Annotated in this window: 55 protein-coding genes and 1 riboswitch (2 of these 56 only partly in view); of the genes, 8 read left to right on the top strand and 47 right to left on the bottom strand. The window is 71.6% G+C overall.

The annotated features are described in order from the left end of the window. The 3 genes in view from aroB to aroC are tightly spaced (each overlapping or abutting the next) and all read right to left on the bottom strand, a layout consistent with a single transcriptional unit that may run on beyond the window. Positions 1–974, bottom strand: partial view of a 3-dehydroquinate synthase gene (aroB, locus tag ASF37_RS14455; protein ID WP_056555024.1) — the 5' portion only. Its footprint begins 142 nt before the window's first position; only the first 974 of its 1,116 coding nucleotides appear in the window; the start codon lies at positions 972–974; the stop codon falls past the left edge of the window. Then, on the bottom strand, positions 971–1,486 hold the full coding sequence (locus ASF37_RS14450) for a shikimate kinase (RefSeq protein WP_056581323.1): 516 nt from the start codon (positions 1,484–1,486) through the stop codon (positions 971–973). Before ASF37_RS14450 ends, aroB begins: the two co-directional genes overlap by 4 nt. Continuing rightward, complete coding sequence (aroC, locus tag ASF37_RS14445) at positions 1,483–2,661, bottom strand: chorismate synthase (RefSeq protein WP_055970439.1); 1,179 nt, start codon at positions 2,659–2,661, stop codon at positions 1,483–1,485. Before aroC ends, ASF37_RS14450 begins: the two co-directional genes overlap by 4 nt. A gap of 64 nt (positions 2,662–2,725) precedes the next feature. Next, positions 2,726–2,790: riboswitch (guanidine-III (ykkC-III) riboswitch) on the top strand. Between the two features lie 10 nt (positions 2,791–2,800). Here aroC and ASF37_RS14440 point away from each other — a divergent pair. Further along, positions 2,801–3,115: a multidrug efflux SMR transporter gene (locus ASF37_RS14440; protein WP_055970441.1), complete on the top strand. Its 315-nt coding sequence runs from the start codon at positions 2,801–2,803 to the stop codon at positions 3,113–3,115. Positions 3,116–3,122: 7 nt separating this feature from the next. Here ASF37_RS14440 and ASF37_RS14435 read toward each other — a convergent pair whose 3' ends face one another. The 9 genes from ASF37_RS14435 to ASF37_RS14395 form a co-directional block, all read right to left on the bottom strand. Continuing rightward, positions 3,123–3,824, bottom strand: coding sequence for an A24 family peptidase (locus ASF37_RS14435; protein ID WP_056581320.1), 702 nt, complete (start codon positions 3,822–3,824; stop codon positions 3,123–3,125). 10 nt (positions 3,825–3,834) lie between these two features. Then, positions 3,835–4,683: a shikimate dehydrogenase gene (locus ASF37_RS14430; protein ID WP_082480855.1), complete on the bottom strand. Its 849-nt coding sequence runs from the start codon at positions 4,681–4,683 to the stop codon at positions 3,835–3,837. Further along, positions 4,676–5,806: an endolytic transglycosylase MltG gene (gene mltG, locus ASF37_RS14425; protein ID WP_056555032.1), complete on the bottom strand. Its 1,131-nt coding sequence runs from the start codon at positions 5,804–5,806 to the stop codon at positions 4,676–4,678. The genes ASF37_RS14430 and mltG overlap by 8 nt, the downstream gene beginning before the upstream one ends. 7 nt (positions 5,807–5,813) lie before the next feature. After that, the gene (gene ruvX / locus ASF37_RS14420) at positions 5,814–6,260 is read right to left on the bottom strand and encodes a Holliday junction resolvase RuvX (RefSeq protein WP_055970447.1); all 447 of its coding nucleotides are present in this window, start codon (positions 6,258–6,260) and stop codon (positions 5,814–5,816) included. Between the two features lie 10 nt (positions 6,261–6,270). Next, positions 6,271–8,949 (bottom strand): alanine--tRNA ligase, encoded by a 2,679-nt coding sequence (alaS, locus tag ASF37_RS14415; RefSeq protein WP_056581317.1) that lies wholly within the window; start codon positions 8,947–8,949, stop codon positions 6,271–6,273. Next, positions 8,949–9,239, bottom strand: a complete 291-nt coding sequence (locus ASF37_RS14410) for a DUF6167 family protein (RefSeq protein WP_055970452.1) — start codon at positions 9,237–9,239, stop codon at positions 8,949–8,951. Before ASF37_RS14410 ends, alaS begins: the two co-directional genes overlap by 1 nt. Next, positions 9,236–9,757 (bottom strand): hypothetical protein, encoded by a 522-nt coding sequence (locus tag ASF37_RS14405; RefSeq protein WP_055970454.1) that lies wholly within the window; start codon positions 9,755–9,757, stop codon positions 9,236–9,238. Before ASF37_RS14405 ends, ASF37_RS14410 begins: the two co-directional genes overlap by 4 nt. A gap of 69 nt (positions 9,758–9,826) precedes the next feature. After that, positions 9,827–11,458: a carboxypeptidase regulatory-like domain-containing protein gene (locus ASF37_RS14400; protein WP_056555041.1), complete on the bottom strand. Its 1,632-nt coding sequence runs from the start codon at positions 11,456–11,458 to the stop codon at positions 9,827–9,829. A gap of 94 nt (positions 11,459–11,552) precedes the next feature. Then, positions 11,553–12,959, bottom strand: coding sequence for a replication-associated recombination protein A (locus tag ASF37_RS14395; protein ID WP_055970459.1), 1,407 nt, complete (start codon positions 12,957–12,959; stop codon positions 11,553–11,555). Positions 12,960–13,034: 75 nt separating this feature from the next. On the opposite strand from ASF37_RS14395, the gene ASF37_RS14390 reads away from it, so the two are divergent. Then, complete coding sequence (locus ASF37_RS14390; protein ID WP_056581311.1) at positions 13,035–14,057, top strand: DUF695 domain-containing protein; 1,023 nt, start codon at positions 13,035–13,037, stop codon at positions 14,055–14,057. A 67-nt stretch (positions 14,058–14,124) separates the two neighbouring features. Then, positions 14,125–14,433, top strand: coding sequence for a putative quinol monooxygenase (locus tag ASF37_RS14385; protein ID WP_055970463.1), 309 nt, complete (start codon positions 14,125–14,127; stop codon positions 14,431–14,433). A 22-nt stretch (positions 14,434–14,455) separates the two neighbouring features. On the opposite strand, the gene aspS is transcribed toward ASF37_RS14385, so the two are convergent. The 3 genes from aspS to ASF37_RS14370 are packed head-to-tail and all read right to left on the bottom strand — an operon-like array spanning position 14,456 to position 18,346. Further along, a complete protein-coding gene (gene aspS / locus ASF37_RS14380) occupies positions 14,456–16,243 on the bottom strand; it encodes an aspartate--tRNA ligase (protein ID WP_056581308.1) in 1,788 nt (595 codons plus the stop codon). Continuing rightward, on the bottom strand, positions 16,240–17,646 hold the full coding sequence (gene hisS / locus ASF37_RS14375; protein ID WP_055970467.1) for a histidine--tRNA ligase: 1,407 nt from the start codon (positions 17,644–17,646) through the stop codon (positions 16,240–16,242). Before hisS ends, aspS begins: the two co-directional genes overlap by 4 nt. A gap of 1 nt (position 17,647) precedes the next feature. Next, complete coding sequence (locus tag ASF37_RS14370; protein ID WP_056581305.1) at positions 17,648–18,346, bottom strand: MBL fold metallo-hydrolase; 699 nt, start codon at positions 18,344–18,346, stop codon at positions 17,648–17,650. A 117-nt stretch (positions 18,347–18,463) separates the two neighbouring features. On the opposite strand from ASF37_RS14370, the gene ASF37_RS14365 reads away from it, so the two are divergent. After that, positions 18,464–19,699 (top strand): DUF349 domain-containing protein, encoded by a 1,236-nt coding sequence (locus tag ASF37_RS14365; RefSeq protein ID WP_055970472.1) that lies wholly within the window; start codon positions 18,464–18,466, stop codon positions 19,697–19,699. Between the two features lie 858 nt (positions 19,700–20,557). Here the strand turns inward: ASF37_RS14365 and ASF37_RS14360 are convergent. The 31 genes from ASF37_RS14360 to ASF37_RS14210 all read right to left on the bottom strand — a co-directional run bounded on the left by ASF37_RS14360 (position 20,558) and on the right by ASF37_RS14210 (position 51,437). Then, positions 20,558–22,132: an alkaline phosphatase gene (locus ASF37_RS14360; protein ID WP_056581301.1), complete on the bottom strand. Its 1,575-nt coding sequence runs from the start codon at positions 22,130–22,132 to the stop codon at positions 20,558–20,560. A gap of 77 nt (positions 22,133–22,209) precedes the next feature. Then, the gene (locus ASF37_RS14355) at positions 22,210–24,543 is read right to left on the bottom strand and encodes a bifunctional (p)ppGpp synthetase/guanosine-3',5'-bis(diphosphate) 3'-pyrophosphohydrolase (RefSeq protein ID WP_200914577.1); all 2,334 of its coding nucleotides are present in this window, start codon (positions 24,541–24,543) and stop codon (positions 22,210–22,212) included. Between the two features lie 200 nt (positions 24,544–24,743). Further along, positions 24,744–25,268 (bottom strand): adenine phosphoribosyltransferase, encoded by a 525-nt coding sequence (locus ASF37_RS14350; protein ID WP_056555055.1) that lies wholly within the window; start codon positions 25,266–25,268, stop codon positions 24,744–24,746. 5 nt (positions 25,269–25,273) lie between these two features. Continuing rightward, entirely contained in the window at positions 25,274–25,729 is a 456-nt protein-coding gene (locus ASF37_RS14345) for a hypothetical protein (protein WP_055970478.1), read from the bottom strand. Between the two features lie 31 nt (positions 25,730–25,760). Next, the gene (secF, locus tag ASF37_RS14340) at positions 25,761–26,876 is read right to left on the bottom strand and encodes a protein translocase subunit SecF (protein WP_055970480.1); all 1,116 of its coding nucleotides are present in this window, start codon (positions 26,874–26,876) and stop codon (positions 25,761–25,763) included. After that, positions 26,876–28,564 carry a protein translocase subunit SecD gene (secD, locus tag ASF37_RS14335; RefSeq protein WP_056555058.1) on the bottom strand — a complete coding sequence of 563 codons (1,689 nt, stop codon included), beginning with the start codon at positions 28,562–28,564 and terminating at the stop codon, positions 26,876–26,878. Before secD ends, secF begins: the two co-directional genes overlap by 1 nt. Then, positions 28,564–28,857 carry a preprotein translocase subunit YajC gene (gene yajC / locus ASF37_RS14330; RefSeq protein WP_055970484.1) on the bottom strand — a complete coding sequence of 98 codons (294 nt, stop codon included), beginning with the start codon at positions 28,855–28,857 and terminating at the stop codon, positions 28,564–28,566. Before yajC ends, secD begins: the two co-directional genes overlap by 1 nt. Positions 28,858–28,992: 135 nt before the next feature. Further along, positions 28,993–30,075 carry a Holliday junction branch migration DNA helicase RuvB gene (gene ruvB, locus ASF37_RS14325; RefSeq protein WP_055970593.1) on the bottom strand — a complete coding sequence of 361 codons (1,083 nt, stop codon included), beginning with the start codon at positions 30,073–30,075 and terminating at the stop codon, positions 28,993–28,995. A gap of 5 nt (positions 30,076–30,080) precedes the next feature. Next, positions 30,081–30,674: a Holliday junction branch migration protein RuvA gene (gene ruvA, locus ASF37_RS14320; RefSeq protein WP_056555062.1), complete on the bottom strand. Its 594-nt coding sequence runs from the start codon at positions 30,672–30,674 to the stop codon at positions 30,081–30,083. Beyond that, the gene (locus ASF37_RS14315; protein ID WP_055970488.1) at positions 30,671–31,207 is read right to left on the bottom strand and encodes a crossover junction endodeoxyribonuclease RuvC; all 537 of its coding nucleotides are present in this window, start codon (positions 31,205–31,207) and stop codon (positions 30,671–30,673) included. The genes ruvA and ASF37_RS14315 overlap by 4 nt, the downstream gene beginning before the upstream one ends. Positions 31,208–31,302: 95 nt before the next feature. Continuing rightward, positions 31,303–32,058: a YebC/PmpR family DNA-binding transcriptional regulator gene (locus ASF37_RS14310; protein ID WP_055970490.1), complete on the bottom strand. Its 756-nt coding sequence runs from the start codon at positions 32,056–32,058 to the stop codon at positions 31,303–31,305. A gap of 41 nt (positions 32,059–32,099) precedes the next feature. Further along, a complete protein-coding gene (gene pdxT / locus ASF37_RS14305) occupies positions 32,100–32,723 on the bottom strand; it encodes a pyridoxal 5'-phosphate synthase glutaminase subunit PdxT (protein ID WP_056555068.1) in 624 nt (207 codons plus the stop codon). 115 nt (positions 32,724–32,838) lie between these two features. Next, a complete protein-coding gene (locus ASF37_RS14300) occupies positions 32,839–33,855 on the bottom strand; it encodes a signal peptidase I (RefSeq protein ID WP_055970494.1) in 1,017 nt (338 codons plus the stop codon). Then, positions 33,852–34,454, bottom strand: coding sequence for a TasA family protein (locus tag ASF37_RS14295; protein ID WP_055970496.1), 603 nt, complete (start codon positions 34,452–34,454; stop codon positions 33,852–33,854). Before ASF37_RS14295 ends, ASF37_RS14300 begins: the two co-directional genes overlap by 4 nt. Next, the gene (locus ASF37_RS14290; RefSeq protein ID WP_055970498.1) at positions 34,451–35,248 is read right to left on the bottom strand and encodes a hypothetical protein; all 798 of its coding nucleotides are present in this window, start codon (positions 35,246–35,248) and stop codon (positions 34,451–34,453) included. The genes ASF37_RS14295 and ASF37_RS14290 overlap by 4 nt, the downstream gene beginning before the upstream one ends. After that, entirely contained in the window at positions 35,245–35,826 is a 582-nt protein-coding gene (locus tag ASF37_RS14285) for a signal peptidase I (protein WP_055970500.1), read from the bottom strand. Before ASF37_RS14285 ends, ASF37_RS14290 begins: the two co-directional genes overlap by 4 nt. A 17-nt stretch (positions 35,827–35,843) precedes the next feature. Beyond that, positions 35,844–36,389, bottom strand: a complete 546-nt coding sequence (locus ASF37_RS14280; protein WP_056577507.1) for an alternate-type signal peptide domain-containing protein — start codon at positions 36,387–36,389, stop codon at positions 35,844–35,846. Between the two features lie 248 nt (positions 36,390–36,637). Continuing rightward, complete coding sequence (locus ASF37_RS14275) at positions 36,638–37,660, bottom strand: signal peptidase I (RefSeq protein WP_055970504.1); 1,023 nt, start codon at positions 37,658–37,660, stop codon at positions 36,638–36,640. A gap of 5 nt (positions 37,661–37,665) precedes the next feature. After that, a complete protein-coding gene (locus tag ASF37_RS14270; RefSeq protein WP_156366975.1) occupies positions 37,666–38,277 on the bottom strand; it encodes a SipW-dependent-type signal peptide-containing protein in 612 nt (203 codons plus the stop codon). Beyond that, entirely contained in the window at positions 38,274–38,930 is a 657-nt protein-coding gene (locus ASF37_RS14265; RefSeq protein ID WP_056581298.1) for an LPXTG cell wall anchor domain-containing protein, read from the bottom strand. Before ASF37_RS14265 ends, ASF37_RS14270 begins: the two co-directional genes overlap by 4 nt. Beyond that, entirely contained in the window at positions 38,927–39,499 is a 573-nt protein-coding gene (locus ASF37_RS14260; RefSeq protein WP_200931234.1) for a signal peptidase I, read from the bottom strand. Before ASF37_RS14260 ends, ASF37_RS14265 begins: the two co-directional genes overlap by 4 nt. Before the next feature lie 23 nt (positions 39,500–39,522). Further along, positions 39,523–40,077: an alternate-type signal peptide domain-containing protein gene (locus tag ASF37_RS14255; RefSeq protein ID WP_056577497.1), complete on the bottom strand. Its 555-nt coding sequence runs from the start codon at positions 40,075–40,077 to the stop codon at positions 39,523–39,525. Positions 40,078–40,238: 161 nt separating this feature from the next. Next, positions 40,239–41,168: a pyridoxal 5'-phosphate synthase lyase subunit PdxS gene (gene pdxS, locus ASF37_RS14250; RefSeq protein ID WP_055970511.1), complete on the bottom strand. Its 930-nt coding sequence runs from the start codon at positions 41,166–41,168 to the stop codon at positions 40,239–40,241. A 9-nt stretch (positions 41,169–41,177) separates the two neighbouring features. Next, positions 41,178–42,827 (bottom strand): FAD-dependent oxidoreductase, encoded by a 1,650-nt coding sequence (locus tag ASF37_RS14245; RefSeq protein ID WP_056581295.1) that lies wholly within the window; start codon positions 42,825–42,827, stop codon positions 41,178–41,180. 3 nt (positions 42,828–42,830) lie between these two features. Further along, a complete protein-coding gene (locus ASF37_RS14240) occupies positions 42,831–43,880 on the bottom strand; it encodes a diiron oxygenase (RefSeq protein ID WP_056581292.1) in 1,050 nt (349 codons plus the stop codon). Positions 43,881–43,957: 77 nt separating this feature from the next. Next, positions 43,958–44,596, bottom strand: a complete 639-nt coding sequence (pgsA, locus tag ASF37_RS14235; protein ID WP_055970521.1) for a phosphatidylinositol phosphate synthase — start codon at positions 44,594–44,596, stop codon at positions 43,958–43,960. Continuing rightward, the gene (locus ASF37_RS14230) at positions 44,596–45,081 is read right to left on the bottom strand and encodes an HIT domain-containing protein (RefSeq protein WP_082480853.1); all 486 of its coding nucleotides are present in this window, start codon (positions 45,079–45,081) and stop codon (positions 44,596–44,598) included. Before ASF37_RS14230 ends, pgsA begins: the two co-directional genes overlap by 1 nt. A 69-nt stretch (positions 45,082–45,150) precedes the next feature. After that, entirely contained in the window at positions 45,151–46,506 is a 1,356-nt protein-coding gene (locus ASF37_RS14225; RefSeq protein ID WP_156368215.1) for a hypothetical protein, read from the bottom strand. A 42-nt stretch (positions 46,507–46,548) separates the two neighbouring features. Beyond that, on the bottom strand, positions 46,549–48,534 hold the full coding sequence (gene thrS, locus ASF37_RS14220) for a threonine--tRNA ligase (RefSeq protein WP_056555103.1): 1,986 nt from the start codon (positions 48,532–48,534) through the stop codon (positions 46,549–46,551). A gap of 100 nt (positions 48,535–48,634) precedes the next feature. Next, a complete protein-coding gene (locus tag ASF37_RS14215; protein ID WP_056581286.1) occupies positions 48,635–49,882 on the bottom strand; it encodes a saccharopine dehydrogenase family protein in 1,248 nt (415 codons plus the stop codon). 1 nt (position 49,883) lies between these two features. Continuing rightward, the gene (locus tag ASF37_RS14210) at positions 49,884–51,437 is read right to left on the bottom strand and encodes an APC family permease (protein ID WP_056581283.1); all 1,554 of its coding nucleotides are present in this window, start codon (positions 51,435–51,437) and stop codon (positions 49,884–49,886) included. Between the two features lie 151 nt (positions 51,438–51,588). Here ASF37_RS14210 and ASF37_RS14205 point away from each other — a divergent pair, with 151 nt between their 5' ends. Together ASF37_RS14205 and ASF37_RS14200 are read left to right on the top strand one after the other, a co-directional pair. Further along, positions 51,589–52,974 carry an aspartate aminotransferase family protein gene (locus tag ASF37_RS14205; protein WP_056581280.1) on the top strand — a complete coding sequence of 462 codons (1,386 nt, stop codon included), beginning with the start codon at positions 51,589–51,591 and terminating at the stop codon, positions 52,972–52,974. Continuing rightward, entirely contained in the window at positions 52,971–53,429 is a 459-nt protein-coding gene (locus tag ASF37_RS14200; protein ID WP_055970536.1) for an Lrp/AsnC family transcriptional regulator, read from the top strand. The genes ASF37_RS14205 and ASF37_RS14200 overlap by 4 nt, the downstream gene beginning before the upstream one ends. 9 nt (positions 53,430–53,438) lie before the next feature. On the opposite strand, the gene ASF37_RS14195 is transcribed toward ASF37_RS14200, so the two are convergent. Beyond that, positions 53,439–55,148: a GMC oxidoreductase gene (locus ASF37_RS14195; RefSeq protein WP_055970538.1), complete on the bottom strand. Its 1,710-nt coding sequence runs from the start codon at positions 55,146–55,148 to the stop codon at positions 53,439–53,441. A 56-nt stretch (positions 55,149–55,204) separates the two neighbouring features. Between ASF37_RS14195 and ASF37_RS14190 the strand changes: the two genes are divergently transcribed. Together ASF37_RS14190 and ASF37_RS14185 are read left to right on the top strand one after the other, a co-directional pair. Next, positions 55,205–55,783, top strand: coding sequence for a TetR/AcrR family transcriptional regulator (locus tag ASF37_RS14190; protein WP_162237371.1), 579 nt, complete (start codon positions 55,205–55,207; stop codon positions 55,781–55,783). Further along, a protein-coding gene (locus tag ASF37_RS14185) for an NAD(P)/FAD-dependent oxidoreductase (protein ID WP_056555118.1) crosses the window boundary here: on the top strand, positions 55,780–56,831 show its 5' portion. It continues 370 nt past the right edge of the window; 1,052 of the gene's 1,422 nt are visible here — the first part of the coding sequence; it begins with the start codon at positions 55,780–55,782; its stop codon lies off the right edge, out of view. The genes ASF37_RS14190 and ASF37_RS14185 overlap by 4 nt, the downstream gene beginning before the upstream one ends.

Here is a 56,831-nt window from a genome sequence, read left to right as displayed (position 1 = left end):
AGCAACGGGGTGAAGGCCCCGGCCCAGGTGGTCGGCAGCGCGAGCGAGCCGAGCACGTCGCGGTGACGCTGCACGAGGTCGGCGTCGATGAGGTCGTGCCGCTGCGCCAGCTCGGCCACGAAGACCATGCCCACGCTGATGGCCTCGCCATGGCGCACGGAGTAGTTCTCCTCGCGCTCGATCGCGTGGCCGAGCGTGTGCCCGTAGTTGAGCGCCTCCCGGCCGATCGACGCCTCGTCCTCACGGGATCCACCGGTCTCCCGCAGGTCGCCGGCCACGGTCCGGGCCTTGACCCGGATGCCCTTGGCCACCAGCTCGGCGAGGATCGGCGACGTCGGGTCGAGCACCGTCGCGGCCCCCGCCCCCTCCACCAGCTCCAGGATCGACGGGTCGGCGATGAAGCCGCACTTGACGACCTCGGCCAGGCCGCTGCGCAGCTCGGCCGACGGCAGGTCCGTAAGCAGCTCGAGGTCGCACAGCACGCCGACCGGCTCGTGGAACGCACCCACCAGGTTCTTGCCCGAGGCGGTGTTGATGCCGGTCTTGCCACCCACGGCCGCGTCGACCATGCCGAGGACGGTGGTCGGCAGGTTGATGAACCGCACGCCGCGCAACCAGCTGGCCGCCACGAACCCGGCGAGGTCCGTGGTGGCTCCCCCGCCGAACCCGACGACCACGTCGGACCGCGTGAACCCCGTCGTGCCGAGGACGCCCCAGCAGTACTGCAGCACCTCGGCGGTCTTCGCGGCCTCGCCGTCGGGGAGCTCGACGAGGTGCACGTCGACCGTGTCGGTCGCCTGCTCGCTGATCAGCTGGGCGCGCAGCCGGGCTGCACGCTCCCGCAGGACCGCCGGGTGCAGGATCGCCACCCGCCTCACGTCGTCGCCGACGAGCGAGGCCAGGCGGGCCGACGCGCCCGCGCCCACGACGACGTCGTAGGGGGCTGCGGTCTCGACCCTGATGCGGGTGGTCACGGGTGGATCTCCTCCTGGAGGAAGCGTCGGACGAGGTCGGCCACGTCGGTGGGGTCGAGGTCGTCGGTGACGACCGTGTGGACCGCGAGGCCCTGGTACAGGGGGCGCCGGGCGTCGAGCAGCGCCTTCAGCGTGGCGCGCACGTTGCCCAGCAGGAGCGGGCGGTTCGTCCCGAGCCCCACCCGCTGGGCCGCGGCGGTCAGCCCGACGTCGAGGAAGACGACGCGCTCGCCGCGCAGCATCTCCTGCGTCCGGGGGTGCATCACCGCACCACCGCCGAGCGCCAGCACACCGTCGTGCTCCTCCAGAGCCAAGGCGACCGCCTCTGCCTCGAGCTCGCGGAAGTGCGCCTCGCCTCGCTGGACGAACAGGTCCTGCACGCTGGTCCCGACCGTGGTCTCCACGTCGGCGTCGGTGTCACGCACCGTGGTGCCGAGCGCCTCGGCCAGCAGCTGGGCCACCGTGGTCTTGCCGGCGCCGGGTGCGCCGATCAGGACGACGACCGGACTCAACGGAACCTCAGGTGGTCGCGGTAGGCCTCGACGTTGCGTCGGACCTCCTCGACCGAGTCGCCCCCGAACTTCTCGGTGATCGCGTCGGCGACCACGAGCGCGACCATGGCCTCGGCCACGATGCCGGCGGCCGGGACGGCGCACACGTCGGAACGCTGGTGGTGGGCACGCGTCTCCTCGCCGGTGGCCACGTCGACGGTCCGCAGGGCCCGCGGCACGGTGGCGATCGGCTTCATGGCGGCACGCACGCGCAGCAGCTCGCCCGTGGTCATGCCGCCCTCGGTCCCGCCGGAGCGGCCGGAGACGCGGCGGATGCCGTCGTCTGTCGGGACGATCTCGTCGTGGGCCAGCGATCCGCGGGTACGGGCCAGCTCGAACCCGTCGCCCACCTCCACGCCCTTGATGGCCTGGATGCCCATGAGGGCGCCGGCGAGCCGGGAGTCGAGGCGCCGGTCCCAGTGCGTGTACGAGCCGAGGCCGGGCGGCAGGCCCTCCACGACCACCTCGACGACGCCGCCGAGGGTGTCACCGTCCTTGTGGGCCACGTCGATCTCGGCCACCATCGCCTCGCTGGTGGCCGCGTCGAAGCAGCGCACCGGGTCGGCGTCGAGCGCCTCGACGTCCGAGGCGCTCGGCACGAGGCCCGCGGGCGCCGTGACGGTGCCCAGCTCGACGACGTGCGACAGGATCGTGGCGCCGGTGGTCTGCTCGACGAACTTCGCCGCCACCTCGCCGAGCGCGACGCGGGCGGCGGTCTCGCGGGCGCTGGCCCGCTCGAGCACGGGACGGGCCTCGTCGAAGCCGTACTTCTGCATGCCGGCGAGGTCGGCGTGGCCGGGTCGCGGCCGGGTCAGCGGAGCGCCCCGCTTGAGCCCGTCGAGCACCTCGGGGTCGACCGGGTCGGCCGACATGACCTGCTCCCACTTCGGCCACTCGCTGTTGCCGATGCGCAGGGCCACGGGGCTGCCCATGCTGACGCCGTGCCGCAGGCCGCCGATGACCTCGAGCTCGTCGGCCTCGAAGCTCATGCGCGCGCCCCGCCCGTAGCCCAGGCGGCGCCGGGCGAGCGCGTCCTGCACGTCCTTGCTGGTCACGTGCACGCCGGCTGGGAGTCCCTCGAGGATCGCGACGAGCGCGGGTCCGTGGGACTCTCCGGCAGTCAGCCATCGAAGCATGGGGGTCATTCTGTCAGGAGCTGTCGGGCCGGCAGGGAGGGCCTGCCCGGCTGTGCCAGGATGGGGTCGCCCGCTCCCTGGGGGCTCGGACGAGGCTGCCGTACCCGATCAGCGCAAAGACGGCAGGTCAGGAGTCGTCATGAGCTGGATCGTGCTCGTCGGGTCAGGAGTGCTGGAGGCGGTGTGGGCCACGGCCCTCGGTCGCTCGGACGGCTTCAGCCGCCTCGTCCCGAGCCTCGTGTTCGGCGTCGCCCTCGTGCTCAGCATGGTCGGCCTCGCGTGGGCGATGCGTGACCTGCCGACCGGGACGGCGTACGCCGTGTGGGTGGGCATCGGCGCCACGCTCACCGCCGCCTGGGCCATGGCGCAGGGCGACGAGCCGGTGTCCGTGGCGCGGGTGCTGTGCCTGCTGGCGGTGGTGTCCGGGATCGTCGGGCTGAAGCTCACCCACTGACGCGCCGTCAGCGGAGCAGGGCCACCAGCGGCGGGCCGAGGAAGGCCCCCACGACGAGGTACGGACCGAAGGCGAACGGGTCACGGCGTCCGATCCGTCCCGTGGCGTACAGCCCCAGCCCGACGACGGCGCCCAGGATGAACCCCGCGTAGCCGCCGTACAGCGTCTCGGCGGCACCGAGCGCGCCCAGCAGCAAGCCGATCACGCCCGCGATCCGTACGTCGCCGAACCCGAACGGCTGGCTGATCCACCGGCCGAGGGCGTAGATGAGCCGGAAGACCCCGTAGAGCACGAGGTTGCCGATCAGCCCCTTGAGGATGATCGACCGGTCCTGGGCCACGAGCGACGCCAGGCCGACGAGCGCGAGCACCACCACGTGCAGCGGCAGCGTGAGGGCGTAGGGCAGCAGCCGGGTGCGCAGGTCGATGAACGACAGCCACGTGCCGACGCCGGCGAAGACCGCCCAGGCCGGCAGCAGCAGCGGCTCGTCGATGCCGAGCGCGACGACGAGCGCCAGCACCGCCGCGACCAGGGCGAGCGCCGGGGCGAGTCGAGGGCGTCGGGCGAGGTCGACGTAGAGCGGCTTCGGGGGCTCGTCGACCTCGGAGGGGTCCGGCTCCGGCTCGGGCAGCCGGGAGATCACGTGCGGGCCCAGCAGGCCGAGCACCCCCGCACCGACGGCGGTGGCGACGACGTAGAGGGTCTGCACGGCCGCAACCCTAGGGCACGTCGCGCGCGGCCGACAGCTCCGCGAGCGCGGCGTCGCGCAGCACGTCGACCTCGACCCGCGAGCCCGTCATGAGGGCGAGCTGCAGCACGGCCTGGTGGGCCAGGAGGTCGAGCCCGGACACCGCAGGACGGTCGGCCTGCTGCGCCGCGAGCAGCAGGCGGGTCGGCCACGGGTCGTAGACGACGTCGAAGACCGCGGCGGCGGACTCGACCAGCTCGTGCGACCGGGCACCGGCCGCGTCCTCCGGCACCGTGGAGACGAGCAGGTCCGCGACGTCGACGAAGGGGTCGTCGCTCGAGCGCACGACCACCTCGAGCCCGGCCGAACGCGCCGATGCCGCGGTCGTCTCGGCCCGCGCCACGTCGCGGACGACCAGCTCCATCCGGCGGGCACCCAGCCCCACCACGGCGTGGGCGACCGACGACGCCGTGGCACCCGCGCCGAGGACACGCACGAGCGGCACGTCGGCGATGCCGGCCTCCTGCAGCGCAGCGAGCGTGCCGGGCACGTCGGTGTTGTCGGCGCGGACCACGCCGTCGGCCAGCAGCAGGGTGTTCGCCCCACCCGCGGCGGCGGCGACGTCGGAGACGTCGTCCGCCAGCTCGAGCGCGTCACGCTTGTGCGGGGCGGTCACGGCGAGGCCGCGCCACGTGGGGTCGAGGCGCTCGACCCACGCACCGAGTCCCGCCGGCTCGACGTCGACCGCGTCGAACGTCCAGTCCAGGCCGAGCTCGGCGTATGCCGCACGGTGCATGACCGGCGAGAGGGAGTGCGCGACCGGGTGGCCCACCACCGCACAGCGGCGACGAGCGGGCCGCCCGGTGCGCGGGTCAGCCACCACAGGAGCCGGCGCCGTAGACCTTCTGGCAGTCGGCGTTGTGCTGGGCGAAGTCGGTGTTGAAGATCGTGACGCCCTCCTTGTCGGCGAAGAAGTACAACCAGTCGCCGTCGGCGGGGTTGAGGGCCGCCTCGATGGTCTTCTCGCCCGGTGAGCCGATCGGACCGGGCGGCAGCCCGGTGTTCTGGTACGTGTTGTACTCCGACGGGTTCGCGCGCTCCTCCGGCGTGGTCCACACGTCGCCCTCCCGCTGGCTCACGTACGAGACCGTGGAGTCCAGCTGCAGCGGCATGCCGTCCTCGAGCCGGTTGAAGAGCACCCGGGCCACCTTGGGGTAGTCCTCGTCGCGGGCAGCCTCGTACTCCAGGATGCTCGCCATCGTGAGGACGTCCTCCTTCGACAGCCCGAGGGCCTTGGCACGGGCGTCGATGTCGAGGTCGGCCTCGACCTCGAGGGTCTTCTTGACCATCTGCTGCATCAGCTCGAGCGCCGTGGTGCCGGGCTCGACGGTGTAGGTCGCCGGGAAGAGGTAGCCCTCGGGGTTGCCGTTGGCGCCCTCGGGCAGGCCGAGGTCCTTCGGGTCGTCGAGGACCGCGGTGACCTCGTCCTCGCTGATCTCCGAGCCGGCGGCGATCGCCTTCACGATCTGGCCCACCCGCGAGCCCTCGGGGATGGTGACCTTGCCCTCGACCCGGTTGCTCGCGTCGGTCAGCTCACGCATCGCCCACTCCGCCGACATCTTGCGCCGCAGCTGGTAGAAGCCGGGCTGGATGGTCGCGAAGCGCTCGTCGTTCAGCGAGAGCTGGTAGAACGCCTCGGCGCTGGCCACGACGTCCTGCTTCGCCAGGATCGACGCCATCGCCTGGCCGTCCGACCCGGCGGGGATCTCGACGACGACCTCACCGCTGCCCTGGCCGGAGTAGTCCTCCGGTCCGTTCAGGTACGAGCCGGCCTTGTCCCACACGACCTTGCCGGCGAAGACCAGGCCGGCCAGGACCACGAGCACCAGCAGGATGCGTCCCCAGCGGGGTCCGCGCTTGCGGGGGGCACGCCGGCCGCCGGCCTTGGTGGCGCGTCGCCCACCACTGTCGGCGCCCAGGATGTCGAGTCCGCTGTCACTCACGTCGACCTCAGATCGTCTCGCCCGGGGCCGATCCCCGGGTCCGTTCGGTGTCCAGGGCGGTCTGCAGGATGACCGTGGCCGCAGCCTGGTCGATCACCGAGCGTCGAGACCGCCCTGACCGCCCGCCCTCGCGGAGCAGGCTGTCCGCAGTCATCGTAGACATCCGCTCGTCGAACAGCCGGACAACCGTGGGCGCGACCGTGTCGGCGAGAGCGCGGGCGAACACCCGCACCTTCGCCGCAGCAGGACCCTCGCGCCCGCTCAGCGACACCGGGAGACCGACCACGAGCTCCAGCGCGTCGACCTCGGAGGCGAGGGCGGAGAGCCGGCCGATCGCGTCGGGTCCGGCGGCCACCGTCTCCAGCGGCGTGGCCACGAGCCCGTCGGGGTCGCACACGGCCACGCCGATGCGGACGTCGCCGACGTCGACACCGAGTCGACGTCCCCTCCTCATCGGACCTGCCTCACCGAGAGACCGTCTCGCGCACGGCCTCGACGACCGCCCCGAACGCAGCGTCGATCCCGCCGACGTCGGTGCCTCCGCCCTGCGCGACGTCGGGCTTACCGCCGCCCTTGCCGCCGATGCGCTCACCGACGACCCCGACCAGCGTGTTGGCCGAGAGCCCGCGCTCCTGCGCTGCGGGCGTGACGGCCACGACCACGGAGGGCCGGTCGTTCGCGGTCCCGACGACCACCACCACGGCGGGCCGGTCCTGCAGGCGGCCGCGGACGTCGAGGGCGAGCGACCGGACGTCGCCCCCTCCGACACCCTCGGCACGGTGCGTCACGACGGAGACCCCGTCGACGTCGGCCGCGGCAGCGGCGATGTCGCCGGCCGTTCCCTGGAGCTGCGCGGTCCTGAGCTTCTCGAGCTCCTTCTCGGTGGCCTTGAGCCGTGCCACGAGGTCGCCGACCCGCGCCGGCACCTCCTCCGGCCGCGCCTTGAGCACGTCGGTGAGCTGCAGCACGAGGTCGCGCTCCTTGGCCAGGTACGCGAAGCCCTCGATGCCGGTGAGCGCCTCGATGCGACGGTTGCCGGCGCCGACCGAGCCGTCCGAGGTGATGACGACGGTGCCGATCTGGCTGGACCGCTCCACGTGGGTGCCACCGCAGAGCTCACGCGACCAGGGACCGCCGATCTCGACCACGCGCACCTGCTCGCCGTACGTCTCGCCGAAGAGCGCGAGGGCGCCCCACTCGCGGGCCTCGGGCAGAGTCATGTACTGGGCCGAGACGAGCAGGTCCTCGCGCAGCGCCCGGTTCGACACGTGCTCGACGTCGTGCAGCTGCTCGGGCGACAGCGCCCCGTTCCAACCGAAGTCGAGACGCAGGTAGCCGGGTCGGTTGTACGAGCCCGACTGCAGCGCGGTGGGGCCCAGCACCTCGCGCAGCGCCGCGTGCACGACGTGCGTGCCCGAGTGCGCCTGACGCGCTCCGGTGCGCCACTCCCGGTCGACGTCGGCCGAGACCGTCTCGTCGACGACGAGCTCGCCCTCGAGCACGCGCACCTGGTGGACGACCAGGCCCTTGATGGGCCGCTGCACGTCGAGGACCTCGGCGCTGCCTCCCCCGCCCGACGTCCACGTGATGGTGCCGGCGTCGGCGTTCTGGCCGCCGGACTCCGCGTAGAACGGCGTCCGGTCCAGGACGACCTCGCCCACGCTTCCCGCACCGAGCGCAGGCGTCGCTGCGCCCTCGCTCAGCAGCGCGAGGACCCGAGACTCCGTCGACAGGGTCGTGTACGCCTGCCAGTCGGTCGGACCGTTCGCGTCGAGGGCCGCGCGGTACGCCGTGGTGTCGGCGTGGACGCCCTTCTTGGCCTTCGCGTCGGCCTTCGCCCGGGCCCTCTGCTCGGCCATGAGCGACCGGAACCCCTCGGCGTCGACCGTGAGGCCCTGCTCCTCGGCCATCTCGAGCGTCAGGTCGATCGGGAAGCCGTAGGTGTCGTGCAGCGTGAACGCCGCCGAGCCGGACAGGCCGCTCCCGCCCTCGGCCTTCACCTTCTGCGCCGCGACGTCGAAGATCTGCGTCCCCTTGCCGAGGGTGGACCGGAACGCGTCCTCCTCGGCGTAGGCGACCTGGGAGATGCGGGCGAAGTCGGCCTCGAGCTCGGGGTACGACGCCTTCATCCGGTCCTTGCTGACCGGGAGCAGCTCGGGCAGGGCGGGGTCCTCGAAGCCCAGCAGACGCATGGACCGCACCGCGCGCCGCAGCAGGCGCCGCAGCACGTAGCCGCGCGCCTCGTTGCCGGGGGTCACGCCGTCGCCCATCAGCATGAGCCCGCTGCGCACGTGGTCGGCCACGACCCGGAACCGGACGTCGTCCTCGTGGTTCGCGCCGTAGGCCCGTCCGGTCAGCTCGGACGCGCGCTCGATGACGGGGTACACCTCGTCGATCTCGTAGAGGTTCTGCTTGCCCTGCAGCAGGTAGGCGACGCGCTCCAGGCCCATCCCGGTGTCGATGTTCTGGCTCGGCAGCGGGCCCACGACGTCGAACTGGTCCTTGGCGCGGACGTTGGTGATCTCCTCCTGCATGAACACGAGGTTCCAGATCTCCAGGAAGCGGTCCTCGTCGACGACCGGGCCGCCGTCGGGCCCGTGCTCGGGGCCGCGGTCGATGTAGATCTCGCTGCACGGGCCGCCAGGACCGGCGACCCCCATGTGCCAGTAGTTGTCGAGCAGACCCCGGTCCTGGATCCGCTCGTCGGGCAGGCCCGCGACGGACTTCCAGAGCGCGCGGGACTCGTCATCGCCCTCGAGCACCGTGACCCACACCCGGTCGGCGTCGAAGCCGAAGCCCCCGTCGTCGACGTGGCCGGTCACCAGGCGCCAGGCGTGGGTGATCGCACCTTCCTTGAAGTACTGGCCGAAGCTGAAGTTGCCGTTCATCTGGAAGAACGTGCCGTGCCGCGTGGTCTTGCCGACCTCCTCGATGTCGAGGGTGCGCACGCACTTCTGGACGCTGGTGGCGGTGCCGTAGGGCGGCGTCTCCTGGCCGAGGAAGTACGGCTTGAACGGCACCATGCCCGCGTTGACGAACAGCAGGTTGGGATCGTCCAGCAGCAGCGGGGCCGAGGGCACCACGGTGTGCCCGGCGGCCTCGAAGTGCTCGAGGAATCGGCGCCGGATCTCTGCGGTCTCCATCAGGGGTGGTCTCTCTCGTCGGTGAGCTCGGGGCGGTCCGCGGCTGGTTGGTCCGCGGCCGTGACCTCGAGCGAGGGTCGGGGTGGCGTGATCTGGTCGGCGAGCCGGGACTCGGCGGTGGACATCCCGTCGCGGACCTCGTCGGCGAAGGCCCGCCACCCGGTGCCGAGCGCGGCGGCCTGGTCGATGAGTCCGGGCATCGAGACCCGGTAGGCGGCCCGCCGGGCCTTGGCGCTGGCGTAGACCCCCACGGCCGAGCCGGCGACGAACCAGACGGCGCGGGGCTTCATCGCTCCCCCAGCCACTGGTCCGAGGGCGTCGGCGGTGCCGTGGAGGCGTGGGCCGCACGAGCGGCCCGGCGTCCGGCCCGGAGCCGGTCACGTCGGCGGTTCCTGTACTCCCGGCGCATCAGGGCGCCGATCCGGTCGCGGCTCTCGGGCCTCAGGGCGTGAGCCACACCCTGGACGACCACGGCGAACCGGACCTGCGGTCGGCTGAGCGCGGCCTCGACGACCTGGTCCTGGGTGGGCGGCACGACGACCCGACCCTCGACGACGCGAGGTTCCAGCACCGCGGGCCGCACCGCGAGCGCGGTGGTGTCCTCGTGCTGCGCCGCCGGCGCAGCCGGACGCTGCACCGACGCCGGTCGAGGCGCCGTGTCCTGGTGGGCCGCAGGTCCGGGGGCCGGAGCCACGGCACCGGCCGAACGGGCGACCCGGCGTGCGGCCACGACCGCCACGACCGCGGCCGCCACGGTCACGACCGCGAGGACCGCGGTGGCGACGAGGACGGCGACGTCGGCGGACATGACCTCGAGGTTACTAGGGACGGGTGCGGCGTCGCCGCGCGCGGGGACGGTCCCGCCACCGGACGGGCCTCAGTACCGAGGGTCGGCGTAGAAGACGATCCGCGACTTCGTCCGCTTGACCACGTGGACTCCGCGGGGGTGCTTCTGGCCACCGCCCGCCGACACGTTGCCCTCGATGGTCCAGACGTGGCTGCTCGAGACCTTGGTGACGATGCCGACGTGCGACGGGGTGCCCTTGCTGAAGTAGCCGATGTACGCCAGCCGTCCGACCTTCGCGGTCTGCGAGGTCCGACCGCGCTTGCGCTCGGCGTCCAGGAGCTTCTTGTACGACGTGGCCTTGATGATCGAGCCGGGCTTGCCCCCGGCGTGCGCGAGCCACGAGACGAAGAACCCGCACCACGGGTCGTAGCGTCCCGTCCGCCCGACCCACTTGTTGTACTTGCTCTTGCGCGGGGACGGCTCGCGGTAGCCGACCTGGGAGCGCGCCACGGCGAGCAGGTCCGCGGCCCCGAGCGTCGACGAGACGGCCGACGTCAGCGTGTCCTTGGCCTTGCTGTTGGTGTAGATCGCGCCGGTACGGAACTGCTGGAGGCATCCGCCCTCGGGCAGACCGCAGCGCACGTCGCCGGTGGGCCCACCCAGGGAGCCTCCTGCACCGCCCCGTGCGGACAGCTCGGACGTCAGTCGTCCCCGGACGACCCACGTGCGGCCGCCGGACTGGATCAGGACGCCCTTCGTGTACCCGCGCCACGACCGACCGCTGCCGGTGTGGGTGCCCGTGCGTCGTTCGCCGAGGAGGAAGGCGAGGGACGCCTCCCGCGACAGCAGCGTCCGCTCCCCCGTGCCGATGCGGACCGTCTGCTTCGCCGAGTAGCGCGTGCCGCTGACCTGCGCGCGGTAGGTCCCGGCGCGACGGTCGGCGGGCGACCAGGTGAACCAGCCGTAGGCGTTGGTCCGCACGGTGGCCACCTTGGTGCGACCCGAGCCGGCGTAGCGGTACAGCGCGACCGTGACACGCGGCTGGGGCTTGCCGGCGGTGGTCAGCACCCGTCCGCGCAGCCAGAAGTTCTCGCGGGTCAGCACCCGGGTCCCGAAGCCGTTGTTGACGAGCAGGCTCACCCAACGACCCGCTTGGACGACGACGGTCGCCTCGGCGGACCGGGATCCGGCATGGGTCCCGGTCTCCTGCAGCTCGGCGCGCAGCCGGTACGTTCCCGCCCGCAGACCGCTGAGGGCGTAGGTCGCGGCACCCGAGGTCCCCGTGGTCACGTCGACCGAGGTGTCGCTCGCACCGTCGGCGACCACCCTCACCCGGGCGCCGGCCAGCGGCTCGCCGTCGGCAGTCACCCGGACGGTCCCGCGTGCAGGCTCCTGGGGCGACGTGGTGCCGGCGGCGCGCTCGAGCACGACCGTCGTGGGGACGAGGTCCGGCGTCGGCGGCGGCTCGTCCGCCTGGGGCGTGGGCTCGGTGCCGTCGATCGTGGCACCCGGCTCGGACTCCTCGGTGGTCCCGGGCTCGACGGGGACGGCCGCCTCCTCGGGGTCCGACGACTCGTCGCTCGTCGTCGGGGTCGACGCGGGGGCCGAGGTGGGCGGGGCCGGCGTGGACTCCGCGGCGGCAGGGACGACGCCGGCCACGAGCGCCAGCGAGGGCACGAGGCAGAGGACTGCGAGGCGCGCGCGACGGCGGGCGTGAACCATGGAGGTCTCCGAGACAGGACGAGAAGGTTGCCTCACTGTCACACGAGGACGGCACCGGCGCCACTGGTTCGCCGCAGCGGTCCCGTCGAGCCGCTCAACGGTCGCGCAGGATGGCGCGGATGCGCGCGAGTCGCTCGGCGACGGCTGCCTCGGCTCCGTGGCGTCCGGGCTCGTAGTAGTCGCGGCCGTCGACGTCGTCGGGTGCGTACTGCTGGGTGACGACACCGCGCGGGTCGTCGTGCGCGTAGCGGTAGTCGTGCCCGTGGCCGAGCTTCTTGGCACCTGCGTAGTGCGCGTCGCGCAGCGCCGGCGGGACGGCACCCACCCGGCCGGCGCGGACGTCGGTCTGGGCGGCGTTGATGGCCTGGACCACGGCGTTCGACTTCGGGGCCGTGGCCAGGTGGATCACGGCCTGGGCCAACGGGATGCGAGCCTCGGGGAACCCGATCATGGCGACGGCCTGGGCCGTGGCCGTGGCCACGGGCAGCGCCGTGGGGTCGGCCATGCCGATGTCCTCGCTGGCGTGGATCATCAGCCGCCGGGCGATGAAGCGCGGGTCCTCCCCCGCCTCGATCATGCGAGCGAGGTAGTGCAGGGCGGCGTCGACGTCGGACCCGCGGATGCTCTTGATGAAGGCGCTCGTGACGTCGTAGTGCTGGTCACCCTGCCGGTCGTAGCGCACCGCCGCCTTGTCGACCGCGAGCGCCGCGTCGTCGACCGTGACCTCGATGCGACCCTGGCTGAGCGTGGCACCGGCGGCGGCCTCGAGGTAGGTGAGGACACGTCGGCCGTCGCCCCCGGCGAGCCGGACGAGGTGGTCGCGGGCGTCGTCACTCAGGGAGACCGCCCCACCGAGACCGCGGGGGTCCTCGACCGCCCGGTCGATCATGGTGGCGACGTCGTCGTCGTCGAGCGACTGCAGGGTCAGCAGGAGCGAACGGCTGAGCAGCGGCGAGATGACGCTGAAGTGGGGGTTCTCCGTGGTGGCGGCCACGAGCGAGACCCACCGGTTCTCGACCCCGGGCAGGAGCGCGTCCTGCTGGGCCTTGGAGAAGCGGTGCACCTCGTCGACGAACAGCACGGTCTCGACGCCGTTCTGCAGGGCCCGGCGAGCACCGGCGATGACGTCGCGGACCTCCTTGACCCCCGCCGAGACGGCCGAGACCTCCATGAAGCGCCGGTTCGTGTGGTTGCTGATGAGCGAGGCGATCGTGGTCTTGCCGGTGCCCGGCGGGCCCCACAGCAGGATGGTGAGCGGCTGGTCGCCGTCGATCACCTGCCGCAGGGGCGATCCGGGGGTGAGCAGGTGCTGCTGGCCCACCAGCTCGTCGAGCGTGCGCGGACGCATGCGCACCGCCAGCGGCGCCGAGGAGTGAGCGTTGCCGGCGAGCGAGCCCGACGAGTCGGTTCCGTTCGCCGCCCACGGCCCGGCACCCCCGCCGGACCGCGCCGTCGGACGGTCGTCCGCCGCAGGAAGGTCGAACAGTCCGTCGTCGCTCACCCCACGAGCCTAGTCACCGACGCCGACACCCCCGGACGCCGTGCCCGTCGGGGCCCATGGGCCAGGCTGGTGGTCATGGGCCTGTTCTCACGACCTTCTCCCGACGACGACGCTCCACCGGCGCCGACTCCCGTCGGCGCCTTCTGGGGCTGGTGGGCCGACGACGGCCGGCACCTCGACCCGGCGCAGGCCGGGCCCGAGCACGCGGCCCTCGACGGACTTCTCTCCGCGATCGACCCCGACCTGACGTGGCACCTCGGTCCCGGCCGCTCCGCCGAGCACCGGTTGACCGTCTCCGCCGGCGGGCTCGCAGCGGCGCGCCCGGCCGCGGAGCGCTGGTTCCGGGCCGCTCCCCCTGCGGACACGACGTGGGAGTACGCGCCCGCGGTCGAGGCCGACCCCGCGGCGTTCGGCGCCGTCCTGGAGGTCGACGGGGCCGCGGTCGACCTCTCGGCGGTCGTGCTCCACGTCGAGACCGACCTCGAGGACCTCCGCGTGCACGTCGGCGTGCACCATCCGGCCTTCGCCGACCTCCCGGAACGGGTGCACGGCCCCGTCACCTTCATGGTGCTCGACTGGGCGCTCGGCGAGGACGACGTGGCGCGCTGGGTCGGGAGGGTCGAGCCGTCGACCACCGCCACGGCGTCGCCCCGGTCCGTCGACGACCTGCGGGCCGCAGTGGCGGTCTGCGCCGCCGAGCGTGACCCCGACGCGTGGTCCGCGCTGTCCGGCCAGGACGCCGAAGGACGCCCGGTGTTCGCGCTCGCCCGGACGGGTGCCCGCTGGATCGACCGGCCGACGCTCGACCTGCACCACGCGCTCACCGCGACCTTCGCACCCGACGAGCGTGGTCTCCCCTCGCCGGGGGACCTCGGCCGCCTGCAGGCGCTGGACGACTCGCTCGCGGCGACGATGGAGCCGCGCGGACTGGTGCTGGCGAACGTGACCACGAACGGCACCCGCACGTTGCACGTCTACACCGACGGCGAGGACCAGAACGCCGCCGACGACGTCACGCGCTGGGCCGACGACCACGGCCTCCGGGCCGCGAGCACACCCGATCCGGGGTGGACACGGGTCAGGCACCTGCTCGGCTGAGGGGCAGGCACCTCCGGGTCGTCCGCTCGCCGAGGTCCTGTCGGTGGCGGCCCCTAGCGTTCGCCGCATGAGTCACGGACTGTTCCTCAGGCACCAGGCGAGACCCGGTCGACGACCCGAGCTGGTCGCCGCGTGGGAGGCGCACATGCCGGACGCCGTCGCTGCGAACCCCCACCACGAGGCGTACGTCTACACCGAGGTGGCCGGCGACCCGGACGCCGTGATGGTCTACCAGCAGTACACGGACGCCGAGCACGCCGCCGCGTTCCTGCACGACCCGGCCTACCTCGCGTACCTCGCCGCGTCCGAGCACCTGCTCGCTGCACCACCCGTGGTCACGGTGGTGGCTCCTCGCTGGTCCAAGCACGTCGGCTGACGCGTCCGGGCCCCGGCCGGTCTCAGGCCGTGGTGTCGACCTCGTCGTCCTTGGGCTCCGGCCCCTCTTCTTCTGGCACTGCGTCGACGCCGGCCTCCTTGCGCTGCTCCGGCGTGATGGGGGCCGGGGCGGCGGTGAGGGGGTCGTAGCCGCCACCGGACTTCGGGAAGGCGATGACGTCGCGGATGGAGTCCGTGCCCGCCAGCAGGCCGACGGTGCGGTCCCACCCGAACGCGATGCCGCCGTGCGGCGGGGCGCCGAAGGCGAAGGCGTCGAGCAGGAAGCCGAACTTCTCCTGCGCCTCATCCTCGCCGATGCCCATGATCTCGAAGACGCGCTTCTGCACGTCGGGACGGTGGATACGGATGGACCCGCCACCGACCTCGTTGCCGTTGCACACGATGTCGTAGGCCTGGGCGATCGAGCTGCCCGGATCGGCCAGCGTGGCCGGGTCCTGGGGCGCCGTGAAGGCGTGGTGCACGGCGGTCCACTCGCCACCTCCCACGGCGACGTCGCCGGAGTCGAGGTCGCTCACCGCCTCGAACATCGGCCAGTCGACGACGAAGCAGAACGCCCACGCCGACTCGTCGATGAGGTTCTCCCGGCGGGCGATCTCGATGCGCGCGGCACCGAGCAGCTGGCGCATCTGCTTGACCGGACCGGCCGAGAAGTAGATGGCGTCGCCGGGCTTCGCTCCGACGGCGTCCGCCAGTCCGTCGCGCTCGGCCTCGGACAGGTTCTTGGCGACGGGGCCGCCGAGCGTCCCGTCCTCGCCGACGAGCACGTAGGCCAGACCACGCGCACCGCGCTGCTTGGCCCACTCCTGCCAGCCGTCGAGCGTGCGGCGTGCCTGCGAGCCACCGCCGGGGTGCACCACGGCACCGACGTACGGAGCCTGGAACACCCGGAACGGGGTGTCCTTGAAGTAGTCGGTCAGCTCGACGAGCTCGAGCTCGAAGCGCAGGTCGGGCTTGTCGGAGCCGTAGCGACGCATCGCGTCGGCGTACGTGATGCGCGGGAACGGGCGCGGGAGCTCGACGTCGATGAGCTTCCAGAGCTCGGCGTAGACCTCCTCCGCCAGGGCGATCACGTCGTCCTGGTCGACGAAGCTCATCTCGATGTCGAGCTGGGTGAACTCCGGCTGACGGTCGGCACGGAAGTCCTCGTCGCGGTAGCAGCGCGCGATCTGGTAGTACCGCTCCAGGCCGCCGACCATGAGCAGCTGCTTGAACAGCTGGGGGCTCTGCGGCAGGGCGTACCAGCTGCCGGGGCGCAGGCGCGCGGGCACGAGGAAGTCGCGTGCGCCCTCGGGCGTGGAGCGGGTGAGGGTGGGCGTCTCGACCTCGACGAAGTCGTGACGCTCCAGCACCTGACGGGCCACGGCGTTGACCTTGCTGCGCAGCCGGATGGCGTGGGCAGGGGCGGGCCTGCGCAGGTCGAGGTAGCGGTAGCGCAGACGCGCCTCCTCCCCCACCTCCACGTGCTCGTCGATCGGGAACGGCAGCGGAGCCGACGCGCTGAGGATCTCGACGTCGCTCGCGATGACCTCGATCTCGCCGGTGGGGATCGCGGCGTTCTCGTTGCCCTCGGGACGCTTCTCGACGGTGCCGACGATCTTCAGGCAGAACTCCGAGCGGAGCTGGTGGGCGACCTCCTCGCGCACCACCACCTGCACGACGCCGCTGGCCTCGCGCAGGTCGATGAATGCGACGCCGCCGTGGTCGCGTCGGCGCGCGACCCATCCGGCGAGGGTGACCTGGTCGCCGACGTTGGCGGCGGTCAGGCTTCCGGCGTCGTGGGTGCGGATCACGGCGAGGTCTCCTTCGAGAGGGGGGTCCCGACGACGGTGGGCGTCAGGTCGTGAGCGGGGGGCGTCCAGGTGTCGGGGTCGACCTCGACCTGGTCGCCGGTGCGGATGTCCTTGACACTAGGCGGTTCGCCCGGGAAGAGGACGTACGGGATGCCGCGGCGCTCGGCGGTGCGGATCTGCTTGCCGAACTTCTGCGCGGCGGCGGACACCTCGGTGGGGATGCCACGGGCGCGCAGCCGCTGCGCGAGAGCGTCGCTCGCGGCGCGTGACGCCTCGTCGGTCACCGCGACGAGCACGGCGGACGGGACGGGCCGGCTGCTCGTGAGCCCGTCGGCGACGAGGGGCACCAGCAGCCGCGAGAGTCCGAGCGAGATGCCGACGCCCGGGTACGTGCGCTTCCCGTCGGAGGCGAGCTCGTCGTAGCGGCCGCCGGAGCACACGGAGCCGAGCTGCTCGTGGCCGCTCATGCGGGTCTCGAAGACCGTGCCGGTGTAGTAGTCCAGGCCTCGGGCGATGCGGAGGTCGGCGGTGACCCGGACGCCCTCGACGTCGGCGCACGCGGCCACCACGGAGGCGAGCTCGTCGAGGCCCTCGTCGAGCAGCGGGTGCTGCACGCCCAGCGCGCGGACACGCTCCACGAACGAGGTGTCCTCGGTGCTGATCTCGGCGAGCGCGAGGCAGGCCCGTGCGGAGGCGTCGTCGAGACCGGCCTCGGCCAGGAGCTCCAGGACCTTCTCGCCCGGCAGCTTGTCGAGCTTGTCGACGACCTGCATGACGGCGGTCGGCGTGGCCACCCCGAGCCCGAGGTAGAAGCCCTCGAGCACCTTGCGGTTGCTCACCTGGAGCGTGAACAGCTCCTCCGGAGCCGCCCGGAGCCCGGCACCCCCGCCGGGGGTCGCCCCCGCGCCGAGACCGAGGACCGACGCCACGGCCGCCAGTGCCTCGGCCATCACCCGCGCGACCTCGACGTCGGCGTGGAAGGGCAGGGTGCCGTCGCCGACGATGTCGATGTCGGCCTGGGTGAACTCACGGAACCGACCCTGCTGCGGTCGCTCGCCCCGCCAGACCTTCTGGATCTGGTAGCGCCGGAACGGGAACTCCAGCTTGCCGGCGTTCTCGACCACGTAGCGCGCGAACGGGACGGTGAGGTCGAAGTGCAGGGCGAGCGCGTCGGACCGCGACGACGACGCTCCTGGGGAGGCGTCGTCGTGGATGCGACGCACGACGTAGACCTCCTTGTCGATCTCGCCCTTGCGCAGCAGCGTCTCGACCGGCTCGACCGCCCGCGTCTCGACGTTGGCGAAGCCGTGCAGCTCGAACACGCGACGCAGGGCGTCGGTGACGGCCAGCTCGACCGCACGGTCGGCGGGCAGGAGCTCGGGGAACCCACTCAGCTTCGCCACGTCAGGCCTCCTTCAGCTCGGACAGGAAGGGGTTGGTGGCCCGCTCACGTCCGATGGACGTCTGCGGCCCGTGCCCGGGGAGCACGACGACGTCGTCCGGCAGCGGGAGGATGCGCTCGCGCAGGCTGGTGAGCATCTGGTCGTGGTCACCGCCGGTGAGGTCGGTCCTGCCGATCGACCCGGCGAACAGGAAGTCGCCGGAGAACATCACCTGCGACACGTCCTCGGGACCGTCCCAGTCCACCCGGTAGTAGACGGTGCCCGGGGTGTGCCCGGGCACGTGGTCGACGCTGATCCGCAGCCCGCCGACCTCCACCACCGCGCCGTCGACCGCGTCGCGGACGTCGTCGGGCTCGCGGAACTCCGGCAGGTCGTCGAGGCCGAACTGGGCGCGCAGCATCGCCGCCGACGGTCCGGAGATCGCGGCCATGGGGTCGGCCAGGAGGTGCCGGTCGGCGGGGTGGATCCACACCGGTGCTTCGAGCTCGCGGGCCACGTCCTGCGCGCACCACATGTGGTCGAAGTGGCCGTGGGTGATGAGCACGGCCTCGACCGTCAGCCGGTGCTCGGCGACGACCTGGCGCACACCCTCGATCGAGTCCATGCCCGGATCGACGACGGCGCAGCCGGTGCCGGGACCTCGGGCCACGACGTAGCAGTTGGCCTGGAGCGGGCCGGCGGGGAAGGACGTGAGCAGCACGCACCACAGGGTACGCGGGGCCGCGACGTCGGATCGCCCGGCGGTTCGTCCGCGGCGGCGACGCCCAGGCGATGCCGGGGTGGTCACGCCCAGGTGGTGTCCTCCTAGACTGTCGCCATGACCTCTGCCGCCGAGCATCCGTGGGGCCGCGTCGACGCCGAAGGAAGGGTCTTCGTCAAGACCGGTGACTCCGAGCGCGAGATCGGCGAGTGGAAGGTGGGAGAACCTGCCGAGGGTCTCGCCTTCTACGTCCGCCGCTTCGAGGGCCTCGAGACCGAGGTCGACCTGCTGGAGAAGCGCCTGACCACCGGTGCGCTGTCGCCCGACGAGGCGGCCAAGGCCGTCGCCAAGGTGCGCGGCGAGGTGGCCGACGCCGCCGCGATCGGCGACCTCGCGTCGCTCGACGCGCGCCTGGACGCGCTCGCTCCCGCGATCGAGAAGCAGCGCGAGGAGCGTCGGGCCGAGCGAGAGGCCAAGGTGGCCGAGGCGAGCGTGGCCAAGACCCGCATCGTCGAGGAGGCCGAGAAGATCGCCTCGGGCCAGGACTGGCGCGCCGGGGCCGACCGGCTCCGTGCCCTCCTGGAGGAGTGGAAGGCGCTCCCCCGCCTCAGCAAGTCCGCCGACGACGAGCTGTGGCACCGCTTCAGCGCCGCCCGCACCTCGTTCACGCGCAAGCGCAAGACGCACTTCGCCGAGCAGAACACCCAGCGCGAGGCGGCGCAGAAGGTCAAGGAGAAGCTGATCGTCGAGGCCGAGGCCTTGTCGTCCTCGACCGAGTGGGGTCCGACGTCGGGCAAGTACCGCGACCTCATGACCGAGTGGAAGAAGGCGGGCTCCGCCCCGCGCAACGTCGAGGACAAGCTCTGGAAGCGGTTCCGAGCCGCCCAGGACGTGTTCTTCCAGGCCCGCGACGCCGCGAACGCCGCGCTCGACGAGGAGTTCGCCGCCAACGCCGTGGTCAAGGAGCAGATCCTGGTCGAGGCCGAGGCGCTGCTGCCGATCACCGACCTCGACGCCGCCCGCAAGGCGCTGCACGACATCGCCGACCGCTGGGAGGCCGCCGGCAAGGTCCCGCGTGGCCGGGTCAAGGAGCTCGAGGGGCGTCTGCGCACGGTCGAGCAGGCCGTACGTGCCGCCGGTGAGCAGGAGTGGAAGCGCTCGGACCCGGAGAAGTCGGCCCGCGCCGACGACATGATCGGCAAGCTTCAGCGCGCCATCGACGAGACCCGCGAGTCCCTCGCCAAGGCCGAGGCCGCCGGCGACGCCCGCAAGGTGAAGGACCTGACGCAGAAGCTGGAGTCGAACGAGTCGTTCCTCGCGATGGCCCAGAAGGCCGCGTCCGACTACAGCTGAGCCGCGTCGGCCGGGTCCTCGGCTGGGCCGGGTCCTGCAGGATCCTGCGCTCGCGCGCCGTTGCTCGATGGATGGTGCGAGTGCGCCCGTTGCTGCGCTGCTGCTGGTGGGTCGTTCCTTGCTGCTGCACTTCCGCTGGCGCGGTCGTTTCTTGCTGCTGCACTGCTACTGCTGGTGGGGTCGTTCCTTGCTGCTGCGTCGCTGTGGCTGCGAGTCGACCTGCTCTCCGAAAGGGCCTCGACCGGCGGACGGGTCCGGGCTCGGGTGAGCTTTCGGAGCGCGGCTCGGGTGGACGCAAGGTTCTGCGTTCGTGCGTGAGGGGTCGAAGGATGCTGCGTTCGTGGTCGGATCCCGTCGTGAACGCAGCATCGTTCGGGCTTCCGCGCGCGAAGGCAGAATCCTGCGTCCGCCGGGGGCGCCGGTGCGCGGCGGGTGGGCAGGGATTCTTCCTCTGCGTGGGACGGTCCACGAGAAGGGAGAATCCCTGCCCGTTCGGGGCCCTTTTCGTCGCCACGATGCTTCCTTCGCGAGGCACGGTCCACGCGAAGGAAGCATCGTGCGTGAATCCCGCGCAGAAGGAGAATCGAGGCCGCGCCCCGCAGACCCACCCGAGCCCAGACTCACCGCTCCGGTCAAGGCCCTTTCGGAGACCGACCCGACTCGCAGCCACAACGACGCAGCAGCAAGCGAGAACCCAGCCGCGTCCCGCAGACCCAACCGAGCCCAGTCCCACCGCCCCGGTCAAGGCCCTCTCGGAGACCGACCCGACTCGCAGCCACAACGACGCAGCAGCACGCGTGGACCCAGCCGCGCGAGGCGACGGAGCCGGACCGGCTCACCCGAAGGACGAGACCCGACTCAGCGACGCTGCGCCTCCAACGTGCGTGAGTACAGGCCCCGGCCCTCGACGTCGCGCAGCGTGACCGTCAGGGCACGGGTCCGGGCGTCGATCTCGACCTCGCCGAAGAACTGGTAGCCGCCGGCGGGACCGGTGTTCGCCACGGGCGGGGCGCTCACGAACTCGGCGCGCGGTCCGAAGGTGTCGTCGAGCGCGTTCGGACCGAAGGCACCGGCGTTGAGCGGCCCGGAGACGAACTCCCAGAAGGGGTCGAACCTCTGGTAGCTCGCGCGGTCGGGCGAGTAGTGGTGGGCGGCGGTGTAGTGCACGTCCGCCGTCAGCCACACGTGGTTGCGGATGCCCGCGTCCTGGAGCGCGGTGAGCACCCGCGCGACGTCCTGCTCGCGACCGAGGGGCGCGCCGGGGTCGCCCTGGGCGATGCCCTCCTGCGCCGCCGCGCCGTCGGGCACCACGAGGCCGATCGGCAGGTCGGCCGCGATCACCTTCCAGGTGGCGCGCGACGCACGGAGCTCGCGGACCAGCCACCGCGTCTGCTCCTCCCCCAGCACGCCGCCGTCGCGTCGGGTCTCGTCGTTGGCGGTGTTGGGGTCCTTGCGCGTGCGCATGTCGAGCACGAACACGTCGAGCAGCGGCCCCTGGTGCAGCACGCGGTAGACCCTCCCCACGCGGTCGGGCGAGATCTCGGCCACCGGTACGTAGTCGTGGAAGGCGCGGCGGGCGCGCGAGGCGAGGACGTCCACCCGACGCTCGGTGTACCGCGGGTCGTCGAGCACCTCGCCGGGGTACCAGTTGTTGGTCACCTCGTGGTCGTCCCACTGGGTCACCTGGGCGGTGCTCGCCAGGAAGGCCCGCCAGTTGTCGGCCTCGAGGTTGTAGCGGTACTGGCCGCGGAACTCGGCCAGCGTCTCGGCGACCTTCTCCTTCTCCGGGGTCACGAGGTTCCTCCAGGTGCGCCCGTCCGGCAGCGCGACCGTGGGCTGCAGCGGCCCGTCGGCGTAGACGGTGTCACCGCTGCACAGGAAGAAGTCGGCGTCACGCCGCGCCATCGCGTCGGCGATGCGGTAGCCCCCGTACTCGGGGTTGGCACCCCACCCCTGCCCCGCGACGTCTCCGGACCACAGGAAGCGGACGTCCCGTCGGGACCCGCCGAGCGTGCGCAGGCGGCCGGCTACCGGACGTCCGGAGCGCCGCGGGTCGTGCAGGTCGACGGCACGCACGCGGTAGTGCACGTCGGAGCCCGGCGGGAGGCCGCGCACGGCCCACTGCCCGGTCAGGTCGGTCTCGGGCGTCACGCGCGGTCCCTGCACGGTCACGGCACGCCGGAAGGACGGGTCGCGCGAGATCTCGGCCACGAGACGCGCCGGACGGTCCGCACGCCCCCACAACGTCGCCTGGCCGGCGTGCACGTCACCGGCCTGCACACCGTGCGTGAGCTCCGGCCTGCCGCGACGCACCAGTGCCGGTACGCCACGCGCCGACGCAGGACCGCCGCCGAGCAGCACCCCGCCGGTCGTGAGTGCGGCCAGGGCCGCGGAACGGACGGCGGTGCGACGGTCGATCTCCCCCGAGGTCATGACCCGAGCGTCACGGAGCGAAGCGACGAGCGGGTGACCACCCGGTGACCACCGAGCGGCCGGTCACCCCGCCGACGTCACTGCGTGACGCGGTAGACGTCGAAGACGCCCTCGATGGTGCGGACGGCCGCGAGCACGTGGTCGAGGTGCTTGGGGTCGCCCATCTCGAAGCTGAACTTGCTCTTGGCCACTCGGTCGCGCCCGGTGGAGAGCGCGGCGGACAGGATGTTCACGTGCTGGTCGGAGATGATCCGCGTGATGTCGCTCAGCAGACGAGGCCGGTCGAGCGCCTCCACCTGGATCGCCACGAGGAACGTGCTGTGCGCGTTGGGCGCCCACTGGACCGGGACCAGCCGCTCGGGCTGCGACCTCAGCGACTGCAGGTTGACGCAGTCCCTGCGGTGCACCGACACGCCGGAGCCACGCGTCACGAAGCCCTCGATCACGTCGCCCGGGACCGGGGTGCAGCAGCGTGCGAGCTTGACCATCACGTCGCCCGAGACGCCTTCGACCAGCACGCCTGCCTGGCCGTCGGCCCGCTGGCGGCGCGAGCCGCTGCCGGGGATGACGGTGGCCTCCGCGAGGTCCTCCTCGGCACCGTCGCGCCCGCCCGAGAGGGAGATGACCCGCTCCACCACGTTCTGCGCGCCGACGTTGTTCTCCCCCACCGCGGCGTAGAGGGCCGACACGTCGGGCAGGTTGAGGTCCTTGGCGATCGCGTCGAGCGTGTCGTGCTTGAAGATGCGGTGCAGCGGCAGGTTCTCCTTGCGCATCTGCTTGGCGATGAGGTCACGCCCGCGCTCGATCGCCTCCTCGCGACGCTCCTTGGTGAACCACTGCCGGATCTTGTTGCGGGCTCGCGGGCTCTTGACGAACTCGAGCCAGTCGCGGCTGGGTCCGGCGTCCTGCGACTTGGACGTGAAGACCTCCACCACGTCACCGGTCTTGAGCTCGGACTCCAGCGACACCAGCCGTCCGTTCACGCGTGCACCGATGCAGGCGTGACCGACCTCGGTGTGCACGGCGTAGGCGAAGTCGACGGGCGTGGCCTCGGCCGGGAGCTGGATGACGTCGCCGCGCGGGGTGTACGCGTACACGCCGACGCTGTTCATCTCGAAGCGCAGGTTGTCGAGGAAGTCGACGGAGTCCTCGGTCTCGGACTGCCACTGGACCAGCTCGCGCAGCCAGGCCATGTCGTCGCTGCCGGGGCTGGCGCCCTTGGCCGTGGACGGGTTCGCGCTCCCGTCCTCCTTGTACTTCCAGTGCGCCGCCACGCCGTACTCGGCGCGACGGTGCATGGCACGGGTGCGGATCTGCAGCTCCACCGGCTTGCCCTGCGGACCGATCACCGACGTGTGCAGCGACTGGTACATGTTGAACTTCGGGACCGAGATGTAGTCCTTGAAGCGGCCGGGGATGGGGTTCCACCGGGCGTGCAGGACGCCGAGCACGCCGTAGCAGTCGGCAACGGTGTCGACGAGGATCCGGACGCCGACGAGGTCGAAGATGTCGGTGAACTCGCGCTCGCGCACCAGCATCTTCTGGTAGATCGAGTAGTAGTGCTTGGGGCGGCCGCTGACGGTCGCCTTGATCTTGGCGTGGCGCAGGTCGGACTCGACGTCGCCGATCACGCGCTCGAGGAACTGCCCCCGCGACGGTGCCCGGTCGGCCACGAGGCGCACGATCTCGTCGTAGACCTTGGGGTGCAGGGTCGCGAACGCGAGGTCCTCGAGCTCCCACTTGATGGTGTTCATGCCCAGCCGGTGGGCCAGAGGGGCGAAGATCTCGACCGTCTCGCGCGCGATCCGCTCCTGCTTGTCCTGCCGCAGGTAGCGCAACGTGCGCATGTTGTGCAGGCGGTCGGCGAGCTTGATGACGAGGACCCTGATGTCGCGACTCATCGCCACGACCATCTTGCGGATCGTCTCGGACTGCGCGGAGTCGCCGTACTTGACCTTGTCGAGCTTGGTCACGCCGTCGACGAGCAGGGCCACCTCGTCGCCGAAGTCCACGCGGAGCTTGTCGAGCGTGTAGGGCGTGTCCTCCACCGTGTCGTGCAGGAGCGCCGCGCACAGGGTGGGACCGGTCATGCCCAGCTCGGCCAGGATGGTGGACACCGCGAGCGGGTGGGTGATGTAGGGGTCGCCGCTCTTGCGGGTCTGCCCCTCGTGCATGCGCTCGGCGATCTCGTACGCCTTGCGGATGACGTCGACGTCGGCCTTGGGGTGGTTCTCGCGGTACACCGCGAGCAAGGGGTCGAGCACCGGGTTCTGCGGCGTCGACCGGCCCCCGATGCGGGCCAGGCGGCTGCGCACGCGGGCACCGGCCGGTGCCTGGTCGACGCGGGCAGGTTCCGGCGGCGCAGCCGTCTCGGCGGCTCCGCCGTGGTCGGTGTCGATGCGCTCAGCCACTCAGTGCTCCTGTCGTGCCTTCCATCGTAGGACAGGCCCGATCACCGCGGTCACGGGACGGACCCGACCTCAGAGCAGGACGTCGAGCAGCGTGGCCGCGGCGCCGAGCACCAGGATCGCGACGAGCACGAGGGCGATGGTTCGGGTGTGACGGGGGTTCATGGGTGTCCTGACGGATCGCGGGGTCGACGAGCGAGGGGTCAGTAGCGGCGCAGGCTGACGAGCGGCGTGCCGGCGAGCACGTCCCGGCCACCGAGCGCGCCGATCTCGAGGACCACGACGTTGCCGACGACGGTGCTGCCGCACGCCGCCACGAGCTCGCCGGCCGCGACCAGCGTGCCCCCGGTGGCGAGCACGTCGTCGACGACGACCACTCGGGCACCGGGCGCCAGGGCGTCGGTGTGGATCTCGAGCGTGGCCTCGCCGTACTCCAGCGCGTACGTGGCGCTGTGGGTGTCGGCCGGCAGCTTGCCCTGCTTGCGGACCGGCACGAAGCCGACGCCGAGCTCGAGGGCCAGCGGTGCGCCGAAGATGAAGCCACGCGCCTCGACACCCACGACGACGTCGGGATCGAGGTCGCGCACGGCGTCGCGCAGGGCCGCCGACACGGCCGAGAAGGCCTCGTGGTTCGACAGCAGGGGCGTGACGTCACGGAAGGTGACGCCCTGCGCCGGCCAGTCCTCGACCGGCCGGACGCAGGCGTCGATGGCCGTGGCCGCGTCCATGGACGTCAGGAGCCGTTGCCGCTCAGGTCGACGTCGCACTCGTCCTTGGCGTGCTTCTCGATGGCGTCGGAGGCCTTCGTGAACTTCTCGTCGCTCAGCTTCTGGAAGTCGGCGGCCAGGCCCTGGAGCTTGGCCATGTCGACGCCCTCGGGCAGCTCGCCCTGCTGGACCTTCGCGAGGTCCTCGAGCTTGATGCCCGCGTCGTCGAGGGACTTCTCGACCGACGTGATGCCGTCGTCGAGCACCTTCCAGTCGGACTCGACGTCGGAGGGGGCCTCGTCCGCGAGCTTGTGGAAGGTGGCGAAGGCCTTGTCGATCTGCCCGAGGTCGCTGCCCTCGAGGGAGTCGAACTCCTTCGTGGCGGACTTGAGGTCGGAGCAGTAGGCGCTGCTCCCGGATCCACAGGCGGTCAGGGTCGTGGCGGCGGCGAGCACGGCGCCGGCGAGAGCGAGCTTCTTCATGCGCGCAAGCATGTCATGGTCGCCTGAGAGCTCAGGACCGACCCGCCCGGCCCTGGCCGCTGCCACCGCGCTTGCGCGACGACCGCGGACCTCGCGTCGGCTGGCGCCGACCTCCCGCCCCCGCCCCGGCCGCCACCGGCACCGCCTCGCCCGCGCTGGGCGTCGCGGCGTCCTTCTCGCGCCGGGCGAGCACGCGCCCGGTGTGGGCCGCGACCGCCGGGTCACGCTCGCGCAGCTGGACGGCGAGCGGTGTGGCGATGCAGATGGAGGAGTAGGTCCCGGCGGCCATGCCGATGAACAGCGCGAGGGCGAGGTCCTTCAGCGGCCCCTGCCCGAGCACGAACGTGCCGACGACGAGCAACGCCAGGACGGGCAGCAGCGCGGTGACGGACGTGTTCACCGAGCGCACGAGCGTCTGGTTGACGGCGAGGTTCGCCTGCTCGGCGTAGGTACGACGGGACGAGGCGAGCACGCCGTGCGTGTTCTCGCGCACCTTGTCGTACACGACCACGGTGTCGTACAACGAGTAGCCCAGGATCGTCAGGAAGCCGGTGACCGTGGCGGGCGTGACCTCGAAGCCGGACCAGGCGTACACGCCCGCGGTGATGAGCACGTCGTGGGCGAGCGCCACGAGCGCAGCGAGCGACATGCGCCAGTCGCGGAAGTAGGCGGCGATGAAGATGACGACGACCACCAGGAAGACGGCGAGGCCGGTGAGCGCCTTGGTGGCCACCTGCTTGCCCCACGAGGGCCCGATGAGGTTCTGGCTCACCTCCTGCGCGCCCGCGTCGGTCAGGGCCTTCTCGAGCACGGACGTCTCGTCCTGGCTGAGGGCACGGACGTCGATCCGGACGGTGTCCGAGCCGGAGGTCGTGACGATCGGGTCACCCGCGGCGGGGACGTTCGCGTCCTCGATCGCCTGGGCGAGGGCGTCGGCGGTGGCCGCGTCGGCCTTCTGCACCTTGGCGGTCAGCTCGACACCGCCCTTGAACTCGATGCCGAGGTTGAAGCCCTGCACGACGAAGCCGAGCGTGGAGGCGACGATGATGAGGACGGAGATCGAGTACCAGAGCCGACGACGTCCGACGAAGTCGACCGAGACCCGCCCGGTGTAGAGGTGCTGGCCGAAGCTGCTGATGCGTCCCATCAGGATCGTCCTCCCGTGGTGCTGCCGGGTGTCGGGGCTCGGTCCGGACGGCGGACCGGTCCGGTGCGGTCGACGGCCCGGTCCCCAATGCCGAGATGGGCCGCGTCGAAGCCGGAGAGCTTGTGGCCGCGACCGAAGAACGTGGTGCGCGCCAGGAGCGACATGAGCGGCTTGGTGAACAGGAACACCACGATCACGTCGATCACCGTGGTGAGACCCAGCGCGAAGGCGAACCCGCGCACGACGCCGATCGCGAAGATGAACAGGATCACCGCCGCCAGCAGCGAGACACCGTCCGCGGCCAGGATGGTGCGACGCGCGCGCTCCCAGCCGGACTCGACGGCCAGGCGCAGCGACTTGCCGTCGCGCACCTCGTCACGGATCCGTTCGAACAGGACGATGAACGAGTCCGCGGTGATGCCGATGGCCACGATGAGGCCCGCGATGCCGGGAAGGGTCAGCGTGAAGCCGAGCGACTTCCCGAGCAGCAGCACCATGGCGTAGGTGGACGCGCCGGCGACGAGCAGCGAGCCGATGGCCACGAGCCCGAGCGCGCGGTAGTAGAGCAGCAGGTACGCCATCACGAGCACGAGCCCGATGGCCCCGGCGACGATGCCGGCCTCCAGCTGGGAACCCGCGAGCGAGGGGCCCTCGACGGACACCCCGTTGACCTCGAAGGTGAGCGGCAGTGCCCCGTACTTCAGCTGGTTGGCCAGCGACTGCGACGTGGACTGCGTGAACCCGCCGGAGATCTGCGAGCTTCCGTTGGTGAAGTGGCCGTTGGTGGTCGGTGCGCTCAGCACCTCGCCGTCGAGCACGATCGCGAAGCGCGACGCGGCCTGGTTGCCGGCCTGCTCCTGCTGGTAGAGCGCGTCGGTGATGGCGTCGAAGGCCTCGGTCCCGGCCTTGCGCAGCTCGATCGCCACGACCCACTCGACGGAGCCCTGGGGCACCACGGCGTCCGCACTCTTGACCTGGGTGCCCTCGATGACGGTGGGGCTGAGGATCATCGTCTCGCCCGTGGACGGGTCGCACGAGACGATCGGCTCGTCCGGCACGTCGTCGACCGCGAGGTCGTCCTTCGTGCACCGGAACCCGGCCAGCTCGGTCTGCAGCGCCTCGGCGGCCGAGGCGTAGTCCTTCGGCAGCGAGTCCAGACCCTGGGTCTCCGCGGCGATGAGCTGGTCGAGCGAGAGCTTCGACCAGTCCGCCGCGCTCACGGTCTTGGCCGCCGCCGCGACCGCCTTCTGGTCCGGTGCCTGGGCCGCGCTCTGCCCCGACCCCCAGAGCAGACGGAAGCGCAGCTGGGCGGTGCGGCCCACCTCGTCGACGATGTTGCCCTTGCGCTGCCCCGGGATCTCGATGACGACCTGGTTGCCGCCCTGCGTGGAGACCTCGGCCTCGCTCACGCCCGTGGCGTTGACCCGCTGGTCGATGATGTCCCGAGCCTCCTGCAGCTTGGCCTGCGTGACGTCACCGGAGGACGCCTCGGCCTGCAGGGTGATCCGGGTGCCGCCCTGCAGGTCGAGTCCGAGCCTGGGCTTCCAGACCCCGCCGCCGTCCTTGAGGTCGAGCCCTGCCAGCAGTCCGAACAGGGCGAGCAGGAGGGCGAGGAACAGCAGCAGCGTGCGTCGCGGACGCGGGATGCCGGCAGTGCTCCTGCCGGGACGGGGCGCGGGTCTGGCCATCAGTCGGTCGGGCTCTCCGGTTCGGTGGTCGGGCTCGGGTCGACGACCTTCGCGACGGCCTGGCGGTTGACGGTGATCACCGTGTTCGGGGCGATGCGCAGCTCGGCCTCGGTGTCGCCCAGCGACACCAGTTCGCCGAAGATGCCGCTGGCGAGCATGACCCGGCGGCCCGGCTCGAGCGCGGTCTGGGTGGCGAGGTAGTCCTTCTGGCGAGCCCGCGCGGGGCGCATGACCAGGAGGTAGAAGATGACCAGCAGGAGGACGAGCGGGATGAAGCTGTAGACATCGGACACGAGATTGCTCCGTCGAAGGGAATGACGTCCGCACAGCGGACCTGGCACGGGGCCAGGGAGTAGTTTAGACATGCAACCAAGCCCGGCGGCCCTGTCCATGCTTCCACGGACGGTGCCCGGGTCGAGCAGGTGCCTCTAGACCGGGTCCGCGGCGTCGTCGAGCGGCAGCTGGTCGGTCCCGGCGGGCGCCGCCAGACCGAGGTGCCGCCAGGCAGCGGGCGTCGCGATGCGCCCGCGAGGCGTCCGCGCGAGGAAGCCGAGGCGCACGAGGAAGGGCTCGGCGAGCTCCTCGACGGTCTCGCGCTCCTCACCGACGGCGACCGCGAGCGTGCTGATGCCGACCGGTCCCCCGCCGAAGCTGGCGCACAGCGCCTGGAGCACCGCCCGGTCCAGACGGTCCAGACCGAGGTCGTCGACCTCGTACAGGGCGAGTGCGCTGCGGGCCTCGCCGTGCCCGACGGTGCCGTCACCGCGCACCTGGGCGTAGTCACGCACCCGCCTCAGCAGGCGGTTGGCGATGCGCGGGGTCCCACGCGAGCGGGACGCGATCTCGTGGGAGCCGTCGTCGGAGATCGTCAGGTCGAGCAGTCGCGCGGACCGCTCGACGATGCGCTTGAGCTCGGCCGACTCGTAGTAGTCCAGCTGGGCGGTGAAGCCGAACCGGTCGCGCAGGGGTCCGGGCAGCAGACCGGCCCGGGTGGTGGCCCCGACGACGGTGAAGGGCGGGATCTCCAGGGGGATGGCCGTGGCACCCGGGCCCTTGCCGACGATGACGTCGACCCGGAAGTCCTCCATGGCCATGTAGAGGAGCTCCTCGGCCGGGCGCGACATGCGGTGGATCTCGTCGATGAACAGGACGTCGCCCTCGTCGACACCGGAGAGGATCGCCGCGAGATCGCCGGCGTGCTGGATGGCGGGCCCGCTGGTGAGCCGCAGGTGGGCGCCGAGCTGGTGGGCGATGATCATGGCGATCGTGGTCTTGCCCAGGCCGGGCGGGCCCGACAGCAGCACGTGGTCGGGTGTCCGCCCCCTCCCCTGGGCCGCCTCGAGCACGAGGGACAGCTGCTCGCGCACGCGCTCCTGGCCGACGAGCTCCTCGAGCGTGCGAGGACGCAGCGCCGCGTCGAACGCCCGGTCGTCGGGCGTGGCCTCGGCGAGGACCGCGTCGAGCCCGTCGACGTCGTAGGCGGATGCCTCGGGATAGGAGTCGTCGTGCACGCCGCTCACGCCTTGGACAACGATCGGAGGGCGAGACGCAGCAGCTGGCCGACGTCGGGCGAGTCGCCTGCGGCGTCGGAGACGGACTCGATGGCCTTCTCCGCGTCGCGGGTGGACCACCCGAGACCCTCGAGGGCCTGCAGGACCTGGGCACGCCAGGGCGCGGCGGAGGTTCCCGGCGCGGCGGACGTGGGGAGCACGGGACCGACCCGGTCCTTGAGCTCCACCACGATGCGTTCGGCGCCCTTGCGACCGATGCCCGGGACGGAGGTGAGCGCGGCGTGGTCGGACTCGGCGATGGCGCGTCGCAAGCGGTCCGGCGGGAGGACGGCGAGCATGGCCTGGGCCACCTTGGGACCGATCCCGCTGGCCGTCTGCACGAGCACGAACATGTCGCGCTCCTCGGTGTCGGCGAAGCCGTAGAGGGTGAGCGAGTCCTCGCGCACCACGAGCGACGTGGCCAGCTGCGCCTGCTCCCCGAGCCGCAGCCGCGCGATCGTGCCCGGCGTGCAGTAGACGTGGTGGCCGAGGCCGCCGACGTCGATGACCGCGGAGTCGAGCGAGAGGGCGGCGACCTCGCCGCGCACGTGGGCGATCATCGAACGGACTCCTTCAGCTGGGCCTGCGCCTGCTGCAGGCGGTTCTGCGCTCCCCCGCGCCAGATCTGGCAGATGGCCAGGGCCAGCGCGTCGGTGGCGTCGACCGGCTTCGGGGCCTCGGCGAGCCGGAGCAGCCGGACCACCATGGCGGCCACCTGGGCCTTGTCGGCCCGACCGCTGCCGGTGACGGCGGCCTTGACCTCGCTGGGCGTGTGCAGGCGGACGTCGATGCCGTGCCGCGCGGCGACCAGCATGGCCACGCCGCTGGCCTGCGCGGTGCCCATGACGGTGCGCACGTTGTTCTGGCTGAACACCCGCTCGACCGCGACGACCGCCGGACGGTGCAGCCGGACCGCCTCCTCGAGCCCCTGCTCGAGCCGGTGCAGCCGCTTGGCCGTGTCGAGGTCGGCAGGGGTGCGCAGCACGTCGACGTGGACGAGGTGCAGCGGTCGACCGACCGAGCCCTCGACGACGCCGAGGCCGAGGCGGGTGAGCCCGGGATCGACCGCGAGCACACGCGTGGGAGAACGCATGTTCGAACGATAACCCGCTCCCACGACGCCCCACCGGACGCCACGCCGACCGACGCACCTCCCGCCGGCACCGACGTCCGATGCTCCTGGCGGACCTACTCCTCGTCGAGCGCGGCGAGCACCTCGTCGCTCATGTCCACGTTGGAGTAGACGTTCTGGACGTCGTCGAGGTCCTCGAGCGCGTCGACCAGCTTGATGACCTTCTTGGCGCCCTCGACGTCGACCGGCACCTCCACCGACGGGACGAAGGAGGCCTCCGCGGAGTCGTAGTCCAGACCGGCGTCCTGCAGCGCGGTGCGGACCGCGACCAGGTCGGACGCCTCGCTGATCACCTCGAACGCCTCGCCGTGGTCCTTGACCTCCTCGGCACCCGCGTCGAGCACCGCCAGGAGGATGTCGTCCTCGCCGGCGTCCTGGGCCGGCACCTGCACGACGCCCTTGCGGTGGAACATGTACGCGACCGAGCCCGGGTCGGCGAGGTTGCCACCGTTGCGGCTGACCGCCGTGCGGACCTCCATGGCGGCCCGGTTCTTGTTGTCGGTGAGGCACTCCACCAGGAGGGCGACGCCGCTCGGGCCGTACACCTCGTACGTGATCGTCGTGTAGTCGACGGCGTCCTCGCCGATGCCGCCGCCGCGCTTGACCGCACGGTCGATGTTGTCGTTGGGGACCGACGACTTCTTGGCCTTCTGGATCGCGTCGTACAGCGTCGGGTTGCCGTCGGGGTCGGGCCCGCCCTGACGTGCCGCCACCTCGATGTTCTTGATCAGCTTGGCGAACATCTTGCCGCGCTTGGCGTCGATCGCGGCCTTCTTGTGCTTGGTCGTCGCCCACTTGGAGTGGCCTGACATCCCCTGCCCCTTTCCGCGCCACCCCGGCGGGTGGCGGATCCCTACGTCGTCACGAGGTCCAGGAACAGGCGGTGCAGGCGCAGGTCGTCTCCCACCTCGGGGTGGAACGACGTCGCCAGCACCGAACCCTGCCGGACCGCCACGATCCTATCGGCAGCACGGTCCGTCGCGCCCGCCGCGGCACCCGGGCCGACCGGGACCGCGGCCAGCACCTCCACGCCCGGGCCCGCCTCCTCCACCCAGGGGGCGCGGATGAACACCGCGTGGACGGGGTCGTCGAAGGTCGTGAAGTCGACGTCGGCCTCGAAGGAGTCGACCTGCCGACCGAAGGCGTTGCGCCGCACCGTGACGTCGAGCCCGCCGAAGGTGGCCTGTCCCTCGGCACCGTCGACGAGCCGGTCGGCCAGCATGATCATCCCGGCGCACGTGCCGAACGTGGGCAGCCCGTCCGCGATCCGACGCCGGAACGCCTCGGCCACGCCGAAGACGTCGGCCAGCTTGATCATCGTGGTGGACTCCCCGCCGGGGATCACCAATCCGTCGACGCGGTCGAGCTCCTCCTCGCGACGCACCGTGACGGCCCGGACGCCCAGCGCCTCGAGGGCCTGCACGTGCTCGCGGACGTCCCCCTGCAGGGCGAAGACGCCGATGGTCGGTGAGATCACCGGGACAGCGTAGTGAGGTCACCCCGCCCGAGCCGGAGTGGCTCGGGACGGCCGCGGTCGCCGGCCTCCGTGCCCGGATCGTCGCACGCCCCGGTCCCCCGCCAGGAGGACCGGCTCAGAGTCTCGTGCAGGGGGCGTTGTTGCCGTTCCCGGTGTAGCGGAAGGCGCCCGACGGGGCCGAGGTGCCGGCGGCATTGACCGACCGGACGGAGATCTGACCCGTGGCCCCACCGATGTTGAAGTTGGCGTTCGGCGTGAAGGACGTCGCCGTGGTGCTCGCCGTGCCGACGGGGTTGGTCCAGCTGACCGTGTAGGACGTCGCGCCCGCCACCGCGTTCCACGTGATGGTGATGTCGCCCCCGGACCGCGTGCAGGTGGCGATCGTCGGCGCGACCGGCGCCGCGGCCTGCCGCGCGAACGTCCCGCTCGTGAGCCTGGCGGTGTCGCTGTAGTAGGCCTGGGTGGTGGGTGTCGAGGGCAGGCCGACCAGGGCCAGGGTGGCCACGGCACCGACGGCCACGGCGGTCGCGCGGGCACCGGTGCGGTGGGGCGCGCCGGCCGCGTCCGTCCCGAGGAACCGACGACGGCCCGGTCGCGATCGATCGCCGCGCACCGCGACGAGCAGCACGATGCCGACGAGGAGGCCGCCGAGGAACGTGCCCGGGGTGCCGGACAGGAATGCGGCGACGTAGCCGAGCTGAGGGACGTCCGCGACGATCCTCGGCGCCGACGACACGACGTACGGCGTCTCGTCCGGCGCGCCGTTGGCATCGCCCTTCAGCACGAGGATGGCCCGGTCCTGGGCATCGATCGTCAAGTTCTGGATGCGGTGGGTCACGTTCACCCCGGCCGGGGTCTGGACCGTCACGACGTCGCCGGTGGCGAGCTCGGATGCGGGCACCGTGCGGGCGATGCCGAGCGCCCCGGTCTCGATGGCCGGGGACATCGACCCCGACTGGAAGACGACCGGACGCACGTCGAACGCGACGGCGACCGCGGCCAGCAGGAGGCAGAGCACTCCGGACAGGGCACCGACGGTCAGGGCGCCCTCACGGAGCCGCTCGACGAGGCGCTCCCGGGCGGTCGGCGGCTCCTCGATCCAGAGGAGCCGCGGCTGCGACTCCCCGGTCACGGGGCGCCGACCTGCTTCCCGGTGATGGTGAACGTCACCTTGGCGTTCTGGCCCTGCCCGCCGGTGGTGCCGCTCGGGAGCGTCGCGGTCACGCAGAACGACTCCGTGCCGGTGGCGGCCACGAGCGTGCGCAGCGTGCCGGCGGTGTTCGCGATGATCGTCGTCCCGGCCCCGATCCCACCGGTGAACACCTCCAGGCCACCGGTGCACGCAGTGCCCTGGTCGTTGACCGTGCCGCCCGCTCGCACCGAGTAGGTCAGCAGCGGGGCGAGCGCTCCAGTGGCCGTGGCAGAGGCGTGGTAGTTGGCCGTCAAGGTGCCCACGTTCTGGATCTGTGAGGAGGCCGCAACGCTCTGGCCCGGAGCCAGGTTGTCGGCCTTGAAGGCGTTGGAGAACCCGACCGGGTCGTCCTCGACGCCGTCGACCTGGATCTTGAGGCTGCCGGCCTGGAAGGTGCCGCCTGTGACGGTGGCAGTGTCCGTCCAGTAGGCGAGCGTCCCGACGGTGCCGAGGCCGAGGACGACGCCAAGGGTCATCACGGCTCGGCCGCGGGTGGAACGCAGGGGACGGGTGGCGCGGCGCGCGATCGAGCTGGTCATGGCGTGTCCTGTCGGGTGTGCGGGCGTGCGAGTCGAGTACGGGTGGAGAGTCCGGCGCCGAGACCGAGAGCGAGGGCGGCGGCCGCGAGGAGCCAGCTGGGGGTGAGAGATCCGGTGTCCGGCAGGAGTCCGCCGCGGTCCGACGTGGAGCCACCGTCGGAGCCGGCAACGCCGCCGTTGCCGGTGCCGGCACCCCCGTCGGTGCCGCCGTCCGCACCACCGTCGGTGCCTCCGTCGGACCCGTCCGAGTCGTCGGGCCCGTCGGGACCGTCGGGGTCCTCCTCCGAACCGCCCCCGATCTCCTGGGTCTGGGTGAGGACCACGTCGAAGCCGAGCGAGGCGGAGCGCAGCCGGGTGCCGTTCGGGGCGTCCTCGTCGAAGGTCACCTCGACCTCGACGGGCACGACCTGGGAGCCGGGCACGGGCGCGTCGACGAGCACGGTCGAGGGGCCGGGGCCAGTGGTGGCCTCACCCTCGCGAGCGGGGGTGCGCACGACGACGCTGACCCATCCGTCGTCCAGGAGCGACTCCTGGCCGTCGGGGCGCAGCGTGACGTCGAGCCGGGCACCCTGCGGTGCGTTGTTGCGCACGAAGAAGGTGGCGGTCTCCACGTCACCCGGCACCCAGCGCATCGCCGGGTCGAAGAGTGGGGCGGTGATGTCGGGCGTCCAGGTGGCGCCGTCGAGGCTGAGGCTCAGCTCGTCGTCGGCGTGGGCGGCAGCCGGGGTGAGCAGCAGCGCTCCGGACGCGAGCGCGACGGCCGTCAGGCGACGTGCCGGGGGGTGGATCCTCACGCGAGGGTCTCCTGGTCCTGGGGGATGGTCGAGCCCGCGGCGCGTCGGGTGGCCCGACGCTCGCGCACCGCGGCGGTGGCGGCGTACCCGGCGTAGACGAGCAGGGCGAGGCCCACGACCGTCACCCCGCGCTGCCGCCAGGCGGCGTCGATCGCGGTGTTGAGCCGTCCGAGCTCCTGCACGCGGTACCAGAGGACGCCGCGCACCTGCTCGGCGCGCACCACCTCCGGGTCGCGAACCGCGTTCGCGTCGCCCTGGGTCCACAGCACCGGGGTGCCGTCGGGCTCGGTGGTGCGGGCGATCACGCGGTGGGTGGCGACGGTGGGGTCGCCGGACTCGAGCTGGAAGGTGACGACCTGACCGACGAGGATCTCCTCGAACGGTGCGGGGCGGCTCACCACGAGGGTGCCGGGTGGGAGGGTCGGCTCCATCGACGAGGTGAGCACTGTGTAGGGGGTGGCTCCCGCCATGCGCGGGACCACGACGACCACCGCGAGCACGGCGACCACCGCCGCGACGACCGCCCAGGCGAGGGCCTGGGAGAGTCGTCGGGCGGTGGTCGCCGCGCTGCGCGTCATGGTGGTGGGCCCGTCGATCAGGGAGCGACCGGCGCGGCGGGGGTGTCGCTGTGGACCTGCGTCGCGGTGACGACGTAGTCGGTCAGCGAGACGGACTCGCCCTGGGAGTCGTTGTCGACCGCGTCACCGTAGGGGAACGTGACGGTGACGGTGCTCGTGAGCACCTCGGGCGCGTCGTCCTCGGTGATCGAGGTGACCGTCTCGCCGTCGACCTCGAACGCCGTGCTGACCACGACGTCGTCCGCCAGGCCGCCCGACGTCACCGCGCCGACGGCGGCGAGGTCGGCCCGCAGGTGGTCGCCGGTCGCGTCGATGTCGAACGTGCAGGTCTTGGTGGCCACGTCGCCGGGCACCAGGAGGGTCGCGGTCTCGCCCGGGGCGTCCTCGTTCGCGTCGAGGATCCATGCCGAGCAGTCGGCCTCGCCGAGCGTCAGCGTGCCGGCCGTGAGCGTGCTGGCGCCCACGGTGGCCGAGTCGGACCAGAAGGCGAGGGTGGTGGCTCCGCCGGTGAGCAGGACGCCGGCGCCGACGGCCGCGAGGGCGGCCTTGGTGGACTTCTTCATGGGGATCCAATCGGGAGGAGAGGGTGGTCCGGGGTGGGCCGGACCGGGTCCCGACGACACCGGGACCCTCGAACCTCCCAACGACCCCGACGGACGAAGTCACGGTCGGCCCCCGCAGTGCGCACCAAGATCCCCCGAAGGAACTAGACCGGCATGGCCCGACCGGCCGGACGCGGCCAGTCGGATGGGCCATCGGGGCCATGCGGTCGTCCACCGCCGGTTCGCCGCGCAGGGATCGCGACGAGACCTCAGGTCCAGGCGCCGCAGGTGAAGCCGAGGCCGAGCAGCACGAAGGTCCCCGCGCGCGTCGAGGTGGCGGTCCAGCCCGAGCCCGGCAGGGTGGCCGTGACCTCGATGGTGAAGCTGGAACCGAGCAAGGACCCGAGGAGCCCACCGGTCACGGTGACCGAGCGCTCCGTCCCGCTGCTCGTGACGACGAGCGAGGTGCCGGTCTCCCGGATCACCGCCGTGTACGCGAGGCCGGGGGCCGCGGTCCAGGTCGTGGTGAGGCTCTTCGTCCCCACGACGGGGTTGCTGACGGTGCACGCGAGCGCTGCGGGCTTGGTGACCGCGAAGGAGGCGAGGGCGCCGGAGGTGACGGTCGCGCCGCGATCCTCGAAGGTGGCCGACGTCGGCGTGACGAGGGTGGGGACCACGTGCCCGAGCCCGAGACCCAGCAGCATCGCGGCGACCCCGGCTCCGACCCCGACCCCGACCCCGTGTGCTCGCGATCGGTCCTGACGCCGGTGCCGGCCACCGGGGTGGCGCCCGCGCCGAGGACGCTCACGTCCCGACCCCGCGCGACCGGCACCCAGGACGAGGAACAGGCACAGCCCCAGCCACGCTCCCGAGACGAATCGGCCCGACGGTGACGAGACGGCGTCCACGACGTGCCCGGCGGCCGGCACGGAGGTGACCACGCGTTCGACGCGGGTGACGGTGTAGGCCTCGGCATCGGGCGAGGCGTTGGCATCGCCGCGCAGGGTGAGGACCGCCGTCGTGGTGTCCACAGGGTCGATCTCGACGACCCGGTGGGTGACGCGCACGCCGGCGGCGTTGACCACGCTCACGACGTCGCCCACCCCGATGGCCCGCGCCGGCACCGACTCGGCGAGGGCGAGGTCGCCCGCGGCGATCTGCGGTCCCATCGAGCCCGAGGTGAAGATCATGGGGGTGAGGCCGAGGACGTGGATCGTCGCGGCCCAGGCCAGGCAGAGCCCGCCCAGACCGGCACCCGACCAGAGGACGGTCTGACGCAGCCGCTCGAGCACGACGATCAGCCCAGCTGCGTGGCGTCGAAGACGAAGGAGGCGGTCGCCGATGCCCCCTGTGCGGCGTTCGCGGTGCCGCTCGGCAGCTCGACGCGCAGGCAGATGTTCTCGCTCATCGTGGCGCTGGACAGCGTGCGTGGGGAGGCGATCACGTCGCTCGCGGTGCCGGTGAGCGTCACCCCTGTCACCAGGGGCGTGCCGCCGCACGTGTTGGTCCGCAGGCCCGAGGAGCTCGCCGTGCCGGCCGATCCCGCCGAGACGGTCCACCGCAGGTAGGGGGCGAGCGCGCCGGACGCGGTCGCCTTGGCCGTGTAGGTGAAGCCGACGGTGCTCGCGGCCCGCTGGACCGGGACCGTCACCGCCACGCTCTCCCCCGGGACCATGTCGGTCAGCGCGAGGCTCGGCGACGTCGTCGTCCCGCCCGCTCCGGCGAGGTTGCCTGCGACGAGCAGGTCGAGCGATCCCGTCTGGATCGTGCCGGCATCCAGGACCGCATCGTCGGTCCAGAACGCCATGGTGTTGACCGAGCCGAGACCGACCACCAGACCCATGGCCAGCAGCGCCCTCACCCATCCACGACGACCTCGGCTGCGACGTCGACCCGCATGCCTGCTCATGACCACACCTCACGATCCACGCGGAGGCGCGAGGCGAGCAGGACGCCGACGAGCGCAAGGCCAAGGCCACCGAGGACGATCCAGCGCGGCGTGGCGGAGCCCGTGTCCGGAAGATCCCCCACCGTGTCGCCGGCCGACGGACTAGCACCGTCCGGGTCGTCGCCGGGCTCGCCCGCGGCGGCGTCGGCGAGCCTCACGCGGAAGGCGATCGCCAGGCGCCCGACCTGTGACTGGTTCGTCGACGCCTCGTCGAAGGTCGCGTTCACGTCGACGCGCACCGCCGCACCCTGCTCGATCGTCTTCTCGGTGAGGCGGGTCGAGGTGACCTCGTTGCGCAGGTCGACCCACGCACCCTCCGCCGCCCGCGCACGCAGGTGGATGTCGTCGTCGGCCAGCAGCTCGTCGGAGTCGAGGCTGCGCACCTCGATGGTGATCGCGGACCCGCTGGGCCCCTGGTTGCGGACGAAGAAGCTGCTCGTCCGCGTGTCGCCAGGGACCCACCGCAGGCCGGGGTCGAACAGTGGCTCGTCGAGGTTCGACGACCAGGACGTGCCGTCCCGGCTGATGCCGATCTCGTCGGCCGCGTGCGCACCGACAGGGGCGAGCAGCGTCACCGCCACGACCGTCGCGGGCAGCAGGCATCCACGCCTCATCGCGCTGATCCCTCCTTCTCCTGGTCGTCGTCGCTCGTCCTGCTTCCCGGACCGCCGCGCCAGGCGGGCGCCGCCGCGACGAACATCCGGCCCGTGTAGAGCAGGAGCCCGGCCGCGACCAGCTGGACCGCTGCCTTTCGGTGGAACCCGTCGAGCAGGGAGTGGGCTCTGCCGAGGTGCGGCACCGCGTACCAGAGCCGCCCCCGCACCTGCTCCGGCTGGACCGGCGCTGCATCGACCACGTCGTTCGCATCGCCCTGGGTGGTGAGCACCGCCGTCCCGTCGGTCCTGACCCCGGAGCCGACCACACGATGGGTCACGACCGTCGGGTCGCCGGACCGCAGCTGGTAGGTGATCACGTCCCCCACCGAGACGTCGCCCATCTCGACGGGTCGGACCACCACCAACGTGCCCGACGGGAGCGCCGGCCGCATGGACCCGGTGAGCACCGCGTAGGGGGTCGCGCCGGCCAGCCGCGGCACGAGCACCGCAGCAGACAGCGAGCCCGTGGCGGCCAGGATCACGACCCAGGCCAGGGCCTTGACGACGACCTGCCACCCGCGAGACACGACGATCCGCGATCAGCGACCGGTCACGGGTTCGGGTCGTTCTGCTCCACGGAGACCGCGATGGCGTTCAGCGTCGCAGCGACCTCCTGGGAGTCGTTGATGTTGATCGGCGCCACGTCGTCCTCGGCGGTGCCGTAGGGGAACTCCACCGAGATGGTCGCGGTGACCAGACCGTCGTCGTCCTCCGTGATGGCAGCGGGCAGCGCGTCGCCGAGAGCGTCCTCGTACGTCGCGGTCACCGTGGCGGTCAGCGGGGTCACGCCGGCGAAGGTCGCCGTGGCCGGGACGGTCAGGTCGGCGTTCAGGTTGTCGCCGGTGGCCACGATCTCGAACGTGCACTCCTTGGAGATCACGTCGCCCGGGACGACCGGGCCGACCGTGCCGGTGGCGCCTGCGCTGCCGGTCGCGTAGACCCAGTCGGCGTCGCAGGTCGGGCTCTCGAGCTTGAGCTCGCCCGATGTCACGCTGCCGCCGGGCAGGTCGACGGAGTCGCTCCAGTACGCCAGCGTCCCGGCGCCACCCAGTAGCAGGACGGCGGCCGCACCCGCGGCCAGCGCACCCTTGATCGAGTTCTTCATCGCGTGCTCCCATGTCTCGAGGCGCGGCGCTCCCTACGCCGGCACGAGGGACGAGCCCTCACCTCGAGCATGCGACGTGAGATCTGCGTCACATGGGCATACGGGAAAAGTAGGAGACAAATCCCAAAGACCGGGGCGGCACCCCCCGCCGCCGGGTGCGGCTACCAGCCGCGCTCGGCGAGGCGGTGCGGCTCGGGGATCTCGTCGACGTTGATGCCGACCATGGCCTCGCCCAGGCCGCGCGAGACCTTGGCGACGACGTCGGGGTCGTCGTAGAACGTGGTGGCCTTGACGATCGCCTCGGCGCGCTGGGCCGGGTTCCCGGACTTGAAGATGCCCGAGCCCACGAACACACCCTCCGAGCCCAGCTGCATGACGAGCGCGGCGTCGGCCGGGGTCGCGATGCCGCCGGCGGTGAAGAGGGTGACGGGCAGCTTGCCCAGCTCCGCGACCTCCTTGACCAGCTCGTACGGCGCCTGGAGCTCCTTGGCGGCCACGAACAGCTCGTCCTCGCGCAGCGACTGCAGGCGACGGATCTCGCCGGTGATCGTGCGGATGTGCGTGACGGCGTTCGACACGTCGCCCGTGCCCGCCTCGCCCTTGGAGCGGATGAAGGCCGCACCCTCGGTGAGCCGACGCAGCGCCTCGCCCAGGTTGGTGGCACCGCACACGAACGGGACGTTGAACGCCCACTTGTCGATGTGGTTCGCGTAGTCCGACGGCGTGAGGACCTCGGACTCGTCGATGTAGTCGACACCCAGGCTCTGCAGCACCTGCGCCTCGGCGAAGTGTCCGATGCGGGCCTTGGCCATGACCGGGATCGAGACCGCCGACACGATGCCGTCGATCAGGTCCGGGTCGCTCATGCGCGCCACGCCACCCTGGGCCCGGATGTCGGCCGGGACGCGCTCGAGGGCCATGACGGCCACGGCGCCGGCGTCCTCGGCGATGCGCGCCTGCTCGGCGTCGACGACGTCCATGATGACGCCGCCCTTCAGCATCTCGGCCATGCCGCGCTTGACGCGCGCGGTACCGGTCGACTGGGGGCTGGTGCCGTCGGGGGACGTGGAGGGGGTCTGCTCGTTGCTCACCCCTCGAGTCTATCGGCCGCCTCTGGCGGCCTCGACGACGTCCACCATCCGGCGCCGGTCCACCACCTTGCGACGTGGACGTCCTGCCCTGCGCCCCGCCTCGCGCTCGTGCGCGTCGAGCAGCAGCCAGCCCTCGCGGTCGAGGACACCGGCCGTCGCCCGCAACGGCTCCGGCCGGTCGACGGCCTCGATCCGTCCCTGCGCCACGTCGGAGAGCAGGTGGTTGACGGTCTCGAGCGAGCACGACTTGTTGGTGCCGATGAAGCCGGACGGACCGCGCTTGGCCCAGCCGACGACGTAGGTGCGCGGAAGCACGTCACCGCCCGGCACATCAAGCACGCGTCCGCCGACGTTCGGGATGCGATGGGTCACCGGGTCGAACGGCACCCCCGGGACCGGAGCGGACCGGTACCCCACGGAGCGGAGCACCGCTCGGGTGGGGATCACGTCGTGGTCGCCGGTCGGCACCGCTGCGACCACGCCGTCGGGTCCCGTCACGAGACTCGTGCGCGTGACCTCGAGCCCGGTGACGGACCCGTCCCCCAGCACCGCCACCGGTGCGACGAGGAAGCGCAGGACGACGTGCCGTCGAGCCGGGTCGGCCTCGGCGACCGTCCCCTCCCGCAGGAGGCGGCTCTTGACGTCGTCCCCGTCCAGCAGCTCGCGCTGCGGCACGACGACGTCGAGGTCGGGGTGGTGCAGCAGCCCGACGAGCTCGGGCACGGTGAAGGCCGCCTGGGCCGGACCGCGTCGCGCCAGCACCTCCACCACCCTCACCCTGCTGACGCGCAGGGCGTCGAGGGCGTGGTCGGCGATGTCGGTGCTCGCCAGCGACTCCGGATCGCTCAGCAGCACCCGCGAGACGTCGAGCGCCACGTTGCCGTTGCCGACCACCACGATGCGGTCCCCCGACAGGTCCAGCGGTGCCTCCACGTGGTCGGGGTGTCCGTTGTACCAGGCCACCACGTCCGTGGCGGTCGCGTTGCCGGGCAGGTCCTCCCCCGGCACGTCGAGCCGCCGGTCCACGGCCGCGCCCGTCGCGTAGACCACGGCGTCATGGGTGGCGAGCAGCTGGTCGTGCGTGACGTCGGTCCCGACCTCGACCCCGAGCTCGTACGCGAAGCCGGGGTGGGACTCGATCTTCTCGAACAGTCGCCCGATGTCCTTCGTGTGCTGGTGGTCGGGTGCGACGCCGGCCCGGACGAGTCCGTGCGGGGTCGGCAGCCGGTCGAGGACGCGAACCTGCACCTGACGCTGCTTGAGAAGCTCGTCGGCCGCGTACAGCGCGGCCGGACCGGCACCGACGACAGCCACGCTCAAGCGTCGCGACCCGTCGATGCGCACGACCGGCGGAACCGGCGCCTGCGCCGGACGGGTCGGCGACTCGAGCCCGTTGCCGACGTCGGAGTCGGCGTGGAAGAGCGCGTTCAGCTCGACGAACACGTGCTCTTCGGCCGTGAGCCGCGACTCCGGCTTGATCGCCCCCACCGGGCATGCCTTCACGCAGGCTCCGCAGTCGACGCAGGCCTGAGGATCGATGTAGACCATCTCGGCCGTGGCGAAGTCCGGCTCGTCGGGCGTGGGGTGGATGCAGTTGACGGGGCACGCGAAGGCGCAGGCCGCGTCACCGCAGCACGGCTGCGTGACGACGTGGGTCACGGGTCAGACCGTGTCGACAGAGGCGGGGTCGACCGAGGCGGGGTCGGCCAGACGCGCGGGCGGCTCGCTGCGGTACCGGGCCGGGCGACCGTCGATCTTGAGCCAGCGCCACATGCGCCGCGAGGACCGTGTCATGAGCGTGGACTCCTCGGCCAGCATGCGCACGTCGCTGAACAGCTCGGAGAGGAACACGCGCGACTCCGGAGCGTCCCAGTAGAGCTCCTTGACGACCTCCTTCGGCACGCCCATCTCGGTGCGCAGCTCCTTCGGCGGCACAAGGATGAGGTCGCCCGCGATCCGCATGATGATCGGGAACAGCATCGACATGACCCACCGGTCGACCTTTCCCAGGTTCGGGCCGCTGCGCATGACGTAGGCGTGCGCGAACGAGATGTGCCGCGCCTCCTCCGCCACGTGGATCTGCATGATGCGGCGCATGACCGGCGGGATCGTGGCGCCCTCGCGCAGCATCTTCTTCTGCGTGTGGTCGATCGGCTCCTCGCCCGCGAGCACCGCGATGAAGAAGCCGAGCGGGTACCGCGAGGCCATGAGCGGGATGATCCCGTGGATCGCCCGCATCCATCGCGGCATGCCCGGGACGTCGGCGCCGATGCGGTTGATGCACTCCTGGAACATCTGCGTGTGGTGGCACTCCTCCGTGGCCTCGTGGGTGAGGTAGCGGAACTCGGCCGACCCGTTGGGGCGGGAGAAGACGTACTGCATGATCCCGCGGATCAGGAGGTTCTCGAACTGCAGACCGACCTTGAAGATGTTCGCGTAGCGCCACATCCCGATCTCGATCTGCCGCTCGACGGGGAGCGACTTGTACCAGGGGTGGGCACCGAGCGGGTCGGCCTCCGGAAGCACCCAGTGGGCGTCGGTCGGGTCGATCGCGAAGTCCGGGTGGTCCCACGGGACGTCGACGAAGGCGTCGAAGTGACGGTCGACCGACGCCTGGGACAGCTGGGTCAGCGTGGCCTCGTACTCGCTGCGCGTCAGCGAGGCCAGCGCGTCCTGGGTGCGGTCGAGGTCCTGCTCGTCCATGAGGGTCATACCGCGAGTATGTGACCCCGATCTCTACGTGTCAAGAGTGATGTCACATTCGCGATGTCACGTTCGGCGGAAGACGGTCAGGACTCCGTCCCGGCGGGCGGGAAGGCCTGCCGGTGCACGATCGCCATGCGCTGGAACACGGTCACCAGGCTCGCGAGGGCGAGCGCCCACAGCGTGATCTCGGTCAGGACGGGCAGCCCGAACAGACCGTTCAGCCCGGTCATCACGAGGATCGCGACCAGACGGTCGGCCCGCTCGGCGATGCCACCCTTGGCCTGCATGCCCAGGCTCTCGGCGCGGGCCCGCGCGTACGAGGTGAGGTTGCCCAGCACGAGGCAGGCGAGGCTCAGGCCGAGGTAGAGGTCGGCCGGGCCGAGCGTGGTGTCGGCGTCGGCGCGCGTGTAGTAGAGCAGGAGGCCGCCGAACACCGCAGCGTCGCCGACCCGGTCCAGCGTCGAGTCGAGGAAGGCCCCCCACCTCGACGACTGGCCGGACTTGCGGGCCATGTAGCCGTCCATGAGGTCGCTGAACACGAACGCGGTGACCACCATGACACCGACGAAGAACTGCCCGCGCGGGAAGAACCACAACGCGCCGGCACTGACCCCGAGGGTGCCGACGATCGTCACGTGGTCGGGCTTGACGCCCAGGCGCAGCAGCAGGTCGGCCAGGGGCGACCAGATGTTCGTCCAGAACTGGCGGAAGCGTTCGAGCATCAGGCGTCGTCCTCGGTCGTGGGCGTCTCCCCCGGCCAGGCGTCGGCCAGGAGGTCGCGGGTGTCCTCGAGCAGCTGCGGGAGCGTCTTGGTCTGCCCGAGCACGGTCATGAAGTTGGCGTCGCCGGACCATCGGGGCACCACGTGCTGGTGCAGGTGCTGCGACAGCGAGCCGCCCGCCACTCCCCCGAGGTTGAGCCCGACGTTGAACCCGTGCGGGTTCGAGGCGGCGCGGACGGCGCGCAGGGCCTGCTGGGTGAGCGTGGCGACCTCGCAGGTCTCGTCCTCGGTGAGGTCGGTGTAGTCGGCCACGTGCCGGTTCGGGACGACCATGAGGTGCCCCGGGTTGTACGGGTAGAGGTTGAGGACCACGAAGCAGTGGGTCCCCCGGTGCACGACGAGCTCGGACTGCCGGCCGCCGGAGGCGATGCGGCAGAACGGGCAGGAGTCGTCGGGCTCGGGCTCCTCGCCCCGCACGTAGGACATGCGGTACGGCACCCAGAGGCGCTCCAGGCGGTCGTCTGCAGTCACCGGGACAACCTACCGAGACGTCGCTCAGCGCCGGGTGACGGTCCAGGTCTTCGTCGTCGCGACCGGGTCGAACGCGTGTCCGCCACCCCGGGTGGACGTCACGTCCCCGATCACGAGTCGGTAGCCCTTCGTCCCCCTGACCTTCGGCACGGTGAACGTCAAGCGACCCCTGGCGTCGATCGTGCGCAGGCCGCCGACGGGGTCCCAGGCGCGGTACCGCGGGTTCCAGACGCGCAGCTCGGCGCGGGCGTTCTCGCGTTCGGCGATCGTGACGGTGCGACGCAGGGTCGTCGACCGCTTGGCCGCGATCCGCTTCACCGGCCAGCCGCTGATCTTCGGGCGGAGGCGCACCCTCAGGGTGGCGGTTGCGCCCTGCTCGGCCCTCGTGCCGCGGAAGGAGAAGTGGTACGTGCCCGACCTGGTCGCCCGGTGGGAGCTGTCGAGCGCGATCTTTCCGTCGAAGTCGGCGACCACCAGCGGGGACAGACTGGTGGAGCGACCGGTCACCCGGTCCACGAAGGTGACGTCGACCACCCGGTCCAGCGCACCGCGCCGCCGCCCGTCCCCGCCGTCGGCGACCAGCTCGGCCCGGGTCGTGTAGGTCGTTCCCCGGGTCAGCAGGGTGGACGCCATCAGCTCGCTGCGCACGCCCGTGACGGAGGTGTTGATCCAGGTGGCCTCAGGCGCCAGGTCGCCGGCGCGGCGACCGAGGTGGAGGACGTGACCATCCGGCGTCCGGCTGCGGACGGTGAACGTCGTCGGGCCGCCGAAGGTCGCCCAGCCGGAGAAGCGCCACTTCCCATCCTCGTCGGGAGGGAGGGATTCCAGCAGCATGGGTTCTGAGTCCTCGGGACCGGTCGCGAGCACGTCCACGAGCGCCCCGGGAACCGGCCGTGTCGTGCACGAGAGGTCGGCCTTCGCCGTCCACTCCCTCGGCCCGGCCCCTCCGACGCTCAGCGGGCTCACCAAGGAGGAGGGAACGACGAAGCGCCGCACCCAGCCCGCCGAGGCCAGCACCCCGGTGTCACGCACCCGGTCGGGCAGGGTCACCGACCGACCGCTCGCCGGGTCCACGGACGTGACCATCACCGGTTCGTCGGTGCGGACGGCCTGCACGCCCTCGGCCTGCGCGACGCCATGGTCGTCGGTGACCGCGGTGTGCAGGATGGTCCCGTCCTGACGCCACTGCACGGTGGCACCCGCGACGGGGGCCGCGTCGGAGTGCACCGTCACCGACGCGAGCGGGTAGCCCTGGCCGGGCGCCACGCATCGCTCCTTCATCCCGAGACGCAGCAACGCCTCACCTTCTGCGGCAGACGCCGGGACCGTCGACGTCACCATCGCGAGCGCGACGGCACCCGCCAGCATCCCCCTGATCACGGGACCAGACTAGGTCGCCGCACCGCCCGGCGTGGCGATTCGTCAGACCTGCTCGCGCGACGCGACGGCCTCGAGGATGCGGCGCACCGCGTCGTCGACCGGGACGCCGTTCTCCTGCTCCCCGTTGCGGTAGCGGAACGAGACGGCGTCGGCCTCGACGTCGTTGTCGCCGACGATGAGCATGAAGGGCACCTTCTGCGTCTGCGCGGTGCGGATCTTCTTCTGCATGCGCTCGTCGGAGTCGTCGACCTCGAACCGGATGCCGGCACCCTTGAGTCGCTGGCCCAGGGTGTACAGGTACTCGGCGTGGCGCTCCGCGACCGGGATGCCGACGGCCTGCACCGGGGCGAGCCACGGAGGGAAGGCGCCCGCGTAGTGCTCCACGAGCACGCCGAGGAACCGTTCGATCGAGCCGAACTTGGCCGAGTGGATCATCACGGGCTGCTGGCGGGTGCCGTCGGCGGCCACGTACTCGAGGTTGAACCGCTCGGGCGACGGCTGGTTGAAGTCGTACTGCACGGTGCCCATCTGCCAGGTGCGGCCGATGGCGTCACGGGCCTGGACCGAGATCTTGGGGCCGTAGTACGCCGCTCCTCCCGGGTCGGGCACGAGCTCGATGCCGGTCTCCGCGGCCACGTCGGCGAGCACCTGCGTGGCGACCTCCCAGTCCTCGTGGGAGCCGATGAACTTGTCCTTGCGGTCGTCGCGGGTGGACAGCTCGAGGTAGAAGTCGTCGAGCCCGAAGTCGCGCAGCAGGCTCAGCATGAAGTTCAGCAGGTGGCGGATCTCGTCGGGCGCCTGCTCGGGGGTGACGTACGAGTGCGAGTCGTCCTGCGCGAACCCGCGCACGCGAGTGAGGCCGTGGATGACGCCCGACTTCTCGTTGCGGTAGACGTGCCCGAACTCGAAGAGCCTCAGCGGCAGCTCGCGGTACGACCGCTGCCGCGAGCGGTAGATGATGTTGTGCATCGGGCAGTTCATCGCCTTGAGGCGGTACTCCTGGCCGTCCACGTCGAGCGAGGGGAACATGCCCTCGCCGTAGTAGGGCAGGTGGCCGGAGGTGTGGAAGAGCCCCTCCTTGGCGATGTGCGGGGTGCCGACGTACTCGAAGCCCTCCTCGATGTGCCGACGACGGACGTAGTCCTCCATCTCCCGCTTGATGACCCCACCGCGCGGGTGGAAGACGGGCAGTCCGGAGCCGATCTCGTCGGGGAAGCTGTAGAGGTCCAGCTCGGTGCCCAGCCGACGGTGGTCACGACGCTGGGCCTCCTCCAGGCGGTGCAGGTAGTCCTCCTGCGCCTCCTTGGTGGGCCAGGCGGTGCCGTAGATGCGCTGCAGCTGCTTGTTCTTCTCGTCACCGCGCCAGTAGGCGGCGGCCGAGCGCATGAGCGTGAAGGCCGGGATGCGCTTGGTGGTGGGCAGGTGCGGGCCGCGGCACAGGTCCTTCCACGCCAGGGAGCCGTCGCGCTTGACGTTGTCGTAGATGCTGAGGCCGCCCTCGCCCACCTCGACGCTGGCACCCTCGGTGGAGCCGGCCTGCGACTTGAGACCGATGAGCTCGAGCTTGTACGGCTCGTCGGCGAGCTCGGTGCGGGCGTCGTCGTCGCTGATCTCGCGACGGTCGAACCGCTGGCCCTCCTTGACGATCTTCTTCATCCGCGACTCGATGGCCTGCAGGTCCTCGGGCTTGAACGGCTCCTCGACGTCGAAGTCGTAGTAGAAGCCGTCGGTGATCGGCGGACCGATGCCGAGCTTGGCGTCCGGGAAGAGCTCCTGCACGGCCTGCGCCATGACGTGGGCGGCCGAGTGGCGCAGCACGTCGAGGCCGTCGGGGCTGTCGATGGCGACGGGCTCCACGGTCGACCCGTCGACGAGGACGGTGGACAGGTCACGCAGCTCACCGTCGATGCGGGCGACGACCACGTCGGGCTGCTCGGCGAAGAGCTGCCACGCCTTCGTCCCGTCGTCCACGGTCTGGGAGGTGGGTTCTGCCCCGGCCTCGACGGCGACGTGCACGGTGACGGACATGGCGGTGCTCCATTCGGTTCTCGACGACCCCTACGACTGGGCCGTGCTGCTTGCCCCCACCCTAGGGGGCCCGCGCCGGTCCTCGCAGGTCAGGACGACCTCAGGAGTCGCGCTGGCCCCACGGGGCGCCGTACTCTCTGAGCAGGTCCAGGAACGGCACGGCGTCGAAGGCCTCCGGGCCGAGCACGCCGGCGCCGCTCCAGGTGCCGTTCGCGAGCAGCTCGAGCGCCACGACCGGGTTGACCGCCGTCTGCCACACGACGCACTGGTGCCCGTACTCGCGCATCGCCCACTCGTTGTCGACCACGTGGTAGAGGTACGTCTCGCGCTCCTCACCGTCCTTGCCGACACCGGTGACCCACAGCCCGGCGCACGTCTTGCCGGTCATCTGCGGACCGATGGTGGCCGGATCGGGCAGGCAGGCCGCCACCACGTCGCGCGGGGAGACCATGACCGGGCCGTCGGCCGACGCCACCTGCACGGGGTCGGTCCGATCGAGGCCGACGTCGTGCAGGGCGCGCAGGACGTTGATGAAGTCCTCGCCCAGGCCGTACTTGAACGTCACGCGCTCGGCATCGACCCAGCGCGGCATCAGGAGCACCTCCTCGTGCTCGACGTTGACGCACTCGACCGGTCCGATCCCCTCGGGGAACTCGAAGACCTCGGGCTCGGAGAACGGCGGCGTCGTGAACCAGCCGCCGTCGGGCTCGTCGGCGCGCGCCTTCTCCCAGATGACGGGCGGGTTGAGGCACTCCTCGATCGTGGTCCAGATGGAGAACGAGGGGGCGAACAGCTCGTTGCCGTCCTCGTCGTGGACGGCCAGGTTGGCGCCGTCGCGCGTGCCGAGGTCGCGGATGGAGCTGAAGAGGTGGTCGGCGGCGTAGCGCGCGAACACGTCGGAGAGCCCGGGCTCGACACCCATGCCCACGAGGGCGAGACGACCGTCGGACTCCCACTGGTCGGCGACCGCGAACTGCTCGTCGCCCAGCTTCACGCCGACCCTGGCGTACGGCTCCTCCGGGTGCCGGCGCGACAGCGACATCGCCATGTCGACGTAGTCGGCGCCTGCCGCGTGCGCGCCCTCGAAGACCGGCATGACGAAGCGCGGGTCGACGGCGTTCATCACGTGCGTGACGCCGTGGTCGCGGCACAGCGTCGCGACGGCGTCGGCGGACGACGCGTCCACCTGTGCGGAGACGAAGCGGTCGTCGTCGAGCGCGTCGACCGCCTTGTCCGCACGCGCCTGGTCGTAGTCGGCGACCACGATCTTCTCGAAGAAGTCACGTCGCGCGGCGATGGCGGTGAACGCCGCCCCCACGCCACCGGAGCCGACCAGCAGGATCCTCATGTCACTCCCCGTCCTTGGGCAGCGCCGCGCCCGGGCGCGTCGGTCCCAGAGCAGCGAGGGCCACCGCGTCCGAGACCGTCTCGAAGCCCTTGCGGCTGAAGAACGCCGCGCCCACCGTGAACCGCCACACGAGCATGAGCACGAGACCGAGTCCGAGGAAGAACACGGCGATCGCGAGCGGCAGACCCACCCCCAGCACCGAGGTGCCGCTGTAGGACGCCTCGGGGTCGGCCAGGGAGCGCACCGACTCGAACAGCAGGTAGAAGAGCGTCGCGGCACCCACCAGCGGGCCGACCCCGATGAGCAGGAACGCCTTGACCGACGTGAACAGGCGGCGTCGCCAGTAGATCGCGCACGCCACGCCGGTGAGGGCGTAGTAGAAGGCGATCATGAGCGAGAGCGCCGAGATCGAGTCGAACAGGAAGTTGTCGCTCACCGCGCTCGCGCCGACGTACCAGAGGATCGCGACGCCGCCGATGAACCACGTGCTGAACGACGGCGTGCCGTAGCTCGGGTGGATGCGCGAGAAGATCCTCGGGAACGCCCCGGCGCTCGCCATCGACAGGGAGACGCGGGACGCGGGCAGGATCGTCGTCTGGGTGGACGCGATGCCCGAGGTGATGATCGAGAGCAGGAGGATGAACGCGAACGGTCCGAGCACCAGGTCCCCGATGGCGCCGAACAGGGCGTCGTCGTCGTCGTAGCCGGTCACGAAGTCCACGCCACCGGCGGCGATGGTGACGATGCCGACCCCGAGGTACGTGACCACCAGGATCACCGTGCTCCAGATCCCGGCCCGGCCGGGAGCGGTGTCACCGTCCTCGGACTCCTCCGAGAGGTTGACCGCGCTCTCCCAGCCCCAGTAGATGAACACGCCGATGAGCAGCCCGCTGACCAGCTGGTCGGAGGTCAGGCCCGACGGGCTGAGCCAGCTCCAGTCGGGGTTGGTCGCCCCGGCGGGCAGGTTGCCCATGAACAGACGCACGACCGCCACGAGGACGAACAGCAGCAGTGCACCGACCTGGGCGAAGACGAGCCAGACCTGGAACTTGGCCGACGCCTCGGTCCCCCGGACACAGAGCCACGTCATGACCAGCACGATCACGACGGCCACGGTGATGACGACGGTGCGGTTCGCGGCGAGGCCGTCGGCGCCGACCATGACGAACAGGTAGCGCGCGGCCACGTCGGCGAGGGAGCCGATCACGAGGACGCCGGTGGTGAAGACGGCCCAGCCGCCGATCCAGCCGATCCAGGGCCCCATCGCCCGCGTGACCCAGGAGAACGTCGTTCCACAGTCCGTGTCGGCGCGGTTCATGTAGAGGAACGCGCCGGCGATGAGGAACATCGGCACGAACGACAGCCAGATCACCGCGGGCGCATGGATGCCGGCCACGACCACCATCGAGCCGAGGACCGCGGCGATCGAGTAGGCCGGGGCCGTCGCGTCGAGCCCGATCGACAGGCCCTCCCAGAACCCGATCGCGTTGGCCTTCAGACCCTTCTTGCCTGCCGTGGTCGTGCTGCCCGGCCCGGTTCCCTCGACCTCAGACATGACGCTCCTCTGCTCCGCCGACGATGACCGAACTCTGCACCTCGCCAACGGAATCCGCAAGAGTCGTCACACGATCGTTACGCAATCAGATGCGAGGACCCTTGCACTCGACGCAATCCGTCGCGAATACTCACAGGTGATCGGAGGAACCATGACCCCACTCGACCCCGAGGCCGCTCGACGTCAGAAGGCCGCCAAGGACCACCTCTGGATGCACTTCGCTCCCCTGAGGTCCCCCGGCGGTGCCGACGTCCCGGTGATCACCCGCGGCGAGGGCTGCTACGTCTGGGACGACCGCGGCCGTCGCTACCTCGACGGCCTGGCCGGGCTGTTCGTGGTGCAGGCCGGGCACGGGCGCCGCGAGCTGGCCGAGGCCGCGGCCCGGCAGGCCCAGGAGCTCGCGTTCTTCCCGCTCTGGTCCTACGCCCACCCCACCGCGATCGACCTGGCCGAGCGCCTGGCGGCGCTCGCCCCCGGGGACCTCAACCGCGTGTTCTTCTCCAGCGGGGGCGGCGAGGCCGTCGAGACCGCGTGGAAGCTGGCCAAGAACTACTTCAAGCTCGTGGGCAAGCCGCTCAAGCACAAGGTGATCAGCCGGTCGATCGCCTACCACGGCACGACGCACGGTGCGCTCTCCATCACCGGCCTGCCGACGCTGAAGCAGCAGTTCGAGCCCCTCGTGCCGTCGACCTTCCGCGTCCCGAACACCAACCACTACCGGGCCCCGGTGCACGAGGACGACCTGGAGGCGTTCGGACGCTGGGCCGCCGACCAGATCGAGGTCGCCATCGAGGCCGAGGGACCCGACACCGTCGCTGCGGTGTTCCTGGAGCCGGTGCAGAACGCCGGCGGGTGCTTCCCACCCCCACCCGGCTACTTCCAGCGGGTGCGCGAGATCTGCGACGCGCACGACGTGCTCCTCGTCTCCGACGAGGTGATCTGCGCCTTCGGCCGGCTCGGCACCACGTTCGGCGCCGAGCGCTACGACTACGTGCCCGACATGATCACGTGCGCGAAGGGACTGACGTCCGGCTACTCGCCGCTCGGCGCGACGATCGTGAGCGACCGCCTGGCCGAGCCGTTCCTGCGCACGGGCACGAGCTTCGCCCACGGGTACACCTTCGGCGGCCACCCCGTGTCGTGCGCCGTCGCGATGGCCAACCTCGACCTCTTCGAGCGGGACGGGCTGCTCGAGCACGTGCGAGCGACCGAGGGTGCGTTCCGCGGGACGCTCGAGTCCCTGCTCGACCTGCCGATCGTGGGCGACGTCCGCGGGGACGGGTTCTTCTACGGCATCGAGCTGGTGAAGGACAAGACCACCAAGGAGACCTTCACGCCCGAGGAGTGCGACCGTCTGCTGCGCGGGTTCCTGTCCACGGCGCTGCTCGGCGCCGGTCTCTACTGCCGCGCCGACGACCGTGGCGACCCGGTGGTGCAGCTCGCGCCGCCGCTGGTCGCCGACCAGGCCCAGTTCGACGAGATCGAACAGGTGCTGCGTTCCGTGCTCGGTGAGGCATGGGCGAAGATCTCCGCATGACCGCACCCGCGCTCGACCAGGTCGCCAAGCGCATCATCGCGCTGCTCCAGGCCGACGGCCGCATGTCCTACGCCGCGATCGGCAAGGAGGTCGGCCTGTCGGAGGCAGCGGTGCGCCAACGCGTGCAGAAGCTCACCGAGGCCGGCGTCATCAACATCGTCGCGGTCACCGACCCGATGCAGCTCGGCTTCGCCCGCGAGGCCATGATCGCCATCCGGGCCAACGGTCCGCTCGAGCCCCTCGCCGACGCCCTGGCCGAGATCCCGGAGGTCGACTACGTCGTCATCACGGCCGGCTCGTTCGACCTCATCCTCGAGCTGGTGTGCGAGAGCGACGAGCACCTGCTGACGGTGCTGTCGGAGAAGATCCGGTCCCGCGAGGACGTGATGAGCACCGAGACCTTCATGTACCTCAAGCTGGTCAAGCAGACCTACTCGTGGGGCGTCCCGGACTGACGCGTCGGTTCAGGCCTCGACCTGCGCGCGGGCGCCCGGCCTGACGGTCGGCATCGGGAGCACCAGGGCACCCGGGGCGTCGTCGGGCACGACCGGGGACCGTGGCGCGACCGCGTCGATGCGCTCGTACGGCTCACCCAGCGCGGGACGCGGGTCGGGCTCGCCCTTGTTGGGCCAGAACGACATCGCGCGCTCGGCCTGGGCGGTGATGGTGAGCGACGGGTTGACGCCGAGGTTGGCACTGATGGCGGACCCGTCGGCGACGTGGAGGCCGTCGTGGCCGTAGAGCCGCTGGTAGGGATCGATGACCCCCTCCTCGGGCGACGTGCCGATCGCACACCCGCCGATGAAGTGGGCGGTGAGCGGGATGCCGACCAGCTCGCCGAAGGAGCCGCCCGGCACGCCGTCGAGCTTGTCGGCGAGCTCGCGCGCCACGTGGTCGGCCACGGGGATCCGCGACGGGTTGGGCTCGCCCTTGCCCTGGCGGCTGGTCATGCGCAGCCCGAACGGGCCGCGCTTCAGGAACGTGGTGACGGAGTTGTCGAGCGACTGCATGACCAGCACGACGATCGACTGCTCGGCCCAGCGGCGCGGGTCGTGCAGGCGGAGCGACCGTCGCAGGCCGAGGCCGCGGTAGCCGCGCAGCACCTTGCGCAGCTGCGATCCCCCGCCTCGATGGTCGGCCAGCGCCATGTTCATCAGGCTGAGGGCCCCGGAGCCACGGCCGTAGCGCACCGGCTCCACGTGGGTCACGGCGTCGGGGTGGAACGACGAGGTGATCGCGATGCCCGGGGTGACGTCGGCGTCCTTGGCGCTCGCGCGGGCGGAGAGGACGGCCTCGGAGTTGGTGCGGCTGAGCTCGCCGACGCGGTCGGAGAGGTGCGGCAACGACCGTCGACGCAGGCGGTGCAGCAGGTCCTGGGTGTTCAGCGCGTTGCCGGCGAAGACCACGTGGTCGGCGCTGAAGCGACGTCGGCGCAGCCGGTTGCCCGTCCGCCGCGTGCGCACCTCGTACCCGCCACCGGTCCGCGGCCGCACGTCGGTGACGGTCGTCAGGGGGTGGACCTCGGCTCCGGCGCTCTCCGCGAGGTACAGGTAGTTCTTGACGAGCGTGTTCTTGGCGTTGCGGCGGCACCCGGTCATGCAGGCGCCGCACTCGGTGCAGGTGCGGCGGCTCGGTCCCGCGCCCCCGAAGTACGGATCGCCGACGTCCTCGCCGGGCCGGTCGCCGAAGAGGACGCCGACGTCGGCCGCGTGCACAGTGTCGCCGACGCCGAGCTCCTGGGCCACCTCGGCCATGAGCCGGTCGGGCAGCGTGTGGCCGGGGTACGTGGCCACGCCGAGCATCCGCTTGGCCTGGTCGTAGTGCGGGGCCAGCTCGTCGCGCCAGTCGGTGACGTGCGCCCACTGCGGGTCGTCGTAGAAGCCGTCGAGCGGCTGGTACAGCGTGTTGGCGTACACCAGGGAACCGCCGCCGACGCCGGCACCGCTGGCGATCAGGACGTCCTTCAGGGGCGTGATGCGCATGATGCCGAAGCACCGGGCCCACGGCGCCCAGAGGTAGCGCCTCAGGCGCCAGGAGGTCTCGGGCAGCTCGTCGTCGGCGAACCGTCGACCGGCCTCCATGACGGCGACCGAGTACCCCTTCTCGGTGAGTCGCAGGGCGCTGACGCTGCCGCCGAACCCCGAACCCACCACCACGACGTCGTAGTGCTTCATGTCCCGCACCGTACCCGCTTGTTGACACTTTGCCAATAGCGTTGTTCACTCGTCCCGTGAACGCCCTCAACCGCACCCGGCTCGAGCCCGACGCCCGGCGACGCCAGATCGTCGAGGCCGCGCGATCGCTGTATGCCGAGCGATCCTACGACGACGTCTCGCTCGCCGAGCTCGCTCGCGCGGCGGGGGTCACCCGGGGACTCCTGCATCACTACTTCGGCTCCAAGCGCGAGATCTTCCTCGCCGTCATGCGCGACTCGCTGCTCATGCCGGCCAGCGAGCTGCCCGACCTCCTGCACCTGCCGCTCGAGGAACGCGTGCGCGTGACGATGGACTGGATCCTCGACGCCGCCCAGACCTACGGCCAGGCCTGGGTGGCCGCGGCGGGCGCGGCCGAGCTCAGCGGCGAGTCCGACCTGCAGCGGATCGTGGACGAGGCCGACGACCGCGCGGCACGACTGGTGCTCGACGCCGTGGGTCTGCCCGACTCCCCCGACCTGCGCGCACGCCTCAGGGCCTCGGCCGCCTACGTGAAGGCTCTGTGCCGCGAGTGGCTGCAGCGCGGGACCCTGGCCCGCGAGGACGTCCTCGCCCTGCTCACCATCCACCTCGTCCACGTCCTGGAGGCGTCATGACATCCGTCGGCATCATCGGCTCCGGCTTCGGCGGCATCGCGGTGGCAGCGGAGCTGCTCTCGCACGGCCACCACGACGTCCGCCTCTGGGAGCGCGGCGACGACATCGGAGGGGTGTGGCGCGACAACACCTACCCCGGTGCCGGGTGCGACGTCCCGTCGCCCCTGTACTCCTACTCGTTCGCCGTCAACACGCAGTGGTCGAAGCGGTACGCGCTGCAGCCGGAGATCCGGGAGTACCTGCACCGGGTCGCCGACGAGTACGGCATCACGCCCCGCGTCCAGCTGGGCCGCGAGGTGGTCTCGGCCCACTGGCAGCAGGACGAGCAGGCCTGGGACGTCGGCTTCGCCGACGGGGTCGTCGAGCGGGTCGACGTGCTCGTGAGCGCCGTCGGCCAGCTCTCGGAGCCGCGCCTGCCGGCCCTGCCGGGCCTCGAGGACTTCGCCGGCGACTGGTTCCACTCGGCTCGCTGGGACCACGACGTCGACCTGGCGGGCAAGCGCGTCGCCGCCGTGGGCGTGGGCGCGAGCGCGATCCAGTACGTGCCCCACGTCGCCGAGGACGCCGCCCACCTCACGCTCTTCCAGCGCTCGGCGAACTACATCCTGCCCAAGCCCGACGGCCCGCTCCCCCGCTGGTGGCGACCGGGCATCCGCCTGGAGCGCCCGCTCTGGTGGACGTTCGGCGAGCAGTTCTCACGCGGCCTCGACGAGGGCAGCCTGGTCGGCAAGGTCGAGCAGAAGGCAGCACTCGCGCACCTGCGCCGCCAGGTGCAGGACGCCCGCCTGCGCGAGCTGCTGACGCCCGACTACCCGATCGGGTGCAAGCGGATCCTGTTCTCCAACAACTTCTACCCGACCCTCGAGCGAGACCACGTCGACGTCGTGGCCGATCGCATCGTGCGGGTCCTCCCCCAGGGCGTCGAGACCGCCGACGGCACCGTGCACGAGGTCGACGTGATCATCTACGGCACGGGGTTCGACTCGCAGGACTTCCTGAGCTCGATCGACGTGCGCGGCGCCGGGGGCGAGCCTCTGGCCGAGCGCTG

This window comes from Aeromicrobium sp. Leaf289, assembly GCF_001423335.1.
GTDB lineage: Bacteria > Actinomycetota > Actinomycetes > Propionibacteriales > Nocardioidaceae > Aeromicrobium.
Note: the sequence above shows the minus strand (reverse complement) of the source record. Positions and strands in the feature narration are given on the sequence as shown.

Excerpts from the sequence above, each read along its gene's own strand:
- ASF37_RS14310 (WP_055970490.1), bottom strand. The coding sequence starts at position 32,058 with ATGTCAGGCCACTCCAAGTGGGCGACGACCAAGCACAAGAAGGCCGCG.
- ruvA (WP_056555062.1), bottom strand. The coding sequence starts at position 30,674 with ATGATCGCCCACGTGCGCGGCGAGGTCGCCGCCCTCTCGCTCGACTCC.
- ASF37_RS14400 (WP_056555041.1), bottom strand. The coding sequence starts at position 11,458 with ATGGTTCACGCCCGCCGTCGCGCGCGCCTCGCAGTCCTCTGCCTCGTG.
- ASF37_RS14205 (WP_056581280.1), top strand. The coding sequence starts at position 51,589 with ATGACCCCACTCGACCCCGAGGCCGCTCGACGTCAGAAGGCCGCCAAG.
- ASF37_RS14265 (WP_056581298.1), bottom strand. The coding sequence starts at position 38,930 with ATGAGGCGTGGATGCCTGCTGCCCGCGACGGTCGTGGCGGTGACGCTG.
- ASF37_RS14350 (WP_056555055.1), bottom strand. The coding sequence starts at position 25,268 with ATGGACGCGGCCACGGCCATCGACGCCTGCGTCCGGCCGGTCGAGGAC.
- ASF37_RS14195 (WP_055970538.1), bottom strand. The coding sequence starts at position 55,148 with ATGAAGCACTACGACGTCGTGGTGGTGGGTTCGGGGTTCGGCGGCAGC.
- ASF37_RS14365 (WP_055970472.1), top strand. The coding sequence starts at position 18,464 with ATGACCTCTGCCGCCGAGCATCCGTGGGGCCGCGTCGACGCCGAAGGA.
- ASF37_RS14345 (WP_055970478.1), bottom strand. The coding sequence starts at position 25,729 with ATGAAGAAGCTCGCTCTCGCCGGCGCCGTGCTCGCCGCCGCCACGACC.
- ASF37_RS14410 (WP_055970452.1), bottom strand. The coding sequence starts at position 9,239 with ATGAAGCCCCGCGCCGTCTGGTTCGTCGCCGGCTCGGCCGTGGGGGTC.
- ASF37_RS14405 (WP_055970454.1), bottom strand. The coding sequence starts at position 9,757 with ATGTCCGCCGACGTCGCCGTCCTCGTCGCCACCGCGGTCCTCGCGGTC.
- pgsA (WP_055970521.1), bottom strand. The coding sequence starts at position 44,596 with ATGCTCGAACGCTTCCGCCAGTTCTGGACGAACATCTGGTCGCCCCTG.
- ASF37_RS14285 (WP_055970500.1), bottom strand. The coding sequence starts at position 35,826 with ATGACGCGCAGCGCGGCGACCACCGCCCGACGACTCTCCCAGGCCCTC.
- ASF37_RS14360 (WP_056581301.1), bottom strand. The coding sequence starts at position 22,132 with ATGACCTCGGGGGAGATCGACCGTCGCACCGCCGTCCGTTCCGCGGCC.
- ASF37_RS14440 (WP_055970441.1), top strand. The coding sequence starts at position 2,801 with ATGAGCTGGATCGTGCTCGTCGGGTCAGGAGTGCTGGAGGCGGTGTGG.
- aroC (WP_055970439.1), bottom strand. The coding sequence starts at position 2,661 with ATGCTTCGATGGCTGACTGCCGGAGAGTCCCACGGACCCGCGCTCGTC.
- ASF37_RS14255 (WP_056577497.1), bottom strand. The coding sequence starts at position 40,077 with ATGAAGAACTCGATCAAGGGTGCGCTGGCCGCGGGTGCGGCCGCCGTC.
- ASF37_RS14230 (WP_082480853.1), bottom strand. The coding sequence starts at position 45,081 with ATGTCCTACGTGCGGGGCGAGGAGCCCGAGCCCGACGACTCCTGCCCG.
- thrS (WP_056555103.1), bottom strand. The coding sequence starts at position 48,534 with ATGTCCGTCACCGTGCACGTCGCCGTCGAGGCCGGGGCAGAACCCACC.
- ASF37_RS14295 (WP_055970496.1), bottom strand. The coding sequence starts at position 34,454 with ATGACCAGCTCGATCGCGCGCCGCGCCACCCGTCCCCTGCGTTCCACC.
- secF (WP_055970480.1), bottom strand. The coding sequence starts at position 26,876 with ATGGGACGCATCAGCAGCTTCGGCCAGCACCTCTACACCGGGCGGGTC.
- ASF37_RS14210 (WP_056581283.1), bottom strand. The coding sequence starts at position 51,437 with ATGTCTGAGGTCGAGGGAACCGGGCCGGGCAGCACGACCACGGCAGGC.
- ASF37_RS14240 (WP_056581292.1), bottom strand. The coding sequence starts at position 43,880 with ATGACCCTCATGGACGAGCAGGACCTCGACCGCACCCAGGACGCGCTG.
- ASF37_RS14270 (WP_156366975.1), bottom strand. The coding sequence starts at position 38,277 with ATGAGCAGGCATGCGGGTCGACGTCGCAGCCGAGGTCGTCGTGGATGG.
- secD (WP_056555058.1), bottom strand. The coding sequence starts at position 28,564 with ATGGCCAGACCCGCGCCCCGTCCCGGCAGGAGCACTGCCGGCATCCCG.
- ASF37_RS14215 (WP_056581286.1), bottom strand. The coding sequence starts at position 49,882 with ATGAGGATCCTGCTGGTCGGCTCCGGTGGCGTGGGGGCGGCGTTCACC.
- alaS (WP_056581317.1), bottom strand. The coding sequence starts at position 8,949 with ATGGAGACCGCAGAGATCCGGCGCCGATTCCTCGAGCACTTCGAGGCC.
- ASF37_RS14280 (WP_056577507.1), bottom strand. The coding sequence starts at position 36,389 with ATGAAGAAGTCCACCAAGGCCGCCCTCGCGGCCGTCGGCGCCGGCGTC.
- ASF37_RS14390 (WP_056581311.1), top strand. The coding sequence starts at position 13,035 with ATGGGCCTGTTCTCACGACCTTCTCCCGACGACGACGCTCCACCGGCG.
- ruvX (WP_055970447.1), bottom strand. The coding sequence starts at position 6,260 with ATGAGGAGGGGACGTCGACTCGGTGTCGACGTCGGCGACGTCCGCATC.
- ASF37_RS14200 (WP_055970536.1), top strand. The coding sequence starts at position 52,971 with ATGACCGCACCCGCGCTCGACCAGGTCGCCAAGCGCATCATCGCGCTG.
- ASF37_RS14315 (WP_055970488.1), bottom strand. The coding sequence starts at position 31,207 with ATGCGTTCTCCCACGCGTGTGCTCGCGGTCGATCCCGGGCTCACCCGC.
- ASF37_RS14385 (WP_055970463.1), top strand. The coding sequence starts at position 14,125 with ATGAGTCACGGACTGTTCCTCAGGCACCAGGCGAGACCCGGTCGACGA.